Here is a 54,619-nt window from a genome sequence, read left to right as displayed (position 1 = left end):
CTCGAACATCTCGACGCGGGCATTGGCACTGCCTCCATCCGAAACGAAACGGCCAAGCAGCGCATCGAAAAAGCCCTGCGAGGCCAATACGGCGATGGCAACCGGCAGCAGCGCGGCCAGCATCATCGCCAGGGCAGCGCCGAGCAGGTTGACGCGTCCCGTGCGCAATTTGCGAAAGCCGTGGAAAAGCACATAGCAGCCGCCCAGCAGGATGGTCACCACCATCGCCGACCGGCCGCCGAACGCAACGAGTGCCGCGCATTGCAGGCCGATCATCGCCAGCCGCAGCGGAGCCGGCAGCGATCTTGAGCCGCTCAAAAGCGCAAGCACGTAGATCGACGTCATCGTGGCGTTGGAAAGCGGATGCCCCTGCAGCGCGCTCGAACGCAGATCGGTGGCAAACACCTCGCCATCGAAACGATAGGGAAACACCAGTGTCTTGGTGGCGAATTCGACAAGGGCGAGCAGCGCATTGACCGTCATGACCGCGTGAATGACGGTGCGCAGCCGCGCGAATGTCCATTCGTCATCTTCGCCGAGCAGGAGCACCAGCAGCCCGGAAGCCACGAAAGTGTCGATCATGCCGGCCATGCCTGGACGTTGCCTGACGATGACGACGACCAGGAGCACGACGGCGATGACGATCATCAGCGCGGTGGCCGGCCGCCTGTCGGCGACGTGAACGAGGTAGCCGACCGGATTGCCGAACGTGCACGAACGCCAGGCAAACAGCAGGATTATGAGATAGGTGGAGGGATGTATCTTGGTCGCCGCGCTGCCTGACAGGCCGTCGTAATTGTAGCCCAGCAGCCAGAGCATGCCGCCCGAGACGCTGAACAGCACTAGCACGGCTGCGATCAGTCCAAACTGGGTCACCACATCGACGGAGGTGCCGGCGCGGGGCGCGGCAGCGCCGAAATTCGAGGCGGTTCCGCTCCAGCCGGAGGCCATGTCAGGCCGCCTCGTCGACCAGCAAGGCGCCTGTCGGCACCCGCCCCATGACGGAAATCGCCTGCATCGTCGCCGTCACATCACGCATCGGCGTGGCGTTCAACCTGGCGACGAGCACAATCTCGTCGACCATGGCGACAAGCGGCGAGGCATTCAGATTCTCGGCGAGCGCGCCGCCATCGACGACGACGAGTTCGAAACTCCGGCTCGCCTGGGCCAGCATATGCTGCGCGAAGTAGACGCCGTGCGCTTCCTGGAAGATCGCCTTCGGCCGGCCCCTGCCCAAAAGGGCAACGTTGCTGCCCGGGGCGTAACGGCTGACGGCTTCAAACGCATACTCGCCGCGCAACACATCGAGTATCCCGGGCTGCGGGTCCATCTGGCCGTTGCTGGTGTTGGTATCGACGAACAGGACCCGGCTGCCCCTGGCCGCCGCGGCGTTGGCGATGAGCCGTGCGATCCTGTTGCGTTGCTGGCCATCTTCTGGCGGCGACGTCACGAGGATCGACGGCACCAGCGGCCAATCCGGCGGACGCCGGCCCGAATTGAACATGCGCCGGAGCGCGAGCCCCACGACGGCGTCCGTCTTCTGGCTGGACGCGACGGACGAACTCCCGGCGAAAGGCCACCAGCGCCGTCCCGCCTTCGCTCCCGCCGGCAGGATGCCAAGCACGGGGGCATCGATCGTGAATTGCATCTGGGCGCTGGAAAGCACTGTCGGCGAGGAGTACTCCGCAATCAGCGCCAGGCCGGTGCCCAGCCCCAATCCGCCAAACACAGCCCCAAACAAAAGCAGCCCCAGTGGCGGCCAGCTCTTTTTCTGGGCGGGCATGGCATCCGAAATGACGCGCGCGTTCGTGCTGTCGACGTTGACCTGCTCGCGCGTTTCCTGAGCCCGCTGCAGGTAGGTTGCGTAGACGGAACGGACCGCCTCGAGATCGCGCTGCAATTCGCGCAGCCGCACGGATGCCTGGTCGGTGTCGAGCGATTTGTTCTTGAGGCCGGCGACTTTCGTTTCCAGCGCCTGCTGGTTGGCAAGCGCCCGCTCGTAATCGGTCTCGGCGGCGGTCTGGATCCGGCCAAGTTCGCGCGCGATCAGCTGCCGCGTGTCACGCAGTTGCTGCTGCGCGGCGATCATCGAGGGATGGCGCGGTCCCAGTTCCGTGCCAAGCTGCGAGACCTGGTCGACAAGCGTAGCTTCCTGTGACCGCAGGCTCGAAATCACCGACGAGCGCATCGCTTCCGAGGTTGCGTCGGGTGTGCCGCTCTGCTTGCGCATCTGGTCGACCTGCGCCTTCAGCGTCGCGGTGCGGCTTTGCGCCGCCGAAAGCTGCGTGTTGAGCTCGGTCAGTTCCTGGTCGCTGACCAGATTGCCTGCTGCCATCACCATGTTGTTGGCGGACTTGTAGGCCTCGACAGCATTTTCGGCCTGCTGAACGCGCTTGCGCTGTTCGTCCAGCCGCGCGGTGATCGCCTTCGACGCATCGGTGGCGGATTGCGCGCGCGCGCTCGCCTGGTCGGCCAGATAGGCTTGTGCGATGGCGTTGGCCAGAAGTGCGGCCTTGTCGGCGCTCTTGGCGGTGACGATCACGTCGATGACCAGGACCTTGTCCGCCCGCTTCACCGCAAGGCGCCGGCGCAATGCGTCGAGCGTTTCCACCGTCCTGTCGGTCGCGGCCGAACCCGAACCGAGGACGCGCGACAGCATGCCCTGCCCGTTGAATTCCGGATCCTCGGTCAGTTTGGTCGCCGCGATCGCCCGCAGCAGCACGCCCGTCGACTGGACGACGCTGACCTGGCTTTCAACCTGCGTGATGCCGCCATCGGGCGCCAGCCCGCTCGGATTGATATCGTTGGTGACCACTTGCAGGTCCTGCGGATCGATGATGATTTCCGCCACCGAGCTGTAGAGCGCGGGGGTGAGGAGGCCATAGAGCAGGGTTGCGAGCGTCAGCAGCACGGCGGTGCCGATGATCCAGAGGCGACGGCGCACCAAAATGCGCTTCAGATCGCCAAGCTCGACGGTCGAAGGTGCGTATGATCCCGCTGGTTCCACCGATCCTGCTTCCGGAAAGTATTGCTGAGGCACCATGGGCAGAGATGATAGCATAGCTGCCTCCTACAATACTCCATTTGCCTGCAAGACCAAATCGCGGGCATGAGCCTAGCTATTACTCCAATTGTTAAAACATTATTAATTATGTTCACAGCTCCGGTGAATTTTGGCACGGAGTTTGCTTAGAAGGAAAACGGAGTGTTGAGATTGCAAAACTGAGCAGGAGTCGGACATAGATGGGGCAACACTTCAACCGAGCCGGCCGCGTCGGCAATGACATGTGCCAAACCGTCGGGCGTTCGATATGCGGGTAAGCCTTCGCCTGGACAGCCAATGCGTCCGCGCTTTTCATGTCATGTTGCTTCAGCGCCTGGCCTCGCTTCCGGATGTGACGCTGTTCGTCGACGCCCGGCCGGCTGGCGGCGGCATCCCGCGCAGCGCCGCGGCCTTGTTCCAACTTGAAACAGCAATACATGGCTTGCCCCGCGATGGGCTGGCCAGGCAAGTGCCACTTTTAGAACTCGCTCCCTACCGCACGGAGCAGCTCTCACCCGACCTGGTGCTCGACCTCTGCGGTGACGTCAGGCTGGAAGGCACGCGAGTCTGGCGCGTCACCTACGATGGCGCCAGTGGAGAAGCGGCCTTGCTGGCCTTGATCCTCAACGGCCAGACGCCACTTGCCCGGATCGAGGAAAACGGCGTTGCAATTGCCGCCGGTCGCCTGGGAACCGAGTATGGCGGCATCGCGCTGGCTTCCTTCCAGGACATGCTGGCGCGCACGGCAAGCCTGATCGTCGCGGCGATGACAAATGCGGCAAAGACCGTGCCGGTGCTGCCCGAGCCGGCGCAGGCTGGCGCCCCGCCGCCAATACCCACGGCCGCCAAGCTTGGCGTCAGGGCGGGCAAGGCGCTGGCGCGGCGGATCGTCCAGAAGATCTACCATCTTTGCTACAACGCCCCGCACTGGAAGGTCGGCTGGCGAGAAACCAAGGGCCGGGATCTGTTCGACCTGCGCGCGCATCCGGCATCGGGCTGGAACGTGCTGCCGGACGATGGCAGCCGCTTCTACGCCGATCCGTTCCCGATCCTGCATCAGGGTCAGTTAACCCTGTTCGTCGAGGACTATATCCACCGGCTCGGCAAGGCCATCATCTCGGCTGTGCCGTTCGGTCCGGCCGGGCCGCTTGGCCGCCCTGAGCCCGTGCTCGAACTGCCCTATCATCTCTCCTACCCCTTCGTCTTCGAGCGCGACGGCGAGGTCTGGATGGTGCCGGAAAGCTGCGCCAACGGTACGGTCGACCTCTACCGGGCGACCGCGTTCCCGGGTGGCTGGGTCAAGGAGGCGACGCTGCTGTCCGACGTCGTCGCCAGCGACGCCACTCTGGTCGAGCATGGCGGCGCCTGGTGGATGTTCGCCACCGTCCGGGACGGTGAGGGCACCATCCGGGATGGCGCAGGCGCCTTCTCCGACGCGCTTCATCTGTGGTCGGCACCCGAATTTCGCGGCCCCTGGACGCCGCATCCGAACAATCCCGTGCTGATCGACATCGCCTCGGCGCGCCCGGCCGGCCGCATGGTGAAACGAGGCGACCAATTGCTGCGACCGGTGCAGGACTGTCGCAGGAGTTATGGCGCGGCTCTCGGCATTGCACGCATTTCTCACCTTGATTTGATCGGCATGGAGCAAGTCGTTGAGACGATCTTAAATCCAGGTGCGCTATGGGGTGGGCGCAAGCTTCACACGCTCAACGAGGCGGGCGGCTTCGAGTTCATCGACGGTTCGGCGATCGCACCGCGCTGGAAGCAGAGAGGAGGCGGCCGGTATTAACCTAAAGCTTGGTTACTACCAGTCGCGCGCGCAGGTTGCTTGAGGTTGATTTGGGTCCGAGCGTATTTTCCACCACAGATTGCAGAGAGGAAAGATGACCAGCGGAAAGGGCAGTGAAATGAGTACCGCAGAAGCTGGCCCAGCCGAAGTCGACGTGGCGATCGTCGGCGCCGGACTGGCCGGCACCACCTTGGCAGCGGTGCTTGGCAAAGCCGGCCGCAAGGTGGCGTTGATCGATCCGCACCGCGTCCACCACCCCGAGTTCCGGGCCGAGAAGATCGGCAGGAAGCAGATGCAGCTGTTCGAAAGGCTGGGCCTCGATGCGACGGTTCTGCCTCTCGTCACCCCGATAGAAGAGGTGCACATCTTTCGCCTTGGGCAATTGTTCGCGCGCGAAACCAATCACGAATTTGGATTTTCCTATGGCGCGCTGATCAACGGCCTGCGCGACGCCCTGCCGCCGCAAGTTCCGTTGACGGTGGGCAAGGTCGCCGAGATCACCACCGGACCGGACAGGCAGCGGCTTGTGCTCGTCGACGGCGCCATCATCGACGCGCGTCTTGTGGTGGTGGCCACCGGCCACAGCGAAGCGGTGCGGCGCGCCATCGGCGTGAACCGCATGGAAGAATCCAAGGCGTTTTCGCTATCGATCGGCTTCGACCTCGCCATCTCGCCGCGTGACTGCGCCTATCGGTCCGTCACCTGCTACGGCAAACGGGCCGGGGATCGTATCGCCTATATCACCGTCTTTCCCATCGGCAACAAGATGCGGGCGAACATGTTCGTCTACCGGCAAGTGGCCGAGCCGTGGACAAGGGCGTTTCGTGAGGAACCGCAAAAGATGCTTTGCGAGCTGATGCCCGAGATATCAGCGCAATGCGGCAACTTCGAGGTCGCAGGTCCCGTCGAGGTCAGGCAGATCAATCTGACCACGACGCAAGGCCACCGCCGCGACGGAGTGGTCTTCGTCGGCGACGCCTTCTTGACGACGTGTCCAACGCCGGGCGTCGGCATCGAACGGGTGATGACCGATGTCGGTCAGCTCTGTTCGGTTCACATTCCGCGCTGGCTCGAAACACCAGGAATGGCGGCTGACAAGATCAGTGCTTTCTATGACGACCCGGTCAAGATCGCCGCCGATGAGAACGGCATGAGATCCAGCATCTACTCCAAGGCGATCACCACCGGCACAGGGCTGGAATGGCGCATCCGCCGGCTTCGCAACAACACCGCGCGCCAACTGATGATCGTCGGCCGCAAGATACGGCATTTGGGACAGCGGCGGGCAACAGCTGTCGCAGGCGAAGTGTCATAGAACACCCGGCCGCCCGGGTCACCCCAGCGTCAATCCCGCCTTCCGCGCTTCCTCGCGCAGGAACGGCAGGCCGACGCCGATGACATCGTCGGGATTGTCGGCCACCGGCCGCCATACCGCCAGCCCACCGGCAATGTCGACATCGACATGGTTCATGCTTTCCAGCGTGATGGCGCCGGTGTAGCCGATGGCGGCGATCGCCTTCATGCAGGCCGCCCAGTTGAGCATGCCGCGCCCCGGCACGCCGCGATTGGCTTCGGAGACATGGACGTAGCCGAGGTAAGGTGCCGCGGCGCGGAATCCGGCCTCAAAGCTCTCCTCCTCGATATGCATGTGATAGGTGTCGAGATGGATGAAGATGTTGTCGGCGCCGACGCGCTCGATGATCCCTGCCGCGTCGATGCCGCGATTGATCAGATGCGTCTCGTAGCGGTTGCAGGGCTCGATGCCGAGCTTCAGCCCATGCGCCTTGGCCGCCTTGGCGGCGCGCGCGAGGAAGCGGCATATGCCGTCGATTTCCTCCGTGGTTGGCCCGCGTCCGGAAGTCTTGCCGATCGTGCCGTAGGTGACGCCGCCAAGCGCTTCACTGCCCACCGCTTCGCAGACGCTGAAGGCAGGTTCCAGGAAGGCCAGCGCCTCGTCCGGCCGCGCCACCACGTCGAGCGACGCCGGCAGGCCGAGCGACGGGATCAGCTCGACGCCTTGCCGCTCGGCGAAGGCGCGCGTGCGTTCGGTGTCGATCTCCTCCGGGCGCAGCAGCGGGATCTCCAGGAGGCCGATGCCGAGCCCCTTCAGCCGCTCCATCTGCGGCTCGATCAGGTCGAGATCCCAGACCGGGGCAATGGCGAAAGTGTGCAGTCCAAAAACATTCATCAGCTCTAGCCTCTCTGTTCATGCGCCGCCGCGGCGCTGGTGTCGCCGCCGCCGACGATGCGGCCGACGACTTCATTCATGTTGGTTTTGGCGGTGACCAGATTGGCCTCGGCGCGGCCGTGACGCAGCACCACGATGCGGTCGGTGACCGCCAGCACGTCGTTCAGCCGATGCGAGATCAAGATGACGGCGATGCCTTCCGACTTCAGCCTCCGGATGAGGTCGAGCACGCTCTGCACCTCGCGCACGGCGAGCGCCGCCGTCGGCTCGTCCATGATGACCAGCCGGGGATTGAAGGTCAGCGCCCTGGCGATCGCCACCGTCTGCTGCTGGCCGCCCGAGAACGAGCCGACCGAGCGGTTGATCGACGGCAGATGCGCGCCCAGCCGCTCGATCATTTTCGCCGCCTGGCGGTCCATCTCGGCCTTGTCGACAAAGCCCGGGAGAAAGCCGAACAGCTTCTTTGTCGGCTCGCGGCCGAGGAAGATGTTGGCGGCAACGTCCTGCTGTTTGGCCAGCGACAGGTCCTGGTAGATCATCTCGATGCCGAGCTGGCGCCGCTGGCCGGGGTCGAGCGGCAGGATGTCCTTGCCGCCGAGTTCGATCGAGCCGGTGTCGGCGCGATAGATGCCGGTGATGGTCTTCATCAGCGTCGACTTGCCGGCGCCATTGTCGCCGACGAGGCCGATCACTTCGCCCGCCTCGACACTGAGGTCGACGCCATGCAGCACATCGACGGCGCCAAAGCTCTTGCGGATGCCCTGCAGGGTGAGAAGGGTCATACGCGTGACTCCTTCCTGACCTGATACTGGTCGATGAACACCGCCAGGATCAGCACCGCGCCGATCGCCATCTGCTGGTAATAGGATTGCACCGCCAGCAGCGTCAGCCCGTTCTGCAACACGCCCATGATCAGCGCGCCGATCATGGTGCCGAGGATCGAGGCGCGGCCGCCGAACAGGTTGGTGCCGCCAATGATCGCCGCGGTGATCGCGGTCAGCTCGTAGTTGATGCCGGCGGTGGGGTCGCCGGCATTGACGCGGGCGGTGAACAGCAAGCCGGCAAGGCCGGCGAGTGCTCCCGACAGCGTGTAGATGATGCGGCGATGGTGTTCGACGCGGATGCCGGCGGCACGCGCTGCGCCCTCGCTGTCGCCGAGCGCCAGCGTGTGGCGGCCAAAGCGCGTATAGGCAAGCAGGCAGTGCGCCACGACGGCCGTCAGCACCAGCAGGATAACCGGCATCGGAATGCCGAACGGCCGGCCCTGGCCGATATAGACGATTTCCGGCGGCAGGCCGTAGATCGCCCTGCCCTGCGAGATGACCAACGCCAGCCCGCGCGCCAGGCCGAGCATGCCGAGCGTGACGATGAAAGCCGGCACGAAGGCGCGGGTGACGAGCTGGCCGTTGATGTAGCCGGCAAGCCCGCCGGCGATGATGCAGGCTGAGACCGCGAACACCGACGGCCAGCCGAGATTGACCGCGACGAAAGCGCCGGCGACGCCGGCCAGCCCCATCACCGAGCCGAGCGACAGGTCGAGCCCGCCCGAGCCAATGACGAAGGTGGCGGCGATCGCCAGCACGCCGATCGTCGATGTGGCCAGCAGAATGTTGAGGAAATTGCTGAGCGACAGGAAGTAGGGTGACAGCACCGCCATGACGGCGCTGAGTGCCACAAGCACCAGCAGCGATTCCAGCCTTATATGCAGCCGTTCGACGGATGCGCGCTGCACCTTGGCCCAGAAACCGGGCTGCGCCATGTCAGAAGCCATTTTTTGCACCTTTGAGAGAGGGCAGCAAGGCAGTAGGCAGTAGGGATTAGGCAGTAGTGAATAAGAGATCGATCTGAGCGGGACGAACCGCTGACTTTCCCCTACTGCCCTACTGCCTACTGCCTATTCCCTTCCTTACTTCACATATTCCAGCATCGGTTCCTTGCCGGCGTCGATCACGTCCTTGGTCAGCACCAGGGTCGGCACGGCGATGCTGTCCTCGACCTTGTCGCCGGCCAGTGCCTTCTTGACGTTTTCGACCGCCTGCTTGCCGACGAGGTAGGGCAGTTGCGCCACCGAGGCATTGAGCCGGCCATCCTTGATCGACTTGACCGCATCCGAATTGCCGTCGACGCCGATGATCGTCACCTGCGGGCCTTTGCCGGCGGCGTAGACGGATTCGACAGCACCGAGCGCCATGCCGTCATTGGCGCAGAAGATGGCAACGAGGTCAGGATGCGCCGTCAGCGTGTCGGTGGCGATCGAGGCCGCCTTGCCGCGGTCCCAGTCACCCGGCAGCGAAGCGACGATCTCCAGCCCCGGCGCCAGTTCCTTGAGCTTGTCGGCAAAGCCCTTGGCGCGCTTCTCGCCGGTGATGTTGCCCGACAGGCCCTCGATCACCAGCACAGGCCCCTTGGCGTCCTTGCCGAGCTTGGAGACGAGATATTCCGCCCCTTGCGCACCGGCCGCACCATTGTCGGAACCGATATGGAAGGTCACCTTGATGCCTTCCTTGTCGAGCACCGCCTGGTCGAGATTGTTGTCGAGGTCGACGATCTTGACGCCGGCCTCCTGCGCCGCCTTCAGGCACGGCAACAGATTGGTCGAGTTGATCGCGGCGGTGATCATCGCCGCCGGCTTGCGCTCCAGCATGGTGTTGCACAGGTTGAGCTGCGGCTCGGCCGCCTGGTCGCTTTCGGCCGCCTGCTGGAAATACCTCACGCCGGCTTCCTTGGCGCCTGCTTCGACGCCCTGCGCCATCGCGCCCCAGAACGGATTGGCCAGCGTCTTCATCAGCACGCCGTATTCGGCGTCGTCGGCCTTGGCCACGGAGATGGCCGAGAACGCGATTGCCGCGCCCAAGGCCAAAGTAAATCGATTTATCTTCAGAACGAACGGCGTCATTTCATTTCTCCTCCGGTTGATGTCTTGTGCCGCGAGCCGAGGCCAGGTGCAGCGCTACTGCCTGTCGACAATGGGGGCTATTGTCGGTTTCCTCCCCCGGAATGCGGGCCGTTGCCTGGCGAGCCAACGGATTCCCGCATCAAAACCTGGCAAGGCTCGAGCCGCGCTCTCGGCGGCCCCTCCCCACCTTCAATCCTGGCGAACAACGCCTCCATGGCGTGGCCGGCGATCTGGCGCACCGGCTGCACCACGGCGGCGATGGCCGGCCATGTCACCTGCATCCATTCGGCATCGTCGAAGCCGACCAGAGAAATGTCGTTGGGACAGTGCCAGCCGCGCCGGCGGAACTCGGACAGCGCCACCAGCGTGCCCTTGAGGAACAGCGAATAGACGGCCGTCGGGCGGTTGCCCCTGCTCCCACCCTCGCCTTGATCGAAGTAGTCGCGCAATTGCGCCCGCAGCGGTTCGACATCGCTTTCGGCAAGCACGACGTCGATGCGGACATCCGGCGCCAGCGCCAATGCGGTGCCACGGAAGCCGTCGAGGCGAGCGCGCACGGTCGCCGCCTGTTCGCCAAGGCCGACAACCAGGATGTGGCGGTGGCCCTTGCCGATCAGCTCGCGCGCCACCTCGGCACTTGCCGCCGCACTATCGGCCGACACGGTGTCGAAGGCGTCGTCAGACAGCACGCGGTCGATCAGCACGCCGGTCATGCCGTTGGCCTTCATGAATTCAGCCGCCGGGCCGTGCTCGTTGCGCACCGGCGCCAGCACCACGCCGGCCACCCGCCAGTCATGCATGCGTTCGAGGATTTCCTTTTCGCGCGCTTCGGATTCGCGGCTCGATGCGGCCACCAGCGTATAGCCGCGCTGCTCGGCCAGGCTTTCGAGCTGCGTGACCATCTGGCCGAAGAACTCGCTCTCGAACTCGGGCATGATGGCGCCGATGATGCGGCGCTTGGCCCGCCGCATGTCGGAGGCCAGCGGATCGACGCGATAGCCCAAAAGCTCGACGGCATCGAAGACGCGCTGCGCATTCTCGGGCTTCACCGTGGTGACGCCGGCCATGACCTTGGAGACGGTGGCGGCCGACACGCCGGCATGGCTTGCCACGTCGTGGATCGACGGACGCCGCTGCTGGGCCTGCCTATGCGCCATTGGTCCTCCTCCCGAGGCGCGAACGTCAGCATTTTTCGTCCGCTGCCAAATGAGTAAATCGATTTTTCGCAGTTGTAAATCGTTTAATCAGAGGTATTTTGTCTCCGTGCACGTCGCCCAAAAGTGTGCAGCGGTTTTGGGACAACGACATGCACAAACTAAAAAATGTGCGATGAGGATCGCGCCGGGAGGAATTGCCAATGTCAAACAACACCTTGCCGCTGGTGATCAGCGCGCCGGAACCGCGCACGCTTGACCTCATCTTCACGCCGCCGCAACTGCTGCGCCTGCGGAAAAAATACCGCATCGTCGAGACGACGCCCGATGGCGTGGCGAAGTTGCCGGCCGATGTGCTGGCTGAAGCCCGCTACATCGTCGGCCAGCCGCCGATCACGCCTGAAACGCTCGAGAAGATGAAGGCACTGCGCTGCGTCTTCAATGTCGAGACCAACCTGATCAACAACATGCCTTACGAGACGCTGTTTGCGCGCGGCATCCATGTCGTCACCACCGGCCTGGTCTTCGCCGAGCCGGTGGCCGAGCTTGGCCTGGCCATGGCGCTCAACCTCGCCCGCAACATCGTCGATGCCGACCTCGCCTTCCGCCACGGCGAGGAGTTGTGGGGCGGCGACGGCAACCAGACCGCCCGGCTGCTTTCGGGCGCCGATGTCGGCATCATCGGCTTCGGCGATCTCGGCCGCGCGCTGAACCGGCTGCTGTCGGGCTTCCGCCCCCACACAAAAGTCTTCGATCCCTGGCTGCCGCCATCGATCCTGATCGACAACGGCGTCGAGCCGGCCTCGCTCGACGAGGTGCTGTCGCAGAGCGACTTCGTCTTCGTCGTCGCCTCGGTGACCAGCGAGAACCAGGGCTTTCTTGGCGCGGATGCCTTTGCCAGCATGCGCAAAGGGGCAGCCTTCATCCTGCTCAGCCGCGCCGGCGTCGTCGACTTCCCCGCACTGATGGCGGCGGTCAAAAGCGGCCACATCGTCGCCGCCAGCGACGTCTTCCCGGAAGAGCCGCTGGCGCAGGATCATCCGGTGCGTGCGCTTTCCGGCTTCCTGCGCTCGGCCCACCGTGCCGGCGCGCTCGACATCGCCTTCAAGCGCATGGGCGACATGGTGCTGGAGGACATGGACCTGATCGATCGCGGCCTGCCGCCGCTGCGCTCCAAGCGCGCCGAACGCGAGACGGTGTCGAGCATGCGTTCGAAGCCGGTGGATAAGAACTGACGGGTAGCAACGGCTACTTGCGCACGATCCAGTCGAGAATGTCCGGATCGATCTCGTCAAGCTCGGTCAATTCACGCGCCAAAAGCCGGGCGTGCATGCGCCATTCCCTTTCGGCGATGCGCTTTTCCACAACCGATTTTCTGAAGGCGCCGCGAAGAATCTCGCAGTCGAAAGCCGATATCCTGTCGCCTGAATAGTCATCTGCCATTTCAGTCACCGCATAGAGGGCGGGAGCACCTGAGTTGGCTACCAAACGTCCGTGTGCCGTAGGAGGCGGACGACGTGAGAAGCGTACGCTTTCGTACAGAAATGGCGAGTCAATTCACATGGGGAACGTTATCATCGCTCTATAGGTTGTAGCTCCCAAGGGAGGACTACCGGTGTCAGACCAGCCCAGTGTTGTCGACACTCTCCGGGTTGTCAGGGAGTTCCTGCGCCTTGCCCGCAAGGCCGTGGTCGATGCGCGCCATATCGAGGCGATGATTGAAATCGATACCCTTATGCAGATTGCTCAGGTTGAAACGGATAGACAGATTGCCGTCCTCGAACGAGCCGCTGGTTCGTCAAAGATATAGTTGCGGCGCGCATTGCTGATAGGCGCGGTGGAAACGGCAGCCGGCCCAGGCGTATCGTCAGCGTTCATTGCTGCTTTTCGATCTCCGGGCGACTGCTTCCAAAAAAGAGCGTGCGGCAGCGTCACAGGCCGTTCTGGATGGTCCGTTTGCGAACAGCAACACCTCCGCGGCCTTCTGCGACATGCCGTGCTTCTTTGCAAAGACCGCTGTGTCGTAAGGCAGGTTTTCAGTCCCGGGGGTCGAGGAGGTGACCCGGACTTTGGTCATTGGCGAGTCCACCTGAAACTCTCAAGCAATTCGGTTTCATTGCTGCAGCCATTCTCGAAAAGCGAGAACACCGTGGCTGCGAGCTGCTGCACGTCCGGCTCCGGCGACTTCGGGTCCAGTTTGCGCTCGGAGCAGACCTGATCGAAGACGCGTTGGCACAGTTGCAGATCGGAAGGATAGAAGCCGGGATGGCGCTTGTTAAGGCTGGACATGAGAAGCCCCGCTCGGAGCAGCGACCCACTTGCCTGACGCTGTGGTTCGAAAAATGAAATCGAGCGCAGGACGAGTCAATATCCCCGCTCCAACCGTAAAAATCGTACACTCTTCTCGCTGGCCGGAAGACCTGCGCGGGTCGTTGGCCACGCTTTCGAACGGTTCGCCGACCGACATAGAGCTTTGTCGTTAGCCGGCGGATTTTATCGACCGTCCTCGTGATCGGAAGCTCCCAAGGGATATGTCGGTTTTGTACCAAGAGGTGCTTGGTACGTTTCCGACACTAACGCGCAGGTCGATCTTTTCGTATGCGAAACGGACGTTGGGGGGACGCCGTGCATCGAATTCCATACTGTATTCCTAGGTTTCTTCGTTCAGAGCGCCTATATACAGGCCATCGTCGGCACGTTGTTACGGGCGCGGACGGCTGGGAGATCGGATGGCTCTTGCCCTGCAGTGGGCCGCGCCATGACTAATCCCGATAAAAAATCTGAACCCGACGAGAACCACCAATACCGAAATCAACTGTTGCGGCGCATGTCTGCGGATGATCTGGCGCTGCTCGAGCCGCATATGCGGCGTTGCGATCTGCCGCTGCGCATGATGCTGGTGACCCCCAATGTGCCGATCGAGGCCGTCTACTTCATCGAACAGGGCATTGGTTCGGTGGTCGCCAGGACGACGAGCGGCCACGAGGCCGAAGTGGGCTTCATCGGTTTCGAAGGCATGACCGGATCTTCCCTGGTGATGGGCGACGACCGTGCGGCGCACGCCTGCTTCGTGCAACTCGAAGGCCAAGCCATCCGCATCGAAGCCGGCCCTTTCAATGCAGTGCTAGAGGCAAGTGCGACCTTGCGACTGTTCCTGCTGCGCTTCGTCAATTCCCTGCAGACCCAGACCGGCTGCACCGCGCTCGTCAACGCACGGTTGAAGCTCGAGGAGCGGCTGGCGCGCTGGCTGCTCATGTGCGACGACCGGGTGCCCGGCGAAAGCCTCGCCATCACCCATGAATTCCTGGCCATCATGCTTGGTGTACGGCGGCCAGGCGTCACCGTTGCGCTCCAGCTGCTGGAAGGCCGTGCGCTGATCCGCTCGCGTCGCGGCGAGATCGTCATTCGCGACCGTGCCGGGTTGGAAGAACTCGCCAATGGCAGTTACGGCGAAGCCGAGGCCGAATATGTCAGGCTGATCGGCGAGTTCGGCGCGGCCTGATCAAGAGCGATCGCGCGGCGCCGCCGGCTTGCCCGATGGTGTCGCTTTGCCCGATGGTGTCACTTTGGACCGTGCCACACCGCCTTCAAAGGCATCCGTCGCGCTGTGCCGGCCAATCGGCCCATCTCTGCCAATTGGCAACCCGGCATGCTCCAGGCTTGCGAGCTTGCATTTCGCCTGTTCGGCCGCCGCTCCGACAAGGCAATCGATGGCGAACATGGCGCCGGCGTGGTCGCTCGCGGCGACCGCCTGGCGTATCTTGCTCAATTGCGTGTGCGTATAGCCCAGAAGCTCGACCAGGTCGGTATGATCCAAACCGCCCTCCATCATACGATGTCGAGTGGCCGGTAGAGGTCGCTCTTGGCAGTGGAATACGCCCATTTGCATGGCTTGCATAGCTAAACTGTCAAAAACGTACAGTCTGCGCACCGCTGGTTGCGGTATTGGCCGAAGGTCCCATTCGCGAAATCATCCCGACGTGCGAGATTGCTGTAATATAAGCTTCCGCTTGTATAAGCGGTCCGTACGTCAGTCGCGGGGGCGATGTCGTGCCAATTCGCGAGAACCTCGCAGCCAACCTCAGGCGGCTGATCCAACGCCACGCTTCCGTGAGTGCGGTGTGCCGTGAGGTTGGCATCAACCGCACCCAGTTCGAGCGCTATCTGCAAGGCCAGGCCATTCCGAACAAGGCCACCGCCAGGCTGATCTGCGATTATTTCAAGATCGACGAGAACGAACTGTATCGCGAGCCCGCTGCCGCGGCGGCCAGCGACGGCCACGCATCGCTGCGCCAGACGCTTTACGAGAACATGGTGCGTCCCCCCTCGCCCGCCATCGCCAGTGGCACCTATTTCACCTATTTTTCGGTCCCCGGCCGCCCCGACCTTCTGATGCGCTCGGTCACCTTCGTGCGGCGTGAGGCCGAGCTGGTCACCTTCAGGCGAGTGACGCGCTGGGCTCCAGGCGACAGCCAGGGCGGAGCACGGGCGCCCGGCAACCATTACGGCGTGGTGATCTCGCGCCTGAACTGGATCTATTTCAGCGGCATCAACAGCCGCCAGACCGGCGAGCCGTCGATCATAGCCGTGCAATGGGCCCCCATCTCGGAACCGGTCCTGGTCGGCAGGGCCATCGTCCTGACCGGACCGGGGCCAGCCTTCGTGTCGGTCATCATGCGGCAGGACGTCACCAGGATCAGCCTGAGACAGGCGATGCGCATGGCCCATATCGTCAGGCTCGACGATCCCGGCGTCGATCATCTGGTGGCCAGCCTCGCGCGCGAGGCTTGATGCACCGGCGGCGGGCGTTCGCGGTCAGCCAAGACGAAGCGTGTTGCGTGCGATCTGCCAGGCGGATTCGACGTGCCGCCGGGCCGCCGCCTCCGCCTGGTCCGGCTTGCGCGACCTGATGGCATCCATGATTTCGGTCATTTCGGCGATCGCCGGCTCGCGGCGGTTCTCCGACGCGATGGTCATCGAGCGCAGCTGGTTGATGCGGACATTCAGACCCGTCACGATTTCCCAGGCAATGCGCTTGTCGGCCGCCTCGAACAGCGTTTCGTAGAACTTGGTCGTCGCCCGCATCACCTCGACCGGCGCGCCTGACGCCCACGCATCAAGCAGGTTCGTCAAGGCGGCATCGAGCGAAGCGATCTGCGCGTCGGTGGCCGATAGTGCGCAAGTCCGCGCCGCGATGCCCTCCAGCAGCGCCCGCAATTCGTAGATTTCGTCGGTACGGCCGAGATCCGGCTTGGCCACGGCAGGCCCATGGCCCGGTATCATCTGCACCAGGCCTTCCGCCTCCAGCTGCCGCAGAACCTCGCGCACGACGGAACGGCTCACCCCGAGCTGATCGCAAAGCGGCCGCTCGACCAGTCTCTCGCCGGGCTGGAAATGGAAGCCCATGATCGCCTCGCGCATGCGCTCCAGCGCCAGCGTCCTCAACGTCTTGGCAGAGCGGTCGATCCGCAGCGTATCGTCTGACATTTTTTCTCCGCCTTCCTTCGCGCCGCCACAAAACAGATTCCGAAGCCGATTGACAAGGTCCTTGGTGCTCCATAGCATGGTATACCATAAGACGATACAGTGATGACGGCGCCGCATGGCGCCATCGCGACCGAGGACTTTCATGAAACCGGCCATTCGAAAGACCGTCACCTACATCGAGAACACGCTTATCGAGGGCGGCAAGGCGGCGCCGAAACCGTTGCGCCTGATCGGCGTTGCCGCGGTGTTGACGAACCCCTGGGCCGGCCGCGGTTTCACCGAAGACCTGTCGCCGGAGATCCGCGCCTTTGCTCCCGTCCTCGGCGAATTGCTGACCCGCGAGATCATTGCCGTCGCCGGCTCGGGCGAGGCGATAGAAGGCTATGGCAAGGCTGCGATCTGCGGCACTTCGGGCGAGATCGAGCACGCATCGGCGCTGATCCATACGCTGCACTTCGGCAATCACTATCGTCGCGCAGTGGGCGCCAAGACCTATCTCGCCTTCACCAACCTGCGCGGCGGGCCGAACACGCCGATCATGATCCCGCTGATGGACAAGAACGACGAGGGCCGCCGCTCCCACTATCTGACCGTGCATTTCCAGATCGGCGACGCGCCCGCGCCCGACGAGCTGGTGGTGGCGCTTGGCGCTTCGGTCGGCGGCCGCCCGCACCACCGTATCGGCGACCGCTATCAGGACCTCAAGGAGGTCGGAGATCTGCATGGCTGATATCGCCGCCTCCGCATGGGTCCGCAACACGGCTCCGGACGGCACCGGCTTCATCCGCGCCGGCTCCGGCGCGCCGGTTCTGCTCATTCACGGCGTTGGCATGAACGCGACGATCTGGCAGGGTCAGATCGCGTCGATGAAAGACCGCCACGACCTGATCGCTATCGACATGCTCGGCCACGGCGTTTCGCCTCTGCCACCGGAGAATGCCACGCTGTCGGATTTCGCCGATCAGGCGCTGCGTCTTCTCGACCATCTCGGTCTCGCTTCGGTATCGATCGTCGGCCATTCGATGGGCGCGCTGGTCGCCCTGGAAATCGCCCTTCGCGCGCCTTCGCGCGTCCACTCCATCGTTTGCCTCAACGCGGTCTTCCGCCGCCCCCCGGCCCTGGCGCAGGCCGTGCGCGAACGCGCGGCCGCGCTCGGCGCGCATGGCGATGCTTCGGCCGTCGCGGCAACGCTTGCCCGCTGGTTCGGCGACCCGCTGCCGGAGAGCCTTGCCGGGGCGGCCGCCACAGCACGCACCGCCCTTGAAGGCGTCGACGCGCAAGGCTACGCACGCACCTATCGCCTCTTTGCCCGTGCCGATGCCGACCATGCCGACGCGCTGGCGGGGCTCGCCGCACCAGCCCTGTTCATGACCGGCTCGCAGGACAGCAATTCGACCCCGGCCATGTCTGCGGCCATGGCGCGGCTCGCGCCGCACGGCCAATGCCTGGTGCTCAGCGGAGAAAGGCACATGATGGCAATAGCCTCCCCCGAAAAGGTGACCCAACACATCAGCGCCTTTCTCGACGCCGGGGAAGCCGAGAAGCCGCAGGCCGATGCCGCGTTCGACAGCGGCGAATTCCGGCGCGCGCTCGGCTCCTTCCTGACCGGCGTCACCATCGTCACCACGATCGGGGCTGAAGGCGAACCGCGCGGCTTCACCGCCAACTCCTTCACCTCGGTCTCGCTCGAACCGCCGCTGGTGCTTGTCTGCATCGCCAAGAAGGCGCTGGGACACAGCGCCTTCTCGACATCGAAAGGCTTCGCCATCAACATCTTGTCGGAGAGCCAGAAGGCCCACTCCGGCATCTTTGCCTCCAAGGCCGCCGACAAGTTCGCAGCAGTGGCCTGGCAACCGGGCCAGACCGGCAATCCCCTGATCGACGGTTCGGTTGCGGTGTTCGATTGCGACATGCAGCAGCTGGTCGATGCCGGCGATCATTCGATCCTCATCGGCCGCGTCCGCGATTTCAGCCACAACGGAGCCCAGCCTCTCGGTTATTGCAGAGGCACCTATGTGACGCCCGGCCTCAGCCAGGAGGCGCTGGCGGCAGCGCCCCCCGATACGGAAGTCGGCGCCATTCTCGAGAACGAGGGCCGTGTGCTGTTCTTCGAAACGGCCGATGGGTTTCATGAATTGCCGGCCGGGCGCGGACTGGGCTCGCCGAAAGATGCGCGCAGCCTCAAGGGCCGCCTTGCCGCCAGGGCCATCGACGCCCAGCTCGGTTTCCTGTTCGCGGTGTGGGACGATGCCGCCGACCCCTCGCACACGCATGTCTACTATCGCGGAACGGTCGATGGCCCCTATTCCGACGATCGCCGTGTGCGGCTTGTTGACATCGAGCAGATTGCCGATCTCAGGATCGCCGACCCGGCGGTGCGCTCGATGCTTGCCCGCTATGCTCGCGAACGCATGGAAGATGCATTCGGCGTCTATGTCGGCAACGAGGTCGAAGGCGAAGTCCGGCCGCTCGCCAAGCCCTCGCCAGTTCTTCTTTCCGGTCGCGGGTGAAGCCGATGAAATTTTCGCTTTTCGTCCACATGGAGCGATCGGACCTGGCAAAGCCGCATTCCGAGCTTGTCGGCGAGCTGGAAGAACTGGTTGTGCAGGCCGAAGAGGCAGGCTTCGAGACCGCCTGGATCGGCGAGCATCACGGGATGGAATTCACCATCTCGCCCAACCCGTTCATCAACATCGCCTGGCTCGCCGCCAAGACCAGGCGGATCCGGCTCGGCACCGGAACCATCGTCGCGCCGTTCTGGCATCCGATCAAGCTTGCCGGCGAAGCGGCGATGGCCGACGTCATCACCGGCGGTCGTCTCGACATCGGCATTGCGCGCGGCGCCTATGCTTACGAATACGAGCGGCTTTTTCCCGGCCTCGAGGCCTGGGGCGCCGGCCAGCGCATGCGCGAGATGGTGCCGGCGATCCGCGGCCTGTGGGATGGCGATTTCGAACTCGCCGGCGAGTTCTGGTCGTTCCCTTCGACCACCTCGTCGCCCAAGCCGCTGCAAAAGCCTTATCCGCCGATCTGGGTGGCCGCGCGCGACCCCAACTCGCACGACTTCGCGGTTTCCAACGCTTGCAACGTCCAGGTGACGCCGCTGGCCTCTGGCGATGGCGAAGTGACCAGCCTGATGGAGCGCTTCAACACCGCTTGTGGTGCCCACCCCGACATAGCACGGCCCGAAATCATGCTCCTGATGCATACATTCGTCGCCGAGGACGCGGCCGATGCCGACCGCCTCGCGCAGGACCTGTCGCAGTTCTACTGCCAGTTCGGCGCCTGGTTCCAGAACAAGAAGCCGGTGCGCCAGGGCATATTGGAAACGCTGACCGATGCCGAGATCGCGGCCATGCCGCAATATGCGCCCGACAAGATCAGGCAGAACCTCGTCATCGGCGAAGCCGACGAGGTGATCGCCAGGCTGAAGGCTTACGAGGCGCTCGGCTACGACCAGTATTCGATCTGGATCGACAGCGGCCTTTCCCACCAGCGCAAGAAGAAGTCGCTGCAGCTCTTCATCGACAGGGTCATGCCGGCCTTCTCCGAGCCGAAAGCGGGATCGCGATGAGCACCGTCGAATTCAGGAACTACATAGATGGAAGCTTCGTCGAAGCGGCGGCGACCTTCGACAGCATCGACCCGTCGACCGGCACGGCATGGGCCAGGATGCCCGCTGCATCGTCTGATGACGTCGACCGCGCCATCGAAGCCGCTCACCGGGCGCTGCGCTCCGGCCCGTGGGCAGCGATGACGGCAACGGCGCGCGGCAAGCTTCTGGTGCGGCTCGGCGATCTCGTCGTCGCCAATGCCGACCGGCTGGCCGAACTCGAAACGCGCGACACCGGCAAGATCATCCGCGAGACCCGCGCCCAGATCGCCTATGTCGGCGACTACTACCGCTATTATGGCGGGCTGGCCGACAAGCATGAAGGCTCGTTTGTCCCCATCGACAAGGCGGACATGGAGGTGACGATCCGGCCTGAGCCGATCGGCGTCGTCGCGGCGGTCGTGCCATGGAATTCGCAACTCTTCCTGTCCGCCGTCAAGCTCGGGCCGGCGTTGGCGGCCGGCTGCACCGTCGTCCTCAAGGCATCGGAAGACGGCCCCGCCCCGTTGCTGGCCTTCGCTGAACTCGTCCATGAGGCCGGCTTTCCCGCAGGCAGCGTGAACATCCTGACCGGCTTCGGCCATGATTGCGGGCACCGCCTGACCAGCCATCCGCTCATCGCCCGTGTCGCCTTCACCGGTGGTCCGGCAACCGCCCGGCAGATCGTCAGGAACACGGCTGATAACCTTGCCTACACGACGCTTGAGCTCGGTGGCAAAAGTCCGGTTGTGGTGTTTGCCGATGCCGACCTGGACAGCGCCGCCAACGCGGTCGTCGCCGGCATCTTCGCCGCCACCGGCCAGAGCTGCGTCGCCGGCTCGCGCCTGCTGGTCGAGCGTTCGGTGAAGGACGAATTCCTCGCCCGGCTCAAGCACAAGGCCGAGGCGATCCGGATCGGCGACCCGCAAGATCCCGCAACCGAAATGGGACCGCTGGCCACGTCGCGGCAGCGCGAATGGATCGAGAAGGTCGTTGCGGCAAGCCTTGCCGCAGGTGGACGGCTGGTCACCGGCGGCGAAAGGCCCGCCGATGACGCCGGCGGCCTCTATTACGCGCCGACGATCATCGACGCCAATGACAACACCGGCTTGCCCTGCGTGCGCGAGGAGCTGTTCGGTCCCGTGCTCAGCGTTATCGCCTTCGATACGGAAGGCGAAGCCCTGGCGCTCGCCAACGATACGCCGTTCGGCCTGGCGTCCGGCGTGTTCACCACCAATCTCGCAAAAGCCCACCGCATGGCGCGCGGTATCCATGCCGGCGTGGTCTGGATCAACACCTATCGCGCCGTCTCGCCGCTGGTTCCGTTTGGCGGCTATGGCCAATCAGGCCTCGGCCGCGAAGGTGGCCTCGATGCGATCCGCGACTACACGCGTTCGAAGTCGGTGTGGATACGCATCTCGGACGACCCGATTCCCGATCCTTTTGTCATGCGGTAGCCGCCGCGGACGGGGATGCGCGATCAAGGCGAAAACGACCGATCGCGAACAGACAACAACGAAAACAAACAGAGGAGAACGACATGAAACTAATCATCACCGGCGTCCTTGCCCGCCTTCTTGCAACGACACTGCTCGCAACAACACTGCTCGCAACAACACTTCTGGCAACGACGGCCGCAAAGGCCGAGGACATGGTGTTCACCAGTTGGGGCGGAACGACCCAGGAAGCGCAGACCAAATCCTGGGCCGAACCGTTCACGGCCGCATCCGGCATCAAGGTCATGCAGGACGGCCCGACCGACTATGGCAAGCTGAAGGCGATGGTCGACAGCGGCAGCGTCAACTGGGATGTCGTCGACGTCGAGATGGATTTCGCCATCAAGGCGGCCAAGGACGGGCTGCTCGAGCCGATCGACTTCGCCGCCGTGCCGAAGGCCGACCTCGATCCGCGCTTCACCACCGATCATGCCGTCGGCAGCTTCTATTATTCCTTCGTGCTCGCCTGGAACAAGGGCGCCGTTTCGGGCGAACCGGCCGGCTGGGCCGACATGTTCGACCTGAAGAAATTCCCGGGCAAGCGGACCTTCTACAAATGGTCGGCGCCCGGCGTCATCGAGATCGCATTGCTGGCCGATGGCGTACCGGCCGACAAGCTCTATCCGCTCGATCTCGATCGCGCCTTCAAGAAGCTCGACACCATCAAGTCGGACATCGTCTGGTGGGGCGGCGGTGCGGAGTCGCAGCAATTGATCGCGTCCGGCGAAGCGACGTTCGGCCAGCTGTGGAACGGTCGTGTCTTTGCGCTGGAGAAGGATGGCGCCGATGTCGGCGTCTCCTGGAACCAGAATCTGACCGCAGCCGACGTCCTGGTGGTGCCGAAGGGCGCCAAGAACAAGGACACGGCGATGAAGTTCCTCGCCGCGGCGAGCAGCCCCGCCGGCCAGGCGAAATTCGCCGAGGCCAGCGGCTATGCGCCGATCAACACCAAGGCCAAGGCCGAGATGCCGGCAGATGCCGTCAAATCGCTGCCGGACGCCCATGTCGACGGACAGATCAATCTCGACATGAACTACTGGGCCGCCAATCGCGACACCATCGCGGCGCGCTGGTATGCCTGGCAGGCGAAATAAGCCTGCCCCTTGAACAGCAACGAACGAGACGGCGCGCGCCGTCTCGTTCCGTAGCCCGGATCGCTGCCATGTCGGTCGAAACACGTCGGAATTTTGGAACGGTGCGGCTGCCGGCAGGCTTCAATGGCCTGCTGCCGGCCCTGGTCCTGATCGTGCTGTTCTTCGTCATCCCGGTTCTGGCCCTGCTTTTGCGCAGCGTCACGGAGCCCGAGCCCGGCCTGCAGAACTACGCGGCCCTGCTTGGCGACGGCACCTATGCGCGGGTGTTCTTCAACACCTTCCTGGTCGCGTCGGTGGTCACGATCGTCACGGTGCTCGTCGCCTTTCCGGTTGCCTGGATGCTGGCGATCATGCCCTCGGCGCTGGCCTCGATCGTCTTCGGCGTCATCATCCTGTCGATGTGGACCAATCTCTTGACCCGCACCTATGCCTGGATGGTGCTGCTGCAGCGGACCGGCGTCATCAACCGGACGCTGATTGCCGCAGGCGTCATCGACCAGCCGCTGCCGCTCATCAACAATCTCACCGGCGTCACCATCGGCATGGTCTACATCATGCTGCCCTTCATGATCCTGCCGCTGGTCGGCACGTTGCGGGCGATCGATCCGATGACGCTGCGCGCCGCGGCACTGTGCGGCGCAAGTCCTTTCCAGGCATTCCGCCGCATCCTTTTGCCGCTGTCGCTGCCCGGCATAGCGGCCGGCGGCCTGATGGTCTTCGTCATGTCGCTCGGCTACTTCGTCACGCCGGCGCTGCTCGGCGGCACGTCGAACATGATGCTTGCCGAAATGATCGCGCAGATGATCCAGTCGCTGCTCAACTGGGGGCTCGGCAGCGCCGCCGCCTTCATCCTGCTTGTCGTCACCATGGCGCTCTATGCGCTGCAGCTGCGCCTCGTCGGCGCCAGGCGCATGAGCGGAGGCATCTGAGATGCTGCTCGACTATGACCGCATGGGATGGCTGAAAATTGCGCTGCTCGGCTTCACCGCGCTGGTCGCCGGCTTTCTTCTGTTGCCGGTCGTCTTCATCGTCCTGCTCTCCTTCGGTTCGTCCCGCTGGCTGGCCTTTCCGCCGCCCGGCTGGACGCTCAAATGGTACCAGGAGCTGTTTGCCGATCCGGCCTGGCTCGATGCGGCGCTGACCAGCGCCCGGATCGCCACCATGACCGCGATCCTGGCAGTAGCGATCGGCCTGCTCGCCTCTTTTGCCCTGGTTCGCGGACAGTTTGCCGGGCGCGAGATCCTGCGCGGCCTGCTGCTGACGCCTATGGTGCTGCCCGTCGTCGTCTTCGCCATCGCCATCTATGCCTTCTTCCTTCGCCTTGGTCTCGGTGGCACCACCATCGGCTTCGTCATCGCCCACACCGTTTTGGCGCTGCCCTTCGCCATCATCCCGGTCGCCACCGCGCTCGAAGGCTTCGACAAGTCGATCGAGGACGCGGCAATCGTCTGCGGCGCGAGCCCGCTCGAGGCCAGGCTCAGGATCACCTTGCCGTCGATCCGGATCGGCATCTTCTCCGCCGCGATCTTTTCCTTCCTTGCCTCGTGGGACGAAGTCGTGGTGGCGATCTTCATGGCCAGCCCCAGCCTGCAAACCTTGCCCGTCAAGATCTGGGGCAGTTTGCGCTCGGATTTGAGCCCGGTGATCGCCGCCGCCTCCAGCCTGCTGGTCGGGCTGACGCTTGCCCTGATGGTGGTGACGGCGCTGCTGCAGCGAAAGTTGCGCACATGACCCAGCCCTTCCTCTCCATCCGCAATCTGCGCAAGGCGTTCGGGGCGATCACCGCCGTGCATGACGTCACGCTGGACATTCCCAGGGGCGAGTTCCTGACCTTCCTCGGGCCTTCGGGTTCGGGAAAATCGACGACGCTCTACGCGATCGCCGGCTTCCAGGATCCGAGTTCCGGTGATGTGCTGCTGGAAGGAAAGTCACTGCTTGCCGTGCCCTCGCACAAGCGCAACATCGGCATGGTCTTCCAGCGCTACACGCTGTTTCCGCATCTGACGGTGGCCGAGAACGTCGCCTTTCCGCTTCGGGTTCGCCGCCGGCCGGAGGCCGAGGTGAAGAAGAAGGTCGCCGACATGCTGGCCCTGGTGCGGCTCGAAAGCTTCGCCACGCGTTTGCCGGGCGCACTGTCGGGCGGCCAGCAGCAGCGCGTCGCACTGGCCCGGGCGCTGGCCTACGATCCGCCGATCCTTTTGATGGACGAACCATTGTCGGCGCTCGACAAGAAGCTGCGCGAGGAAATCCAGGCCGAGATCCGCCGCATCCATCGCGAGACCGGCGTCACCATCCTCTACGTCACCCACGACCAGGAAGAGGCGCTGCATCTGTCGGACCGGATCGCCCTGTTCCGGGACGGCCGCATCGAGCAGACCGGCAGCGGCGAGGACCTTTATCTCAGGCCGGCGACCGATTTCGTCGCCGGCTTCATCGGCAATTCGAATTTCCTCGCCGCCGAACATCTCGACACCAGCGATGGCACGGCAACGATCCGGCTGGCAGACGGCTCTGTCATCTCCGGCGTCAGGGCCAACGGCACGTTTGGCAGGGGCGAGAAGACCAGGCTGATGATCCGGCCGGAGGCGTTTGGCATGGAGCGGAGCCCGGCGAGCGCGGAACTGAACGTCGAGATCGTCGATGTCGCCTTCTACGGCGAGCGTCGGCGCATCGTCGCGCGCACAGCCGCCGGCGAGGGGGTCGACATCAGACCGACCTCTGCAGCGATGCAGTCGCAGGACGCGTCGCCCTGCAGCCGGCAAGTCTTTTTCGATCCGGCGGCAGCGTTCCTGTTTCCAGCCTGACGTGCCGCCTCCCTTTTCCTGCCATGTTGCACTGCGATAGATTTGTTGCATTGCGATATCAACCTGCCCGGCCGACCCTGCCAATGGGGCTGGGCCGATGGGGCTGGGCTTGCACGAAGGAGCCATCGTGGCAGCATCGTTCCGGCCGGACATACAGGGATTGCGCGCACTCGCCGTCGGCGGCGTCGTCGCCTATCATTTCGGCCTCTCCGGCCTGCCCGGCGGCTTTGCCGGCGTCGACATCTTCTTCGTCATATCCGGCTGGCTGATCACCACCCACCTCATGCAGGAGATCGCCGACACCGGCAGGCTCGACCTCTGGCGCTTCTATGCCAGGCGCGCCCGGCGCCTGTTGCCGGCGGCACTGTTCGTCATCCTGGCCACGCTGGCCGCCGGTTATTTCATCCTCTCGCCGCAGGAGCAGGCGCTCTATTCGGGCGGCGCCATGTTCGCCTCCGCCTATGCCATCAATCTGTGGCTGCTGCGCTGGTCGTTCGACTATTTCGCAGCCGACGCCACCAGCAATCCCTTCATCCACTTCTGGTCGCTGTCGGTGGAGGAGCAGTTCTACCTGGCCTGGCCGGCTCTGCTTCTGCTGGCCGCCTGGCTGCGGCCGGGCCGGCGCACGGCCGTGGCCGTGATCGGCGCGGCCGGCCTCGCCTCCTTCGCCGCCTGCGCCTGGCTGACCAGCGCAGCACCGGCCTGGGCCTTCTATTTCTCGCCGCTGCGCGCCTGGGAGTTCGCCGCCGGCGGCCTGGCAACGCTGGTACCGGTGACTTTCCTCGGGCACCGCGCAGGGTTGCGGGCTGCACTTGGCTGGCTCGGCCTGACGCTGATCACGGCGGCCTATCTGTGGCTGAGCGAGGACCTGCCCTTCCCCGGCTATTATGCGCTGCTGCCGGTCGCCGGCACGGTGCTGGTGCTGTTGAGCGGCGCCGGCGAAGAGCAGGCCGGCATGCGGATCAACGGGCGCACCAACTGGCAATCCTTTGGCCCGGCCGCCGCTCTGTCGCTTCCGCCGCTGCAATGGATCGGCGCGCTGTCCTATTCGCTCTATCTCTGGCACTGGCCGGTCATCGTCTATGCGCAGATGCTGGTGCCGGATCTCAGCGTGCCGCAGCGCTTCGGCTGCGGCGCCCTGGCGCTGGCGCTTTCGGTGCTCACCTATCATCTGATCGAAAACCCGGGCCGGCGCGCCGGCTGGCTTACGGCGGGCGCCCGCGCGCCAGAGCAGTTCATCGCTTCAAAGAAACGCCGAACCGCTCTGGGTCTTTTTCTTGGCGCAATTCCGGACGGAAAACCGCTTCGCACTTTTCCTGGAATTGCTCTGGTTCCCGCGCTGGCGCTGACCGGTGCCGGCGTGGCGGTGGCCTATGCCAATGCGCATCTGGCCCAGCGCAACATCGACCCACAGCAGCTCGGCATCGAGCGGGCGGCCGAACGCCCCTCGATCGCGCGCGCCGTCGACACGAACTGCCTGCTCGACTTCCACACGGTGACGCCAAAACCCTGCACGTTCGGCGCGACCGATGCCGCCCACACCATCGTGCTGTTCGGCGATTCGCATGCCGACCACTGGTCGACGCCGCTGATCGAGGCGGCGAAACGCAACGACACCAAAGTGGTCACCTATCTCAAATCATCGTGCCGCGCCTCGCGGCTCTCCACCTTCAACACGGTGCTGAAGCGCGACTACACCGAATGCGACGCCTGGCGCGAACAGGCGATAGCGGACATCATCGCCCGCAAGCCGCGCCTGGTGGTGATCTCGGAATTCTCCATCGGCAATCTGACGCGCGACATGCCCGCCGCCAGCCGCACCGCCGAGACCGCGCGCTGGCAGGCAGGCCTGCGCTCGACATTGCAGGCCTTCAGCCGGGCCGGCGTCGAGGCGGCGGTGATCCGCGACACACCGATCAGCGACAGCTTCGCCGACTCCTGCGTGGCGCGCACGCTGTGGTGGCGCGAGACGCCGTCGCCGCACTGCGACACGCCAAGGGCCGACGCCGCCAATGACACTGCTGCCGCCGCCGAACGCGCCGTCGTGACCAGCGTACCCGACACGCTCTATGTCGACCTCACCGACCGCTTCTGCGGCCGCACCTCCTGCCACGTCTTCATCGGCGGCAAGCTCGCCTTCCGCGACCGCCACCACCTCGCCACCGCGTTTGCCGAGACGCTGGAGGGGCCGCTGGAGCGGGCGCTGTTTTAGACGCTCAGTTTTTCCCTTCTCCCCTTGTGGGGTGAGCAGCCGGTTCGCGAAGCGAATTCATCGTGCCAGTGGCACGATGAAAGGCCGGCGAACGCCGGGACGCTGCGAAGTGGCGGGGACCCGGCAGGTGGATCGTGCGCCACCTAGCCCTTCGCAGGCTCCCAGCCCTTCGGGCGTTCATCCCCTTCAAAAGGTCCACTGGACCTTTTGATCCGCCCGAAGGCGGACCGGGTCTTCACCGTTCGAAGCTCGAAAAGCCAAGCAATTGGCTTTTCGTTCGCTGCGCGAACCGCTTCTCACCCCCTACCGCCACCCGCCCGACGCCGTGATCCGCTCTCCAGTCACCCAGCCCGCCTCGTCGGACGCCAGAAACACCGCCACCTTCGCAATGTCGTCGGGCTGGCCGAAGCGGCCGAGCGGGGTGATCGCCACCAGCGCCTTTTCGTGCTCGCTGCCAACGATGCCGACCCGCTGCAGCCCTTCGGTGTCGACGCCGCCAGGCGCGATGGCGTTGACGCGGATGTGGCGGCTGCCAAGCTCACGCGCCATCGACAGCGTGATCGAATCCACTGCCGCCTTGGTGGCGGCATAGACCAGCGAGTTGGGCTGCGGATTAAGGCTGGCGACCGAGCTGATGTTGATGATGCTGCCACCGGCCGGCCCGAAATGCTTCACCGCTTCCTGGGTGGTCAGCATTATGCCCAGCACATTGGTGTCGAATTCGCGGTGGAACTCGGCCTCGGTCACCACCTCCAGCGGCTCGAACTGGAACACGCCGGCATTGTTGACCAGGATGTCGACGCCGCCGAACGAGGACTTTGCCGCTTCAAACAGGCCGCGCACATCTGCCGCCAGCGCGACATCGCCCTTCACCGCCACCGCCCGGCCGCCGGCATCCTCGATAGCAGCGACGACGCGCGCGGCCCTTTCCCGCGATGAGGCATAGTTGACCACCACAGCGGCGCCCGCCGCCGCCAGCCCCTTGGCGATGGCTGCTCCTATGCCCTTCGACGCGCCGGTGACGATGGCGACCTTGCCGTTCAGACTGCTCATCCATTCTCTCCTTGTGATCCTGACGATGAGCGGTATTTAAGCGCGCCGAAAAAGCGTATTAGGCTAACAGAAGGCCATTCTTTCATGCTTGGAATTCTGGAATAGATCTCTCGTCGACATGTGATGATGCCGCCATGACCACCATCCTCGAAAAGACCGCCGGCCTCGTCGCCTTCGTGCGCACGGTGGATGCCGGTTCCTTCCAGGCCGCCAGCCGGCTGATCGGCTCCAGCCCGTCCGCCGTGTCGAAAAGCGTCGCGAAGTTGGAACGGCGGCTCGGCGCAAAACTCATCCAGCGCTCGACGCGCCGGCTGGGGCTGACCAGCGAAGGCATCGCCTATTACGAGCGCGTGGCGCCGCTGCTGCGGGCACTCGACGATGCGCAGGACATCGTGCAGAGCACCGGCACGGCGCGCGGCCTGCTGCGCGTCACCGCCCCGGTCGAGCTCGGCCGTGGCCTGATCGCCTCGTGGGCTCAAGCGTTCCTGGCCGAACAGCCGGAAGTGAAGCTGGAACTCAGCGTCACCGACCGCCACGCCGACCTGATCCGCGAGAACTACGACGTGGCGGTGCGCATGGGCGCGCTGGCCGACGCCGGGCTCACTGCGCGGCGCATCGCCAGCCTGCCGATCGTGCTGGTGGCCGCCCCCGCCTATCTCCAGCGTCGAGGCTTTCCTGCCTCGATCGAGGATTTGCGGCGCCATGATTTCATCCGCTATGTCTCGGCGGGCCGCCCGCAACCCATCGCCTTCACTAACGGCACCGAGATCGTGCCCGACGGCCGTTTCGACACCGACGACGGCGGCGCCATCCGCAATGCCGCCTTGGCCGGCGCCGGCATCGCCCACCTCATGCAAGTCGCCGTGCAAGACGACCTCGACACCGGCCGCCTCGTGCGCGTCTTGCCTGATGTGCCGATGCCAACCATGCCGGTCCACATCGTGCATGCTTTTGGAAGGCAATTGCCGGTGCGGGCGAGGCTGTTCGTGGAGTTTTTGGTGAGGGAGATGGGGAGATTGGGAAGGTAGGGGCGAAGCTGGCACTATCTTCAAGCCTCGACCGCATCCATCGCCGGGGGCAAACGCGGCCTTCGAGTATATCGTTTTGCTGTGCGACGAGACGTGTTGAAATTGCAGAATACGGATCGCCTGCTGCGGAAGGTATCCGGCCCAGAACTTGCTCGGCGACGAAGTCCAAGCCCCCTTGACCAAGCAGGCCTTCTTGAAGGAGGCGATCGGCAGATGGGTGGAACTGCCGCGATTGAAGAGAACGATGACTGTTGGGGGAGACCTCAATCCTTCTCGCCTCAGCCTTAAGCTACAAACACATCCGCTCGATGTTGGGCAAGGTAACCTTGTTGCGGCGGGTTGAACGCTCCTGTGCGCCAGACCGCGGGGGCTTCAGCAAAGCCAAAGCGCTGCATTGCCAATTGCTCGAATCCGAGACGTTGCAGATCTGTTTTGTCGACACGCGAGGAGACAAGAACCTCGCCCTCACCTCCAAAACTAATAAATCCCCGGTCAAACAAATGATCGGCGTCTGGCGTGAGAAGCAGACCATTCATACCATCAAGGCGCTCCCGCGCAGACGTACATAGCCGCCAAGGTTTGATATGGCTCGCGATCAGAAGCGAGGGATTAGTGACGCCAGTTAGACGGCATGAGCGCTCCACCGCTTCGACATTGGAACGAAATTTCCCCTGGCCGCGACGGGCCTGAATGACGCTGTCTCTTACTGTGTCTTCGAGCTGAATATCTTCTCGGATGCGTCGCTCGACGGCGTTCTCCAAAATTTCGTTGACGACCTCGAAAGTGAGGCTGTTGGCGCCACCACGCACCAAAGCTTCACCGTTGAAAGCTGCGCCAGCTACGATGGCGTAGAACACATCTTGCGACACGCTGGCGAGATAGGCTTTTTGATTGCCCGATCCAGAGATTGGGTGGATCGGCGAATATCGGGTCGGAAGAAGCGGACCCAATTCGCCAATCATGGCCTTCGGACGCACTGTCGGTGCAAGCGGCGTCCAGTAAACTGGAAGGAGCCAACCTTCCTGATTCCAATAAGCTCCGGTGTTTTTAAACTCGGTTGGTTTTGGTGCTGTGAATGCGAACTCCGTTACTCGTCCAACGTACCGCACGGCTTGATCGAAGAAAGACAAAACAAGGTCACCGGGTGTCGCCCGACGCATGTTGTTGTAGAACTCGCTGCGTGCCCCATTTTTCTCAGTTTTTGGCGACCAGAGGTATTGCCCCTCAATCTCCTGGCGAGCGGTTTGATTGTGATTGACCCACCAGAATTGCGCCATAAAAGCTTTGAATTTCTTTGCCGGTATTGAATAGGTTTTAGGCTAGGCGGTTTGCTTGTTCAAGGCTCACCGCCGCCCCATCATCATCCCATAGTGGACCGCCAGCAAATCCAGCCCGACCTTCAGCAGCTTCGTCACCACATCCCTGCCCTCGCCGGTCTGCTCGGCCAGGCTCTTGATCGAGCCGCCGGCGCAGCAGACTTTCTGCGCCACGGCGGCCACTTCCCAGTGGCATAGCGCCCTGGTGGCGGCGGCATGCGCGCGGCCGGCGTCGAGCACGCTGTCGGCAATGCCGCCGCCGTGCCGGCCGCCGTCGACGCGCTCGGCCCAGCGCATCGGCTTGACGCTTGCCTGCTGGCTGCAGCGGAAATCCTCGCGGTAGCGCAGGCCTGCCTCGCGCTGCTGGCGCGACAGCGAGGTGATGCCCAGAAGCGGGTCGATAGTGCGCACCCGCACGATGCCGCCGGTGGCGGTGTAGCCGTCATTCGACACCTCGTAGACGCGGCCTGCCTCGGAGGTGCCCGCCGCCAGCCGCTTGCGGCCGAATTCGTCGTCCTTCAGCGCGAAATCATGGCCGATCTCGCGGCGGATGCGCACCTGCTCGGCCTCGCCCTTCGGCAGTTTTGGCGCCTGCGGTTTGGCGGGTCTGGGTTTCCTAGGCATGGGGGGCTCCTGGGTTTTGGATGTTTGGGTGGACCTTGCAGAACCTGGGTTCCTCGCCCCCGTGGAACGGGGGAGAGGTGGCTCGGGCGAGGCCCGAGACAGAGAGGGGGCAGCGCGGCGGATCGTGGTCTCGTGCCCATCCTCAGCCGGCTCTGGCTTCGTGACGGTTGCCCCCTCTCCGTCTCGGCTACGCCGAGCCACCTCTCTCCCCACTGTGTGGGGCGAGGAACCCAAGCTTTCGAGGTCGAGGCCTTCACGATCGGCGATGGAACCAGCGCGATCTCGCGACGTTATGCGGCGTCCACGGGAGACACGACGATGCCCGCCTTCATGCCGGCTACCCTGCGCTTTTGCGACAACAGAACCATACTGGTCAGCTCGGTGGCCGAGGCCGCCAACGCGCTTGGGCAGCAATGGCCCGACAAGACAGCACCTGGCTATGTCGAGGCGGCCCGGCTCGTCGCCCTGGCCGTGGACGGCACCTGCAGCCAGCGCATCGCCTTCGACGCCCTCACCAGGGCGGCCAGCCAACAGAACATATTGGTGGCCAGGACGAAAAGCCGCGCGCATGATTGGCTGGACGCCGTGGCCCGCCCGTAAGGTTCGTGGGCCGGGCCGAGCCGAAAATGTGATGCAACCGCCCGGCAGCATGGCGCGTTGATCGAAGCGGGGTTTCCAGCCCCGCGCAGAGTGAAGGTGAGCGCAATGGGTACGATGAAGACCGGAGTGCCGCTCAAGGTGCGGATGGACGGCCAGATCGAAGAGATCGACTGCGTCAGCGACGCCGCCGACTTCCTGCAGCGGTGGCCGCTCGAGCGGCGCGGCCATGTCTATCGCAGCGCCCTCAACGCCTGCAGTGCGGCGATTGCCGCGCAGATCTCCGAATCCGACGCCATGAAAGTGTTCACCGGCTTTGCCAGGGTGACCGACATCCTGGAGGCCGAAAGCGGACCGGCCATGACGCTCGAGCCCAAGACCGTGCAAAGCCGCATGCCCAAGCAGGGCCGGCAAATGCCGAAATAGGGTTGCTGCGCTTTCGTTTCGATTCAGCGTCATCTCAAAATCCTCGTGGCCGCTCATCCACTTTCTTGCGTATTGGGCGCTGCCCCTCATCCGCCTGCCGGCAGGGTGCCCTTCGCTGTCGCTTCGGGCGTTCGCCGTTCGAAAAGCCAAGCAATTGGCTTTTCGTCCGCTGCGCGGATCATGTCTCACCCCCGTGAACGGGGAGAAGGGATGCTCACCCCGGCGTCGCCTCAAAAACCCGGCGGCGGAAGCGCGCTTGGTGGTAGGTGCAATAGCTTTTCAGCGCCTTGGTGCGCATGCCGCAGCACAGCATGTCGGCGCCCGGCCGGCCGCCCGGTGCGTCGTTCTCAGGGTCCTCTTCCAGCGTCAGGTCCAGCGGCGCGCGGCAGCGGCCGAACAGGCAGTCGATGAAGCGCATCGCCACGCCATGTGGCTGGCGGCCAAGGGCCGCACGAAGCGGCACCGGCGCCTTGAAGCGATAAGCTTCGCCATCGGCGATCAACACGCCCACTTCGCGCACGAACAGGCGCGGCGGCAGCCAGGCCGATGGCGGTTCGCGCCTCAGTCGGGCCGGCTCGCGCACGCTGGCGCCGCCGGTGGCGAATGCGACGTCGATCGTGCCGGCAACTGCGGTGGCGATGGCCCTGCCCTGTGCCGGCGTTCCGCTCGCCTGTTTGCTGCGCTTGCCCGCAGCCCGCTTGGCTCCGGCAGCCAGCCCCTTGCCATGGGCAAAGCCGATCGCACCCAGCATGGCGTTGCGATGCACGATGCCGATGATGGCGTTGCGCGACACCGGACTGCCGCGCAGTGCGCTGAACGCCGCCGCGATCTTCGAGGCGGAAAGCCCGTCCTTCAGCCAGCCGGCGATCTCTTGCAGTTCCGCGTCGGCATAGCTTGCCATCTCCAGCTCCATCCAAAGTTCTGCCTTCGGCCGCGCGCCGTCAGGCAAGCATCAGGGGTCGGCCCGGTTGCCTGGGCCGCAGTCGGGGTTGTCTTGTTCGAGGCCGGCTGGCGCCGGCTCAGCCGGACCGAACTTGCTGCCCGGCCGGTTCAGCGAGACGCGAAAGCCGCGCCTCTGCCGTTTTTCTGTCAGGGGCGGAAACCGCCCTGCCCGTCAGCGGGTCGAACAGGATGACGGTGCCGTCCTCAGTGCGGATGCATGAGCGGCCAGCGGAACCGGCGCCATCTCGATCGAATTGGGGGCCGGAGCCGCTGGGAGCGGCGGCTCCGGCCGTTCCGGTCGCCGGTGACAGGCGGACCGGACCCGAGGCCGATGCAATCAAGCAAGGAGCCTCGGGCTTCGCCCCGGCCGGGGAGGAGGACGGCCGGGACGGAAGGCTGGCGGCGATGACCGCCTTATGTGCCTCGCGTGAGGCCGGCGCCACGATGCCATCGAATCTGGACAGGTTTTGCATGGCCATATATAAGCATAACTCAAAAACAAATGCAAGCCATTCTTTCATAGACGAGAGCCGCTTTCATCGCTCACATGGGCGCCATGGCAAAAACGGAACTGTCGATCAAGGTCGGGGCGGCGATCCGCAAGGCGCGCAAGCAGCGCGGCCTCGTCATGCGCCACATTGCCGAGCACAACGACACCGATGTCGCCGCCGTCGGCAATTGGGAAACCGGCCGCAATCTGCCCAAGACCGAGAACTTGCTGAAGACCGCCGCCTTCCTGCGCGTCGACCCGGTGGCGCTGGGCAAGGGCGAGGTCGTCTTCCTCGACGATGCCGGCCCGGTCGCCGACGTCGAGATCGTCACCGATGCCGGCCCACCGCCAGCCGGGCCGATGGATATCCCGGTGCTGGGCGCCGCAGTCGGCGGCGATGACGGCGACTTCACCTTAAACGGTGAGCCAGCCGGCTATGTCCAGCGCCCACCCGGCATCCGCAACCTCCCCAAGGTGTTCGCGCTGCACGTGCTTAGCGATTCCATGGTGCCGCGCTACGAACCGGGCGACATGATCTATTGCGGCGGCCGAGAGGCCGTGCCCGGCGACCATGTCGTGATCGAGACCTTTCCGGAAGAAAACGAGCGCAACGGCAAGGCCTTCATCAAGAAGCTGGTCAAGCGCACCGCCGCCGAGCTGGTGGTCGAGCAGTACAATCCGCTGAAGACGCTGACGTTCAACCGCTACGCCATAAAACACGTCTGGCGCGTCATCCCGCTCAAGGAATTGCTGGGGTATTAGCGGGCGCCTTTCCCTTCTCCCCCCTGCGGGAGAAGGGAAAACCAGCGCCGCCCCCCTCTTCTCACGCCCGCCTCGATCCCTCCAGCGGCGCCTCGCGGTCGCTCAGCATCTGCGCTTCGCTGCGCACACGCTGGCGCTCGTCGATGAACGCCGCCTGGATCGAAATGGCCACGCCCGGCAGCCCGTCGGCGCGGCAGGCGGAGCAGACGATGCGTCCTGAAAGGGCGGCTAGCGGCGTGTTTCCTGTCACCCCGAACCGCTTCAGCTGATCGGGCCGCCACCACCTGTTGCGGCCGCAATCGGCGCACTCGACCGATATCGAAGCGACATGCGCGATCACTGGTTCCTTGCCTGGCAATGCCATCGCCCCTCCTCGCCTTTGTTCCTGATTTGTTCACATATTCCTGTGTTTTGAGCCGCGAGTCGAGTCGCGCATTTCAAAGATTCCCAAAAGTTTTTCTTCTACAATTATTTGAGTTATGCTTATATCAACTCACAAATGTGAGTCGGAGGCGCAAACCGCCCGCCACATCGTATCCGGGAGCGACGATGGACACTCTTGCCGCCGATTTCGCCCGCGCCTGCGGTTACACCGGCGACAGCCCTGCTCTGCTCGAAGCCTTCGAGGCAATCCGCCGCAACGGCATCGAGCGCGCCCGCCAGGATCATGTCAGGCGCAAGGCGGTCATCGACGAGTTGAGACATTCAGAGGCGCTGTTCCTGGCGGCGATCGGCCCGGCGCTGTCTGCGCAGGAAGCCATCGAGGACGCCGCCCGCTTCATCGCCTTCTGGCGCAACATGCCGCGCTGGCGCCAGGAGCGCCGCCTGCCCGATCTTATCAGGGCCAGACAGCAGCGACTGGTGGCGCGCTACTTCCGCCGTTACAGCCACCGGCTCTGGGCGCTGGAAGCGGCCTGAGGCGCGCCAGACCAATTCCGGCTTGCCAATTCTGCTGGCATGATGCTTGGGGCTCCAATCGCCAATCTTTCTTTCTAGCCTGCAACGGCAGGGCGAGGCGCCCCGGCAGGACAGAGGGGGGCGCGAAGGAACGCAAACCCGCGCCGCGCGTCCCGTCCCTCACCGTCTCACCCGCGACTTCAGCCACCGGTCAAACGCCACCGCCAGGATCAGGATCAGGCCGATGACGATGCTTTGCGTGTAGGACGAGACGTTGTTGAACTGCAGCCCGTTCTGCAGCACGCCGATTAACGCCGCGCCGACCACCGTGCCGCCGACCGAACCGATGCCGCCGAACAGCGAGGTGCCGCCGATGACGACGGCCGAGATCACCGTCAGCTCGTAGCCGATGCCAGCGACCGCCTCCGACGAGTTCAGCCGCGCCGACAGCACGAAGGCGGCGAGCCCGGCGAAGAAGCCGACGATGACATAGACCGAGACCAGGATGCGGTCGACGCGCAGCCCGGATAGCCGTGCCGCCTCGGCGTTGCCGCCAACGGCATAGACGGCGCGGCCGTAGCGCGTGTAGCGCAGCACGATGTGGCACAGGAACGCGGCCGCCGCGAAGATGAGCGCCGGCACTGGCACCGGACCGATCAGGCCGGTGCCGAACCAGCGCATCGAGGCGTCGAAGCCGGAGATCGGGCCGCCATTGGAAATGGTCAGCGTCAGCCCTCGAAACACCGTCAGCCCGCCCAGCGTGACGACGAAGGGCGGCACTTTCAGCCGGGTGATGGCAAGGCCCTGCACGCCGCCGGCGGCCGCCCCCACCACGACGGCGGCCAGCAGCGCGGCGAACCAGCCATAGCCCTGCGTGCCGGAAGTCGACAGCGACAGCGTGTTGGCGGTGCCGCCCTTGGCGACCACGGCGGCGACCATGCCGCAGAAGGCAAGCAGCGAGCCGACCGACAGGTCGATGCCGGCGGTGAGGATGACGAAGGTCATGCCGAGCGCGATCAGCCCGGTGATCGAGATCTGCCGCGTGATGTTGAACAGGTTGATCGGGTCGATGAAGCTCGTCTTCAGCACGGTGAAGACGACGACCAGCGCGGCCAGGAACAGCAGCGGCCCAAAGCTCATCAAGAGCCGCGTTATGTTGATGCCGCCACGCTGGTTCTGTTCTCCCGCCACGCTCATCGTGCCTGCTCTTTCGCGTCTGGCCCCCTCGTGTCCCGCTTGTCGAGTGCCATCAGTTCCATCAGTTTTTCCTCGTTTGCCTCGATGCCCGGCATCTCGCCGGTGATGCGTCCCCGGCGCATGGTGACAATGCGGTCCGACACGGCCAGCACCTCGGGCAGTTCGGACGAAATCATCATCACCGCGATGCCGCGCGCCGCCAGTTGCACCAGGATCTGGTGCACCTCGGTCTTGGCGCCGACATCGACGCCGCGCGTCGGCTCGTCGACGATCAGCACCTTTGGATCGCGCGCCAGCCAGCGCGCCAGGATCACCTTCTGCTGGTTACCGCCCGACAGGCCCTCGATCGCCTGTTCGACCGAGGCCATGCGGATCGACAGCATCTTGCGAAAACCGGCGAGCGCGTCGCGTTCGCGCCGCTCGGCCATGAAGCCGAAGCCGTTGCTGAACGTGCCGAGCGACGCGACGGAGAAATTCGGCAGGATGCCGAGTGCGGCAAAGATCGCCTGGTGTTTGCGGTCCTCCGGCACCAGGCCGATGCCGAGCGCGATGGCGTCCGCCGGTGACGCCGGCGCGATTGGTTGGCCGTCGAGCGTGATGGTGCCCGCGGCGATGCGGTCGGCGCCGAAGATGGCGCGTGCCAATTCCGTGCGGCCCGAGCCGACCAGGCCGGCGACGCCGAGGATCTCGCCGGCCTTGAGGTCGATGTCGACGCCATCGAGCACGATGGCATGCGGTGCCTCGGGGTCGCGCACGGTACGCAGGCCGCGCACCGACAGCACGACGTCGCCGGCCACCGCGCGCTGCGCCGGCCGTGCATAGAGTTCGGACGCGGCGCGGCCGACCATCTTCTCGATGATCTTCGGCAGCGCGATCGGCCCGCCCTGGCGGTCGAGATGCCCGGCCAGCCTGCCGTCGCGCAGCACTGTCATGCGGTCGCAGATGGCCGACGCCTCCTCCAGCCGGTGGGTAACGAACATGATAGCGACCTTATCCCTGCGCAACCGGTCCATGATCGACAGCAGCCGCTGCACCTCGGTTTCGGTCAGCGCCGAAGTCGGCTCGTCCATGATGATCAGCCGGCTTTTCAGCGACAAGGCGCGAGCAATCTCGACCAGCTGCTGTTCGGCCACCGATAATGCCGAGACCGGCGTCATCGGGTCGATGGAGAGACCGACGCGAGCGATGATCGCGCGGGAATCTTCCTCCATACGCCGCCAGCTGACCAGCCCGAGCGGGCCGATCGGCGCGCGGCCGATAAAAATGTTCTCGGCCACCGTCAGCGTCGGGATCAGGCTCAGCTCCTGATAGATGGTGACGATGCCAAGCCGCTTGGCATCCTGCGGGCTGGATGGATGATAGTCGGCGCCGTCGAAAGTGATGTGGCCGCTGGAGGGCGGCATGACGCCGGACAGGATCTTGAGCAACGTCGATTTGCCGGCGCCGTTTTCGCCCAAAAGGCCAAGGATTTCGCCGGGCCGGATGTCGAGCGAGACATCGCTCAGTGCGGTCACGCCGGAGAAATGCTTGGTAACGCCTTCGACGGCAAGCAGGACGGGCGATGCGGCGTCAGTTGATGACAAGGGTTGCTCCTGGGGCATGGAACGTCAGCGCCGCCCCTCACGCTTACCCTCTCCCCGTATAGAGACGGGGAGAGGGTGCCGGCAGGCGGATGAGGGGCGGCGCCAGCTTCGGCGATCTATGCGCAACCTGCAGACTACTTCGTCTCGCCAATCCGCTCGGCCTTGTCGAGATTGTCCTTGCCGATGACGATGGGCGTCAAAAGCACCAGCTTCTCCTTCGGCTCACTCTTGTCCTTGGCATACGCAACCGCGATGCGCACCGCTGTGCGCGACTGCTCGCCGGGGAATTGCTCGACGGTGCCGGCGAGCTTGCCGTCACGCACCGCGACCAGCGCTTCCGGTAGCGCGTCGAAGCCGTAGATCTTGACGTCGGTGAAGTTGCGGGCGGCACAGGCCTCCATGGCGCCGAGCGCCATGTCGTCATTGGCGCAGACGATGGCGTCCGGCTTACCGTTGGCGGCAAGGCCGGCCTCTGTCACCGACAGCGCCTCGGCGCGGGCGAAGTTGGCTGTCTGCTCGAAGACGATCTGGTACTTGTCCTTCAAGGGATCGAGCACATTGTGGACGCCCTTGTTACGATCGATCGCCGGCCCGGCGCCGGGCTGGCCCTGCAGATGGAAGATCTTGGCGCCATTGGGGAACGCCGCCACCATGGCATTGGCTTCCGCCTCGCCGCCCTTGACATTGTCGGCGCCGACATGGGCCAGAATGCCCTCGACACCGTCGACACGGCGGTCGATCGTCACCACGGGAACGCCGGCCTTGACCGCTTCCTCGATGGCCGGCGCCAGCGCGTTGACGTCGAGCGGCGAGATAACGATGGCGTTGACCTTCTGCACCAGCGCCGCCTCGATGTCGGCGGTCTGCTTGGTGGCCGAGTTCTGGCCGTCGCTCTCGGTCAGGTTGACGCCTTGGGCGGCGGCCTCGGCCTTGATCTCGTTCAGCATGTGCACGAAGAACGGAAAGCCGAGATTGGGCACCGAGCCGAGGATGGTCAGTTTGTCCTCGGCAAACACCGAGGGTGCGGCAAGCATCATGGCGCCAAAGGCCGCGGACGACAGCAGGAATTCACGTCTGTTCATAGGATCCTCCTCCACAGAGACGCATCATCCCCAAGGCCGGGATCGGTCTTGGGAAGGATCATGCGCCAGTTCAAAGTGTTGGAGCATCCTCCGTGCGCCCGAAAACGCGTGCCGCTCCAGCTGGTCGCCGCTGTTGAAAAGTGCCTCCCATCGACGTCAGCGCGGGGATGCTAACCCAGGGTCAACACTTTGCGCAACAATCGATAGACCGGGACTGTTCGGCAAATTATCGGAATTGTCGGATTTTTGGCGCGGGGGGCCGCATTGCCCTTCGCGGGCCGCCTTCAATGTGTGAGCTTTGCGCGATCATGACGAACACCCCGTTTCACGCTTTTCCCGGTTGACGCGGTAAGTGGCGTCTTTTATAGAACCAAATAGTTCCAGAACTAAATGGTTCCACAATGGCAAATCAAATCTCCCTCGACGACACATTCGCCGCCCTCGCCGATCCGACGCGCCGCGCCATCCTTGCCCGGCTGCTCGACGGCGAAGCCTCGGTCGCCGAACTGGCGCAACCTTTCGCGCTGACCGTGCGGGCAATCTCCAAGCATGTCGGCGTGCTGGAGCAGGCCGGCCTGGTCACCCGCAGCCGTGCGGCGCAGAAGCATCTGAGCCGCATCGAGCTCAAGCCGCTGCGCGACATCGACCGCTGGCTGGACGGCTATCGCAAGCTTTGGGAAGGCCGCTTTGACCGCATGGAGGACTTGCTGCGGCGCGGCGCGGACAAACCGGAATGAGCGCGCCCCAGGCCTCGGCCGCCGACCGCAGCTTTGCCATCCAGCGTGTTTTCGACGCCCCGGTCGAGCGTGTCTTCCGGCTGTGGACCGATCCGGCGCTGGTGGCGCAATGGTGGGGCATCAAGGACTGCACAATTCCGCATTGTGTGCTTGACGTACGCGTCGGCGGCCGCTGGCGCATCGACATGCGCACCTCGAGCGGCGCGCTCTACCGTAACCAGGGCAGCTATCTCGAAGTCGTGGTGAATAGCCGACTGATTTATTCCGACGAGCCGGATCCCGAATTGCGCGAATGGGCCGGCAAGCCGCCGGGGCAAAGCCGCCATACGGTGACCTTCACGCCGGAGGCGCAACGCACCCATGTCCATTTCGAGGTGACGCTGGCCAGCGTCGCCGACCGCGAGCGCCTGCTGGCGCTCGGCATGCGAGGCGGCTGGACGCAAAGCTTCGACCGGCTGGAGCAGTTGATAGGAGGCAACCATGCTGGCTGAAGACGCCCGGCCGACCACGCAAGCCGTCCTGTCGCGGGATGGAACGCCGATCGCCTGCGAGCGCCGTGGCCAGGGCCATCCGCTCATCCTCGTCGACGGCGCGCTCTGTTCCCGCACCATGGGCCCGAGCGGTCCGCTGGCCAAGGCGCTCGAAGGCAACTTCACCGTGTTCCGCTACGACCGTCGTGGCCGCGGCGACAGCGGCGACACCGCGCCCTACGCGGCCGAGCGCGAGGTCGACGACATCGAGGCCGTGCTCCAGGCAGCCGGCGGCGAGGCTTTCGTCTGGGGCATGTCGTCGGGCGCCATGCTGGCGCTGACGGCGGCAACCCGCCTGCCCGGCATCAGCAAGCTGGCGCTCTACGAGGCGCCGCTGATCGTCGACGACAGCCGCGAGACCACGCAAGGCGACTGGGCAACGATCCGGGCCGCGATCGCCGAAGGCCGGCGCGGCGACGCCGTGACCGCCTTCCTCAGATCGGTCGGCATGCCCGGCCTGCTGATTGCCTTCATGCGGCTGACGCCGATCTGGCGCAAACTCAAGGCGGTGGCGCACACTCTGCCCTATGACGGCGCCATCGTTGCCGGGGATCAGCTCGGCAAGACGCTCGACCCCGCCCGCTGGGCCTCGGTGCGCGTGCCGACGCTGGTGACCGATGGCGGCAAGAGCCCGCTCTGGATGCAGCATGGCAACAAAGCGCTGGCCGAGGCGCTGCCCAATGCCCGCTATCGGACGCTGGCCGGCCAGAACCACATGCTGAAACCCGCCGCGCACGCGCCCGTGCTGACGGCGTTTTTCGAGGGGTGGGAGTAGCACCCCACCGCCCCCTCGCCGCATCCGGCTTGCGAAGCCGTCATCGCCCGTGGCATCTGTCTGACACAACGGACCGATCCGCAGCAGCATGGCAGCACGACCACCACCGCCCAACAGCAGGCCACCCGCCGGCAAACCGCACACTGGCAAGCAACTGGGCGTCAGCCTCAACCGCGCCCTGTCGAAGCTTGGCCTGTGCTCGCGCACCCAGACCGAGCTGCTGATCGCGGAAGGGCGCGTGCGCGTCGGCGGCAAGGTGGTGCGCAATGCGGCCCTTCGCGTCGACCTCAACCGCGACCGCATCGTCGTCGACGACCGGCCGGTGGTTGCTGAGCGCAAGGTCTATCTCATCCTCAACAAGCCGCGCGGGCTGGTCACCACCCGCGACGACCCGCAACAGCGCGACACCGTCTATGCCTGCCTCGGCGGGCTCGACCTGCCCTTCGTCTCGCCGGTCGGCCGGCTCGACAAGGCGAGCGAAGGCCTGCTGTTGATGACCAACGACACCCAGTTTGCCAACCGGCTGATGGACCCGGCCTCGCACCTGCCCAAGACCTATCACGTGCAGATCGGCACGGTGCCGGACGCGGCGATGCTGGAGAGATTGCGCGCCGGCGTGACCATCGATGGCGAGACCCTGACCACAAATGCGATCGAGCTTTTGCGCAGCGGCGGCCGCACCGCCTGGCTGGAGATCGTGCTCGACGAGGGCCGCAACCGCCACATCCGCCGCCTGCTCGCCGCCCATGACATCGAAGTGCTGCGCCTGATCCGCATCGCCATTGGCCGCCTGCCGCTCGGCGACCTCGCCAAGGGCACGGCGCGGCACCTGACGCCGGAGGAGTTGGCGCTGCTGGCGGGGTGAGTGAACAACTCAAAGGCTGCGCTCTGTGGCACTCGACGGCGGGTGCTGGCTTCTTCAACCGCGACACCTCGGAAAAATCTTTACCACCCACCGATGATTTCCGCTCACCCGCGCTGTCCTGATCTACAGGCGGTGGAATGGTCCAGACGCCGGACAAGCGAGGTGATCCATGGGATCGTTACAAGGTCAGAATGTCGTCGTCGTCGGAGGCAGCCGGGGTGTCGGCCGCGCGATCGTCGAAACCGTGTTGAGCGAAGGCGCGACGGTGCTCGCCGTTGCCCGCGGGGCAGCCGATTTGAAAGAGCTTTCCTGGGAGACGTCAGGCGTCAAGACGCTGGCGGCCGACGCCACGCAAGAGGCGGCGCCCGATACGGTGTTCGCAACACTTCAGCCGGACGTGCTGGTGATCTGTGCCGGCGCCCTTGCCCCGTCAGCACCCGTGCAGGACCAAAGCTGGGAGGACTTCTCCGCGAACTGGGACATGGACGTCAAGGCGTCGTTCCTGTTTTGCAAGGCCGCACTTCAGGGCCGGCTGAAGCCGGGCAGCCGGGTGGTGCTGATCTCCAGCGGCGCAGCACTCAGCGGCGGCCCGCCGAACTCCGGCGGCTATTCCGGCGCCAAGCGCATGCAGATGTTCCTTGCTGCCCATTGCCAGAAGGAAGCAGACCGGCTCGGCCTTGGCCTGCGCTTCATGGCGCTGGTGCCGATGCGGATCATGCCGGGCACCGGCGTCGGCCAGCGCGGTATCGACGGCGTCTCGGCCTATCTCGGCATCAGCCCGGCCGATTTCCTCGCCAGCATGACCGACATGCAGACGCCGGCCGATGTCGGACTTGCCGTGGTGACGCTCGCCGGCGGCAAGCTGCAAGGCGTCTCCTTCACCGTCAGCGGCAGCGGACTTGCGGCGGCGGCATGAGGCGCGCAGGATGCCAGTCGAAATCAGCACCACAGGCTCGATATGACAGACGCTCCCGGCCCGCTTGAGCCAATGGGCGAGCAAGGCCAGCCGATCCTCGATCGGCTGGCCTTCGAGCGCCTGACAATGGCCCACAGCCGCGCGCTCAAGCTGCACTGCTACCGGATGATGGGTTCGCTGCACGAGGCCGACGACCTCGTCCAGGACACGTTCCTGAAGGCATGGCGCGGCCGGTCGCAATTCGATGGGCGCGGCTCGCTGCGCGGCTGGCTCTACACAATCGCCACCAACAGCTGCCTCAACGCCATCAAGGCGCGGTCATCAGCGCAGCGCATTGTCGAGCCGCCCGGACGGCCGCCGACCGAAGGACGCGCCGCCGCCGGACCCGCCGCCGAGCTCGCATGGCTGGAGCCCTACCCGGACACCGAGCTGCCGGACCTCGTCGACGGCGAGCCTGGCCCGGAAGCGCGCTACGAGACAAGCGAGGCCGTGCGGCTCGCCTTCGTCGCCGCGATCCAGTCTTTGCCGCCCAGGCAGCGCGCCGCCCTTTTGCTGTGCGACGTGCTGGGCTGGTCGGCGCTCGAGACAGCGCAATTGCTGGGCGGCTCCACCGCCTCGATCAACAGCGCCCTGCAGCGCGCCCGCGCAACGCTTGGGGCGCGCTATCCGCACGGGCGTCCGCTGCAGCGCTCGCACCCCAACAGCGAGGAAGGCCTGCTGCTCGAACGCTACATGCAGGCCTGGCAGGCCGCCAATCTCGACGGCTTCATCGAATTGCTGCGCGAGGACGCCACCTACCACATGCCGCCATGGCGGGACTGGTATCAGGGACGCGAGGCGATCCGCGGTTTCTTCAAGACTGTCTGGGGCAATTTCGCCGGTTACCACGCGGTCGCCACCCGCGCCAACGGCCAGCCCGCGGTCGCGATCTACGCCCGCCGCCATCAGGATCCCGAATGGCGCGCCCAGTCGCTGCATGTCATCGAGCCGGCCGACGGCGGGATCGCCTCGCTGACGGTCTATGTCGGCCCACTCGGCCCCGACCTTTTTGCTCCCTTCGGCCTGCCGCCTGTCTGGCCCCACTCCTGACGGTAAGCTGTCAGGAGCCCTGGCCTATAAGGCGATCACGGGAGCCCGGCGGCGGCTCAGCAATCAGGGAACAAAACAATGAATTTCGTCTCCGTCCGCATCATCACGTCAGACGTCCAGCGCCTCGTGCGCTTCTACGGCGAGATCACCGACATGCCCGTGACGATGTACACGGAAGACTTCGCCGAACTGGCGACACCGGCCTGCACGCTGGCGATCGGCAGCACGCGCACCTTGCAGCTGTTCGGTGACGACGTCACCCGCCCCGCCGACAGCCACACCGCCATCATCGAATTCCGCGTCGGCGACGTCGATGCGGAATTCGCCAGGCTGTCCGACACCATCAAGGACGCAACCGTGCAGAAGCCGACCACCATGCCTTGGGGCAACCGCTCGCTGCTGTTCCGCGACCCGGATGGCAATCTGGTGAACTTCTTCACGCCCGTGACCGCCGAGGCGATCAAGAAATTCGACAAATAGCTGCCGATGGCGACCCTGCCGCAGGTCGCCCCAGCTGTCGCGCCTTTGGCAAACGAGGCGCCTTGCGGGAGTGGGTCAGTTTGGAATTCAACGCTCCATCATGCGCATGACGCGCACGGCATTGCCAACTACGCCGGCGGAGGCTTCTGGCCGTTAGCAACGGCGGTCACGGCTATTTCCTGAAGCGGCGGGCATGGCAGATCGGCATATGAGCAGAAAACGCAGCAATCACCCGCTAAGGGCTTCAAGAGCACGCCGCAGTTTTTGCATTCGTAGAAGTGAACGCAGGCGTCGGTCGGCATCGTTTCCACAGACTGATGTCCGCACTCAGGGCAAGTAAGGGTGCTCTCAAGCTTCATTGCCACTCCTAAGCAATGCGATCGGGGCGAATTTCAAACTGAGACACTGGCCTTCACGATCACTTCAATGGCATTGCCGATCACGTCGGCGGGCGTTTTGGCCCTTAGGTCCAATTGGCAGTTATTTGTCACCCTGCCTTGCTGAAAACGACCGTGCCGTCGTCTTTGCGAACTTCCACCGCTACAATGCCGTCCTCCAGCTTTCGAGCGGGGAAAGTCGCCATGGCGTGATCCCTCGCAGCCTTCTCGGCATCGAATGGCGTCTTTGCCACAATGCCTGTTTTCCCATACCATATGACAGTGAAGGCCATGGCCGATCCTATGCCGTGCACTAAGCATATAGGAGATCGGAGATGCGACAACGGATCGATGTCGATCAAAGTGCAAGCCGACACCGCGCACTTTTCTAAAGCGCGTCGCGTCGAAACGGATTCATGCGCCGCGCTTTAAGTCTTTGTTTGTATGCATGTCGTTGTCTCAAAACCGGGGCCACTTTTGAGCGACATGCATTTGGCCACGTCGAACCATTTGGTCGCGGGACAGCTTTGGCAGTTGGCGCCTGCGCCCCCTACTTCTGGTTCCATTTGTGGATGACCGGCTCGGTCAGATCGTGCTCGTAGCCGAGCACGCTGATGCTTGCGGTGTCCAGCACAAACAGCGCGCCGCCTTCCGGCGGCAGGCCGATCCAGCGGGCCGCCAGCACGCGCAGGAAATGCGCGCTGGAAAACACCAGTATGCTGGCATTGGCCTTGCGCAGCGCGGCGATGATTGTATCGGCCCGTGCGCCGACATCGGCCGCCATCTCGCCCTTCGGGCAACCATCGCGAAACACGTTCCAGCCCGGCCGCTCGGCCAGGATCTGTTTCGTCGTCAGACCCTCATAGGCGCCGTAGTCCCACTCCTGCAAATCGTCCTTCTTGACGCTCTCGGCACCAAAGCCGGCCAGCACGCTGGTGTTGTAGGCACGCTGCGACGGGCTCGACCATACGGCCGAGAACGACAGGCCCCTCAGGCGGTCCGCCACGCCGCGCGCGGCGGCCTCGCCGGCCGGCGTCAGCGGCATGTCGGTGCGGCCGGTGTGCTGCCCCGAAAGGCTCCACGCCGTCTCGCCATGCCGGACCAGATGGATCTGCGGAAACGTGCTGCTCATACGGGTGCCCCTCAAAGTTGCCGGCACCTTAGATGACGATCTGCCGAAGGGGAATCCGGCTGACACGAAAGTGTGTGGTCGCCTGGCCCTGATCGGCAACGTGCGCGCTGTGGTGGTGCATATCGAGGACAAAAAGCCCTCCGAAGCGATCCTGGAACTGTCGCAGGCCGAAGGCTGCGACCTGATTGTGATGGCCTCGCATGGCCGCCGGGGACTGGGCAGGCTGCTGTTGGGCAGCCAGACCGCCGAGGTGCTGTCCTAGACCGAGATCCCGGTTCTGGTGGTTCGCTAGATCGCGGCCTCGCCCGCGAGATAGATCCCCAGCGCCAGCAGCCCGATGAAGAACACCGTGCGGAAGGTCTCGACGCTCATCCGCTGGCGCAGCATTTGGCCGGCGAACATGCCGGCCAGCGCCGGCACTAGGGCCGCGACCGATCCCGCCAACTGCGCGGTTGGCGAGGCGAAGGCGCCGGTCAGGAACAGGCCGATGGCAAGGGCTGCGGTCGACACGGTGAAGGACAGGCCGAGCGCCTGGATCAGGTCCTCCTTGCCCAGCCGCAACGATTGCAGATAGGGCACCGCCGGGATGACGAAGACGCCGGTGGCGCCGGTGACCAACCCGGTCGCCACACCGACGAGCGGCGACGCCCACGCCTCGTGGCGCGCCGGCGTGGTGAAGCCGGCCCTGGCGAGGCCGACTATGGCATAAAGCACCAGGGCCGCGCCCAGCCCCGCCGACGCCAGCGCCGTGTGCGTGCCGGTCAACAGGCCGGCGCCGGCGACGGTGCCAAGCACGACGCCCGCCATCATCGTCCATAGCCGTTTGCACAGGCCGCCGAAGGACGGACCGGTCAACAACTGCCAGAGATTGGTGACCAGCGACGGGATCAGCAGCAAGGCCGCGGCCTGCGCCTGTGGCATCGTCACCGCCAGCAGCCCCATCGCCACGGTCGGCAGCCCCATACCGACGACGCCTTTGACCAGGCCGGCGGCGAGAAAGACCACGCCGATCCAGGCGATGACGCCGGCGCTCAGCACGGTGACACTTTCAGGGCAGCGGCCGGATCAATCATGCAGCAGCATGTCCGTCGCGTCGGTATCCGGGCTGGCGGTATCGGGTGCGGTCCTTGCCGGCGCGCCATCGCGGCTGACCGGGGTGCATCCCCGCAGGCCGGGCTCCGCCCGCACCGTCGTAAGGCAAGCCACGGCGATGGCCAGCACGATCGCCGTGCTTTCAAGAATGCCAGGCCGGCCCGATGTTCGTTCGCTCATCTCACATCTCCACCCGAAACTGTTTGACGCAGATGCAGGCCGGCCACAATGTGGAAGTTGCGCTGTCAGCCTTCGTCCTGGCCGAAGGCTGGAGCTGGAAGCCGCCCGGCTTTGTCTGGCTGCCGAACCGTTTGCAGGAGCAAAAGAATGCGCTTCGATCTGATTGACCTCCGGCTGTTCCTGCTGGTGGCCGAGCGCGGCAGCATCACCCATGGCGCCGAACTCGCCGGCCTGGCCCTGGCCTCGGCCAGCGCCCGCATCAAGGGCATGGAGGACCGCCTCGGCGCGCCGCTGCTGGAGCGCCGCCGCCGTGGCGTGGTGCCGACGGCGGCCGGACAGGCGCTGCTGCATCATGCCCGAGCGGTGCAGAACCAGATCGAGGCGATGGCCGGTGACCTCGGCGCCTACGCCACCGGCCTGCGCGCCCGCGTCCGGCTGCTTGCCAACACCGCCGCCACCGGCGAACTCCTGCGCGGCATCCTGCCGGCTTTCCTGGTCGCGCATCCGCAGATCGACATCGATCTCGACGAGCGCCCCAGCCACGAGATCGCCGAGGCGGTGGCCAGCGGTGCTGCCGATCTCGGCATCGCCGCGACCTGGGCTGGGCTTTCGCATCTCGATCAGAAACCGTTCTTCATCGACCGCCTGGTGGTGATCGCCGCGCGGAACCGGCCCGGCCTCGAAGGCCGTACCACCAGCCTCGCCGACATTCTCGGTGAATCCTTCGTCGGGCTCAGCACCGGTCATGCGCTGCAGGAGCACATCACGCGCCAGGCCGCCCGCCTTGGCGGCCATCTGCATATCCGCATCCGCGTGCCTGGCCTCGACAATGTCTGCCGGCTCGTCGCGCAAGGCGCGGGCATCGGCATCGTGCCGGAAAGTGCGGCGCGCGGGTCGGCACGCACGCTGCGCAGCCTGCGGCTGACCGACGACTGGGCGACGCGCCAACTCAATCTCTGCGCCCGCCGCTTCGACGAGTTGACGCCACAAGCGAAATTGCTGGCCGCCGCACTGGTCTGAAGTCACGCCAGCGGCCGCAACGGCGCGCCGGCCGGCACTGACGTATATACCCATCAGCGCGGAATCATTGCCTTGCTTTTCAAAAATTCATGACGTAGCTTGTTTGCACATTGGCAAAAAATTTGCCGATATTTTTTCTTTTTGTGAAAGACATGGCTTTTGCGGGAACATCTCGATCTGACCGATCGGCGGCTGGTCAAACAGCTGTCGCAGGACGCGCAGCCAGGCATCAACCGCCTCGCCGAGATATTGGCGATTTCGGTGCCGACGGTGCGCACGCGCCTGCGCAACCTGCTCGACCGCAACCTGCTCAAGATCGTCGGGCTTTTGAACCTGACCGAGCGCCCCGAGCTGATTTCGGCCATAGTCGGCATCAACGCCCAGGGGCGCGGCCGAGCCCGCGAACTGGCCCAGCGCATTTCCGAACTGCCCTTCGTCAACTCGGCTTCGGTCGTCACCGGGCGCTTCGACATCATCGTCGACGTGACGGTGGCCGGTGACGTCGCCGATCTCTACCGCGTCACCAGCGAGCTGATCCCGGGTGCCGGCGAGCCGGGCGAAGTCGTGCGCAGCGAGACCTTCGTCGTCATGGCGTCCTGCAACAAATGGGTCAGCCTGCCGGAAGGCTGCTGGTCGGACGACAGCGTCCGCAAGGAGCCGGCATGAAGATCGCGGTTCTCGGCGGCCTCGGCCTGCAAGGCCGGGCGGCGATCGCCGATCTCGTCGCCAGCGGTGTCGAGGACGTGGTTTGCGTCGACACGGCAGCGGATGGTGCGGCTCGGCTTGACGGCCTGACCGACCTTGCCCGCGTGCGCTTCGTGGTACCGCAAGGCGCGATCGGCCCCGCCCTGGCCGGCGTGCTGGCGGATGTCGACGCCGTCATCGACCTGTTGCCGCAGCCGCTGATGCGCGAGGCAGTCCAGGCCGCGATCGCAACACGCACGCCGCTGGTCACCACCAATTACGGCAAGGCCATCGCCGACCTAGCGCCGGCCGCCGAACAGGCCGGCGTCTCGATCATGACCGAATGCGGGCTCGATCCCGGCATCGACCTTGTGCTTTACGCGCGCGCCGCAAGGCAGTTCGATACCATCGCCGCGATCGATTCCTATTGCGGCGGCATCCCCGAACCGAAGGCGATGGCCAAGCCCCTCTGCTACAAGGTGAGTTGGAACTTCGACATGGTTCTGGTCAGCCAGAACCGCGACAGCGTGATGATCGAGGACGGCGAACGCGTCGCGGTGCCGGCCGGCGAGCAGCACGACAACCCTTTCATCCATGAGATCGAGGTTGCGGGCTTGGGCCGGCTTGAAGCCTTCCCCAATGGCGATGCGCTGCACTATGTCGAGATGCTGGACGCGGCAAAAGGGCTGCGCCGCTCGGGCCGCTATACGCTGCGCTGGCCGGGATGGTCGGCCTTCTGGGCGCCGCTGAAGGAGCTCGGCTTCCTCTCCGAAGACAAGGTTTCCGGCACCGCTGTCAGCCCACGCGAATTCCTCGGCCGGCTGCTCGGGCCGCAATTGCAATACGGCCCCGGCGAAAAGGACCTGTGCGTGATGCGCAATGTCTTTTCCGGCCTCGAAGGCGGCCGCCGCAAGACGGTGACGTCGGACCTGATCATCGAGCGCGACCTGGCCTCAGGCCTGTTCGGCATGAGCCTCGGCGTCGGCTACCCCGCCAGCATCGTGGCGCAGATGCTCGCGCGCGGCGACATAACCAAACCCGGCCTGCTCAACCCGCTGCTCGATGTGCCCGAGGACCGCTTCTTCGACGAACTGGCCCGGCGCGGCATCACGGTTGCCGAGACTGTGACCTGGGACTGAGAATTTTCGAACGGTGGCCGCCGCCGGCAACGGCGCTGCCGCTCAAAAAGCACCCCGAAGGGTGAAACAACAACGTGGAACAATAAAACAAGGAGGAATGCCAAAATGAAGATTGCCAGACTTTTCATCGCCGGACTTGCACTCGCCGGGCTCACCACCGCTGCCAGCGCCGGAACGCTCGACGACATCACCAAGCGCGGCGAACTGCGCGTCGCCGTGCAGACACAGGGACCGCCCTTCTCGCTGGTCGGCGCCAATGGCGAACGCACCGGCAGCTCGGTTGAACTGGCCGAACTGATGGCCAAGGAAATGGGCGTCAAGATCACCTTCCTCGACTTCGACTGGGACGGCCTGATCCCGGCGCTGCTGTCGGGCAAGGCCGACCTTCTGGTTGCCGACATGACGCCGACGCTGGCGCGCGGCATGAAAGTCGCCTTCACCAAACCTTACATGTATACGGGCAGCACCGTCTTCACCAAGGCCGACAGCAAGTTCAAGACCACCGAGGACTGCAAGGCCAAGGGAACCAAGATCGCCGTGCTGCTCGGCGCCACCGGCGAGAAGGAGGCCAAGGCCGTCTTCACCGATGCCGACATCAAGAGCTACAAGGGCGGCGGTCCGCTGCTGCTCGACGCCGTCAACAATGGCCAGGCCGATTGCGGCGTCAACGACGTCTCGGCGGTGACAGGCCAGTCGACCGCCTATCCGGCCGGCACCTTCACCATCATGCCGGAGCTTTTGTCGAAGGAGCCGCTTGCCTTCGCCACCCGCTATGACGAGCCGGACCTGCTGGTCTGGATGAACCTGTTCCTCGACCAGGTCAGCATCGACGGCCGCCTGCAGAAGAACCTCGACTACTGGGTCAATTCCGACGCCTGGAAGAAGGATCACTAATGCATGTCGCCCAAAAGTGCGTAGCGGTTTTGGGACAACGACATGCATGAAAACAAAGAGTAAGCAGCCATAGAACCCGGGCGGTTTCGCGCGCGTCTTGAGCGCCGCGAAGCCGCCTGGACTTTCGCTTCGCCCGCTTTGGGGAAACCGCCCAGCGATGCTCGAAAATTTCAGTTTCCGCACCATCGTCGAATACCTGCCTCTGTTCGGGCAGGGCCTGGTCACGACCGTGTGGCTGTCGGCGCTGTCCTTTGTCGGCGCGCTTGCCGTCGGCATCGTGCTGTGCGCGATGAATCTGCAGCGCGGCTGGCTGTTTCGCACGCCGGCCAAGGCCTATATCGACGCCGTGCGCGCCACGCCCTTGCTGGCGCAGCTCTATTTCCTCTATTTCGGCCTGCCACGGCTCGGCTTCGTGCTGCCCGAGTTGGTCGTCGGCATCCTGGCGCTGTCGCTGAACAGCGGCGCCTATGTCGCCGAGATCATTCGCGCCGGCATCCTGTCGATCCCGCGCGGCCAGGTCGAAGCCAGCGTCGCCTCAGGCATGACCTATGTCCAGCGCATGCGCCTGGTCGTCCTGCCGCAAGCCTTCAAGGTGACGATCCCGCCACTGCTTGGCCAAGCGATCGTGCTGGTCAAGGACTCCGCACTTCTGTCGCTGATCTCGGTTGCCGAGCTGACGCGCGCCGGCCAGTTGCTCGCCTCCGACCGCTTCATGCCGGCGGAAGGTTTTCTCACCATCGCCGCCTTCTACCTGCTCCTCTATTACTGCCTGAAGGGACTGGCTACTCTCTCCGGTCGCTGGCTCGGCACTGCGGGGGCGCGCACATGATCTGGCAACAGTTTATCAGCCTCGCAGGCAGCTATCCGCTGGCGCTGCGCGGCATTGGCATGACGGTGGTGCTGTCGCTGATCAGCCTGGTGCTCGGCACGCTGCTCGGCTTCGGCCTCGGCATCTTGCGCACCGGCGGCAACCGGCTGATCGCCAGCGTCATCGGCGCTTGGGTCGACCTCATCCGCGGCACGCCGTTCCTGGTGCAGATCTTTCTGATCTTCTTCATCCTGCCGGAGTTCGGCATCGAGCTCGATGCCTTCACCGCCGGCATCATCGCACTGACCAACCTTGCCGCCTGCTTCATCTGCGAGATCGTCGCCGCCGGCATTCGTTCGGTGCCGACCGGCCAGGTCGAGGCGGCGCTTGCATCCGGCCTGTCGCGCTGGCAGCGCATGCGCCAGGTGGTGCTGCCGCAGGCGATGCGCATCGTGCTGCCGCCACTGGTCGGGCAATATGTGCTGCTGATCAAGGACTCTTCGGTCGTCTCGGCGATCGGGTTGACCGACCTCACCCGCGTCGGCTGGCTGGTGGTGCAGCGTGTGCCCAACGGCCTGCTGGTCTTCTTCCTCGTCGGCGTCGGCTATTTCATCGTCTGCTATCCCCTGATCATGCTCGCCCGCCGGCTCGAGCGCCGCATGGGCGCGGCGCATGGCGAGGTGCAGCTGTGACATCGAAACCCAAAGGTCCGGCAAATATGACCAAAACCGGTATGATCGACTTTCGCGGCGTCAACAAATGGTTCGGCGCGCTCAACGTGCTGAAGGACATCACGCTCAGCGTCGAGCCGCGCGAAGTGGTGGTCGTCTGCGGTCCGAGCGGCTCCGGCAAGAGCACGCTGATCCGCTGCGTCAACGGCCTGGAGGCGATCAAGGACGGCGATCTCGTCGTCGACGGCCAGCGCCTCGGCGACCCCGCCACCAACATGACGCAGCTGCGCACCGAGATCGGCTTCGTCTTCCAGTCGTTCAACCTCTACCCGCACAAGACCGCGCTCGAGAACGTCACCCTGGCGCCCATCCATGTCCGCAAGACCCCGCGCGCCGAGGCCGAAAAGGCCGGGCGCGAATTGCTGGCCAAGGTCGGCCTGGCCGACAAGGTCAACGCCTATCCGGCGCAGCTCTCCGGCGGCCAGCAGCAGCGCGTGGCGATCGCGCGTTGCCTCGGCATGCGGCCCAAGATCATGCTGTTCGACGAGCCGACCTCGGCACTCGACCCCGAGATGATTTCGGAAGTGCTCGACGTCATGGTGGCGGTCGCCGAGGAAGGCATGACCATGATGGTGGTGACGCATGAGATGGGCTTTGCCCGCAAGGTCGCCCAGCGCGTGGTGTTCATGGACGCCGGCGCCATCGTCGAAAGCGGCACGCCGGACGAGTTCTTCTCGCACCCCAGGACCGACCGCAGCCGCGCCTTCCTGAGCAAGATCCTGCGGCATTGAGCGTCCAGGCTGGAGCATGATCCCGAAAAGTGGAATCCGGTTTTCGGAAAAGATCATGCTCAAACAAGAAGATAGAGCCCCATCCCGATACCATCGGGATGGAACAGGCTCTAGCGCGCCTCTTCCGGCCTGCCGCCAATCGCAAATGCAACCCGGCTCTCGCGCCGTCTCAGCAGCGCGATGGCGAGGAAGGCGATGACGCCGCTCGCGGCGACGACCACCAGCACCCACAGCGAATTGGCGACGGATGTCCGCGCCATCATGAAGGCGAGCGCGAACGGCGCGAAGGCCGAGGTGAACTGGCGGGCAGCGCTTGCCCATCCCAGCCGCGCGCCATAGCCTTCGCGGCCGAAGAGCTCGAGCGGCAAGGTGCCGCCGACGATGCTGGTGAGGCCGGAACCGAGGCCGAACAGCAGCACGAACAGGAAGGCGCCGTGCAGCCATGGCGTGGTCAACAGCAGCGTGCACAGCCCGGCCGTGAGCAGCGAGGCGGCAATGACGGCGAGATGCGTTTGCTGAAGGCGCCCGCCAAACAGCATGTTGATCAACCGGCTGGCGACCTGCGCCGGCCCGAATAGGGTCGAAACGAAGAGACCGGCCGTGCCGAGCCCAAGTGCCGCCGTCAGCGGCACCATGTGGATGAGGATCGCCGACAGCACGAAGCCCTCGGTGGCGAACCCCGCC

The 54,619-nt window shown here is 64.7% G+C and carries 61 protein-coding genes and 1 pseudogene (2 of these 62 only partly in view); 35 read left to right on the top strand and 27 right to left on the bottom strand.

Going from position 1 to position 54,619, the window contains the following annotated elements:
* Both B5V02_RS06315 and B5V02_RS06310 read right to left on the bottom strand, forming a co-directional pair.
* On the bottom strand, positions 1 to 951 hold the 5' portion of the coding sequence (locus B5V02_RS06315) for a VpsF family polysaccharide biosynthesis protein (RefSeq protein WP_111543309.1). 396 nt of this gene lie to the left of the window's left edge; only the first 951 of its 1,347 coding nucleotides appear in the window; it begins with the start codon at positions 949 to 951; its stop codon lies off the left edge, out of view.
* Between the two features lies 1 nt (position 952).
* On the bottom strand, positions 953 to 3,061 hold the full coding sequence (locus B5V02_RS06310) for a GumC family protein (protein ID WP_111543308.1): 2,109 nt from the start codon (positions 3,059 to 3,061) through the stop codon (positions 953 to 955).
* Positions 3,062 to 3,311: 250 nt separating this feature from the next.
* Between B5V02_RS06310 and B5V02_RS06305 the strand changes: the two genes are divergently transcribed.
* Entirely contained in the window at positions 3,312 to 4,835 is a 1,524-nt protein-coding gene (locus tag B5V02_RS06305) for a glucosamine inositolphosphorylceramide transferase family protein (RefSeq protein WP_111543307.1), read from the top strand.
* Positions 4,836 to 4,953: 118 nt separating this feature from the next.
* Entirely contained in the window at positions 4,954 to 6,150 is a 1,197-nt protein-coding gene (locus B5V02_RS06300; RefSeq protein ID WP_111543778.1) for an FAD-dependent oxidoreductase, read from the top strand.
* Positions 6,151 to 6,168: 18 nt separating this feature from the next.
* On the opposite strand, the gene B5V02_RS06295 is transcribed toward B5V02_RS06300, so the two are convergent.
* The 5 genes from B5V02_RS06295 to B5V02_RS06275 all read right to left on the bottom strand — a co-directional run bounded on the left by B5V02_RS06295 (position 6,169) and on the right by B5V02_RS06275 (position 11,076).
* A complete protein-coding gene (locus tag B5V02_RS06295) occupies positions 6,169 to 7,023 on the bottom strand; it encodes a sugar phosphate isomerase/epimerase family protein (protein WP_111543306.1) in 855 nt (284 codons plus the stop codon).
* A gap of 5 nt (positions 7,024 to 7,028) precedes the next feature.
* On the bottom strand, positions 7,029 to 7,805 hold the full coding sequence (locus B5V02_RS06290) for an ATP-binding cassette domain-containing protein (protein ID WP_111543305.1): 777 nt from the start codon (positions 7,803 to 7,805) through the stop codon (positions 7,029 to 7,031).
* Entirely contained in the window at positions 7,802 to 8,794 is a 993-nt protein-coding gene (locus B5V02_RS06285) for an ABC transporter permease (RefSeq protein ID WP_111543304.1), read from the bottom strand. Before B5V02_RS06285 ends, B5V02_RS06290 begins: the two co-directional genes overlap by 4 nt.
* Positions 8,795 to 8,929: 135 nt before the next feature.
* A complete protein-coding gene (locus tag B5V02_RS06280; protein WP_111543303.1) occupies positions 8,930 to 9,919 on the bottom strand; it encodes a sugar ABC transporter substrate-binding protein in 990 nt (329 codons plus the stop codon).
* Positions 9,920 to 9,996: 77 nt separating this feature from the next.
* Complete coding sequence (locus B5V02_RS06275) at positions 9,997 to 11,076, bottom strand: LacI family DNA-binding transcriptional regulator (RefSeq protein ID WP_111543302.1); 1,080 nt, start codon at positions 11,074 to 11,076, stop codon at positions 9,997 to 9,999.
* A 200-nt stretch (positions 11,077 to 11,276) separates the two neighbouring features.
* Between B5V02_RS06275 and B5V02_RS06270 the strand changes: the two genes are divergently transcribed.
* Positions 11,277 to 12,308: a hydroxyacid dehydrogenase gene (locus B5V02_RS06270; RefSeq protein ID WP_111543301.1), complete on the top strand. Its 1,032-nt coding sequence runs from the start codon at positions 11,277 to 11,279 to the stop codon at positions 12,306 to 12,308.
* Between the two features lie 13 nt (positions 12,309 to 12,321).
* On the opposite strand, the gene B5V02_RS06265 is transcribed toward B5V02_RS06270, so the two are convergent.
* A complete protein-coding gene (locus B5V02_RS06265) occupies positions 12,322 to 12,516 on the bottom strand; it encodes a hypothetical protein (RefSeq protein ID WP_111543300.1) in 195 nt (64 codons plus the stop codon).
* Between the two features lie 172 nt (positions 12,517 to 12,688).
* Here B5V02_RS06265 and B5V02_RS06260 point away from each other — a divergent pair, with 172 nt between their 5' ends.
* On the top strand, positions 12,689 to 12,883 hold the full coding sequence (locus B5V02_RS06260) for a hypothetical protein (RefSeq protein WP_111543299.1): 195 nt from the start codon (positions 12,689 to 12,691) through the stop codon (positions 12,881 to 12,883).
* 57 nt (positions 12,884 to 12,940) lie between these two features.
* On the opposite strand, the gene B5V02_RS06255 is transcribed toward B5V02_RS06260, so the two are convergent.
* Positions 12,941 to 13,150, bottom strand: coding sequence for a hypothetical protein (locus B5V02_RS06255; protein WP_111543298.1), 210 nt, complete (start codon positions 13,148 to 13,150; stop codon positions 12,941 to 12,943).
* A complete protein-coding gene (locus tag B5V02_RS06250) occupies positions 13,147 to 13,362 on the bottom strand; it encodes a hypothetical protein (protein WP_111543297.1) in 216 nt (71 codons plus the stop codon). The genes B5V02_RS06255 and B5V02_RS06250 overlap by 4 nt, the downstream gene beginning before the upstream one ends.
* A 469-nt stretch (positions 13,363 to 13,831) precedes the next feature.
* On the opposite strand from B5V02_RS06250, the gene B5V02_RS06245 reads away from it, so the two are divergent.
* Positions 13,832 to 14,575, top strand: a complete 744-nt coding sequence (locus B5V02_RS06245) for a Crp/Fnr family transcriptional regulator (protein WP_111543296.1) — start codon at positions 13,832 to 13,834, stop codon at positions 14,573 to 14,575.
* Here the strand turns inward: B5V02_RS06245 and B5V02_RS06240 are convergent, their stop codons facing one another.
* Positions 14,576 to 14,890, bottom strand: coding sequence for a hypothetical protein (locus B5V02_RS06240; RefSeq protein WP_167458377.1), 315 nt, complete (start codon positions 14,888 to 14,890; stop codon positions 14,576 to 14,578).
* A 233-nt stretch (positions 14,891 to 15,123) separates the two neighbouring features.
* Here B5V02_RS06240 and B5V02_RS06235 point away from each other — a divergent pair, with 233 nt between their 5' ends.
* Entirely contained in the window at positions 15,124 to 15,864 is a 741-nt protein-coding gene (locus B5V02_RS06235) for a helix-turn-helix domain-containing protein (RefSeq protein ID WP_111543295.1), read from the top strand.
* Positions 15,865 to 15,888: 24 nt separating this feature from the next.
* Here B5V02_RS06235 and B5V02_RS06230 read toward each other — a convergent pair whose 3' ends face one another.
* Positions 15,889 to 16,560 (bottom strand): GntR family transcriptional regulator, encoded by a 672-nt coding sequence (locus B5V02_RS06230; protein ID WP_111543777.1) that lies wholly within the window; start codon positions 16,558 to 16,560, stop codon positions 15,889 to 15,891.
* A 142-nt stretch (positions 16,561 to 16,702) separates the two neighbouring features.
* Between B5V02_RS06230 and B5V02_RS06225 the strand changes: the two genes are divergently transcribed.
* The 9 genes from B5V02_RS06225 (at position 16,703) to B5V02_RS06185 (ending at position 27,758) form a co-directional block, all read left to right on the top strand.
* Positions 16,703 to 17,290, top strand: coding sequence for an amino acid synthesis family protein (locus B5V02_RS06225; RefSeq protein ID WP_111543294.1), 588 nt, complete (start codon positions 16,703 to 16,705; stop codon positions 17,288 to 17,290).
* Entirely contained in the window at positions 17,283 to 19,070 is a 1,788-nt protein-coding gene (locus B5V02_RS06220; protein ID WP_111543293.1) for an alpha/beta fold hydrolase, read from the top strand. Before B5V02_RS06225 ends, B5V02_RS06220 begins: the two co-directional genes overlap by 8 nt.
* 5 nt (positions 19,071 to 19,075) lie before the next feature.
* Positions 19,076 to 20,134, top strand: a complete 1,059-nt coding sequence (locus B5V02_RS06215) for an LLM class flavin-dependent oxidoreductase (RefSeq protein WP_111543292.1) — start codon at positions 19,076 to 19,078, stop codon at positions 20,132 to 20,134.
* Entirely contained in the window at positions 20,131 to 21,609 is a 1,479-nt protein-coding gene (locus B5V02_RS06210; RefSeq protein ID WP_111543291.1) for an aldehyde dehydrogenase, read from the top strand. Before B5V02_RS06215 ends, B5V02_RS06210 begins: the two co-directional genes overlap by 4 nt.
* Before the next feature lie 83 nt (positions 21,610 to 21,692).
* Positions 21,693 to 22,742, top strand: coding sequence for an ABC transporter substrate-binding protein (locus B5V02_RS06205; protein WP_425374371.1), 1,050 nt, complete (start codon positions 21,693 to 21,695; stop codon positions 22,740 to 22,742).
* Positions 22,743 to 22,810: 68 nt separating this feature from the next.
* Positions 22,811 to 23,671: an ABC transporter permease gene (locus B5V02_RS06200; protein ID WP_111543290.1), complete on the top strand. Its 861-nt coding sequence runs from the start codon at positions 22,811 to 22,813 to the stop codon at positions 23,669 to 23,671.
* Between the two features lies 1 nt (position 23,672).
* Entirely contained in the window at positions 23,673 to 24,473 is an 801-nt protein-coding gene (locus tag B5V02_RS06195) for an ABC transporter permease (protein WP_111543289.1), read from the top strand.
* Positions 24,470 to 25,546, top strand: a complete 1,077-nt coding sequence (locus B5V02_RS06190; protein WP_111543288.1) for an ABC transporter ATP-binding protein — start codon at positions 24,470 to 24,472, stop codon at positions 25,544 to 25,546. The genes B5V02_RS06195 and B5V02_RS06190 overlap by 4 nt, the downstream gene beginning before the upstream one ends.
* 127 nt (positions 25,547 to 25,673) lie before the next feature.
* Positions 25,674 to 27,758 carry an acyltransferase family protein gene (locus B5V02_RS06185; protein WP_111543775.1) on the top strand — a complete coding sequence of 695 codons (2,085 nt, stop codon included), beginning with the start codon at positions 25,674 to 25,676 and terminating at the stop codon, positions 27,756 to 27,758.
* A gap of 303 nt (positions 27,759 to 28,061) precedes the next feature.
* Here B5V02_RS06185 and B5V02_RS06180 read toward each other — a convergent pair whose 3' ends face one another.
* Complete coding sequence (locus B5V02_RS06180; protein WP_111543287.1) at positions 28,062 to 28,811, bottom strand: SDR family NAD(P)-dependent oxidoreductase; 750 nt, start codon at positions 28,809 to 28,811, stop codon at positions 28,062 to 28,064.
* A 134-nt stretch (positions 28,812 to 28,945) separates the two neighbouring features.
* Between B5V02_RS06180 and B5V02_RS06175 the strand changes: the two genes are divergently transcribed.
* Positions 28,946 to 29,839, top strand: coding sequence for a LysR family transcriptional regulator (locus B5V02_RS06175; RefSeq protein ID WP_111543286.1), 894 nt, complete (start codon positions 28,946 to 28,948; stop codon positions 29,837 to 29,839).
* 284 nt (positions 29,840 to 30,123) lie between these two features.
* Here B5V02_RS06175 and B5V02_RS06170 read toward each other — a convergent pair whose 3' ends face one another.
* Positions 30,124 to 31,116 (bottom strand): HNH endonuclease, encoded by a 993-nt coding sequence (locus B5V02_RS06170; protein WP_111543285.1) that lies wholly within the window; start codon positions 31,114 to 31,116, stop codon positions 30,124 to 30,126.
* A gap of 66 nt (positions 31,117 to 31,182) precedes the next feature.
* Positions 31,183 to 31,779, bottom strand: coding sequence for a DUF6456 domain-containing protein (locus B5V02_RS06165; RefSeq protein WP_111543284.1), 597 nt, complete (start codon positions 31,777 to 31,779; stop codon positions 31,183 to 31,185).
* A gap of 318 nt (positions 31,780 to 32,097) precedes the next feature.
* Between B5V02_RS06165 and B5V02_RS06160 the strand changes: the two genes are divergently transcribed.
* Together B5V02_RS06160 and B5V02_RS06155 are read left to right on the top strand one after the other, a co-directional pair.
* Entirely contained in the window at positions 32,098 to 32,379 is a 282-nt protein-coding gene (locus tag B5V02_RS06160) for a DUF982 domain-containing protein (RefSeq protein ID WP_111543774.1), read from the top strand.
* A 105-nt stretch (positions 32,380 to 32,484) separates the two neighbouring features.
* On the top strand, positions 32,485 to 32,802 hold the full coding sequence (locus B5V02_RS06155) for a DUF982 domain-containing protein (RefSeq protein WP_111543283.1): 318 nt from the start codon (positions 32,485 to 32,487) through the stop codon (positions 32,800 to 32,802).
* A gap of 214 nt (positions 32,803 to 33,016) precedes the next feature.
* Here B5V02_RS06155 and B5V02_RS06150 read toward each other — a convergent pair whose 3' ends face one another.
* A complete protein-coding gene (locus tag B5V02_RS06150; RefSeq protein ID WP_111543773.1) occupies positions 33,017 to 33,703 on the bottom strand; it encodes a GcrA cell cycle regulator in 687 nt (228 codons plus the stop codon).
* 588 nt (positions 33,704 to 34,291) lie between these two features.
* Between B5V02_RS06150 and B5V02_RS06140 the strand changes: the two genes are divergently transcribed.
* Positions 34,292 to 34,996 carry an XRE family transcriptional regulator gene (locus tag B5V02_RS06140; RefSeq protein WP_111543282.1) on the top strand — a complete coding sequence of 235 codons (705 nt, stop codon included), beginning with the start codon at positions 34,292 to 34,294 and terminating at the stop codon, positions 34,994 to 34,996.
* A 61-nt stretch (positions 34,997 to 35,057) separates the two neighbouring features.
* On the opposite strand, the gene B5V02_RS06135 is transcribed toward B5V02_RS06140, so the two are convergent.
* The gene (locus B5V02_RS06135) at positions 35,058 to 35,360 is read right to left on the bottom strand and encodes a hypothetical protein (protein ID WP_111543281.1); all 303 of its coding nucleotides are present in this window, start codon (positions 35,358 to 35,360) and stop codon (positions 35,058 to 35,060) included.
* A 185-nt stretch (positions 35,361 to 35,545) separates the two neighbouring features.
* Here B5V02_RS06135 and B5V02_RS06130 point away from each other — a divergent pair, with 185 nt between their 5' ends.
* A complete protein-coding gene (locus B5V02_RS06130) occupies positions 35,546 to 35,914 on the top strand; it encodes a hypothetical protein (protein ID WP_111543280.1) in 369 nt (122 codons plus the stop codon).
* Between the two features lie 159 nt (positions 35,915 to 36,073).
* On the opposite strand, the gene B5V02_RS06125 is transcribed toward B5V02_RS06130, so the two are convergent.
* From B5V02_RS06125 to B5V02_RS06115, 4 genes and pseudogenes are all read right to left on the bottom strand, one after another.
* On the bottom strand, positions 36,074 to 37,090 hold the full coding sequence (locus B5V02_RS06125) for an ABC transporter permease (protein ID WP_111543279.1): 1,017 nt from the start codon (positions 37,088 to 37,090) through the stop codon (positions 36,074 to 36,076).
* A complete protein-coding gene (locus tag B5V02_RS06120; RefSeq protein WP_425374384.1) occupies positions 37,087 to 38,181 on the bottom strand; it encodes a sugar ABC transporter ATP-binding protein in 1,095 nt (364 codons plus the stop codon). The genes B5V02_RS06125 and B5V02_RS06120 overlap by 4 nt, the downstream gene beginning before the upstream one ends.
* A pseudogene (locus B5V02_RS42615) lies at positions 38,155 to 38,583 on the bottom strand (ATP-binding cassette domain-containing protein); the annotation flags it as partial. The pseudogene B5V02_RS42615 and the gene B5V02_RS06120, both read right to left, overlap by 27 nt.
* Before the next feature lie 224 nt (positions 38,584 to 38,807).
* Positions 38,808 to 39,755, bottom strand: coding sequence for a substrate-binding domain-containing protein (locus B5V02_RS06115; protein WP_111543277.1), 948 nt, complete (start codon positions 39,753 to 39,755; stop codon positions 38,808 to 38,810).
* A gap of 401 nt (positions 39,756 to 40,156) precedes the next feature.
* On the opposite strand from B5V02_RS06115, the gene B5V02_RS06110 reads away from it, so the two are divergent.
* From B5V02_RS06110 to B5V02_RS06080, 7 genes are all read left to right on the top strand, one after another.
* The gene (locus B5V02_RS06110; RefSeq protein WP_111543276.1) at positions 40,157 to 40,492 is read left to right on the top strand and encodes an ArsR/SmtB family transcription factor; all 336 of its coding nucleotides are present in this window, start codon (positions 40,157 to 40,159) and stop codon (positions 40,490 to 40,492) included.
* Positions 40,489 to 40,983 (top strand): SRPBCC family protein, encoded by a 495-nt coding sequence (locus B5V02_RS06105; RefSeq protein ID WP_111543275.1) that lies wholly within the window; start codon positions 40,489 to 40,491, stop codon positions 40,981 to 40,983. The genes B5V02_RS06110 and B5V02_RS06105 overlap by 4 nt, the downstream gene beginning before the upstream one ends.
* The gene (locus tag B5V02_RS06100; RefSeq protein ID WP_111543274.1) at positions 40,973 to 41,797 is read left to right on the top strand and encodes an alpha/beta fold hydrolase; all 825 of its coding nucleotides are present in this window, start codon (positions 40,973 to 40,975) and stop codon (positions 41,795 to 41,797) included. The genes B5V02_RS06105 and B5V02_RS06100 overlap by 11 nt, the downstream gene beginning before the upstream one ends.
* A gap of 88 nt (positions 41,798 to 41,885) precedes the next feature.
* Positions 41,886 to 42,662, top strand: a complete 777-nt coding sequence (locus B5V02_RS06095; RefSeq protein ID WP_111543273.1) for a pseudouridine synthase — start codon at positions 41,886 to 41,888, stop codon at positions 42,660 to 42,662.
* 169 nt (positions 42,663 to 42,831) lie between these two features.
* Positions 42,832 to 43,578, top strand: coding sequence for an SDR family NAD(P)-dependent oxidoreductase (locus B5V02_RS06090; protein ID WP_111543272.1), 747 nt, complete (start codon positions 42,832 to 42,834; stop codon positions 43,576 to 43,578).
* Between the two features lie 42 nt (positions 43,579 to 43,620).
* Positions 43,621 to 44,667, top strand: coding sequence for an RNA polymerase subunit sigma-70 (locus tag B5V02_RS06085; protein WP_111543271.1), 1,047 nt, complete (start codon positions 43,621 to 43,623; stop codon positions 44,665 to 44,667).
* A 78-nt stretch (positions 44,668 to 44,745) separates the two neighbouring features.
* A complete protein-coding gene (locus tag B5V02_RS06080; protein WP_111543270.1) occupies positions 44,746 to 45,147 on the top strand; it encodes a VOC family protein in 402 nt (133 codons plus the stop codon).
* Between the two features lie 128 nt (positions 45,148 to 45,275).
* Here the strand turns inward: B5V02_RS06080 and B5V02_RS41440 are convergent, their stop codons facing one another.
* From B5V02_RS41440 to B5V02_RS06065, 3 genes are all read right to left on the bottom strand, one after another.
* Positions 45,276 to 45,506, bottom strand: coding sequence for a GDCCVxC domain-containing (seleno)protein (locus B5V02_RS41440; protein WP_111543269.1), 231 nt, complete (start codon positions 45,504 to 45,506; stop codon positions 45,276 to 45,278).
* Between the two features lie 128 nt (positions 45,507 to 45,634).
* The gene (locus B5V02_RS06070) at positions 45,635 to 45,817 is read right to left on the bottom strand and encodes a hypothetical protein (protein WP_111543268.1); all 183 of its coding nucleotides are present in this window, start codon (positions 45,815 to 45,817) and stop codon (positions 45,635 to 45,637) included.
* A gap of 257 nt (positions 45,818 to 46,074) precedes the next feature.
* Positions 46,075 to 46,656, bottom strand: a complete 582-nt coding sequence (locus B5V02_RS06065) for a histidine phosphatase family protein (protein ID WP_111543267.1) — start codon at positions 46,654 to 46,656, stop codon at positions 46,075 to 46,077.
* Here B5V02_RS06065 and B5V02_RS42195 point away from each other — a divergent pair.
* Entirely contained in the window at positions 46,568 to 46,918 is a 351-nt protein-coding gene (locus tag B5V02_RS42195) for a universal stress protein (protein WP_281004905.1), read from the top strand. The genes B5V02_RS06065 and B5V02_RS42195 overlap by 89 nt on opposite strands.
* Positions 46,919 to 46,944: 26 nt before the next feature.
* On the opposite strand, the gene B5V02_RS06055 is transcribed toward B5V02_RS42195, so the two are convergent.
* Positions 46,945 to 47,694, bottom strand: coding sequence for a sulfite exporter TauE/SafE family protein (locus B5V02_RS06055; RefSeq protein WP_111543266.1), 750 nt, complete (start codon positions 47,692 to 47,694; stop codon positions 46,945 to 46,947).
* A 27-nt stretch (positions 47,695 to 47,721) separates the two neighbouring features.
* Positions 47,722 to 47,928: a hypothetical protein gene (locus B5V02_RS06050; protein WP_111543265.1), complete on the bottom strand. Its 207-nt coding sequence runs from the start codon at positions 47,926 to 47,928 to the stop codon at positions 47,722 to 47,724.
* Between the two features lie 147 nt (positions 47,929 to 48,075).
* Here B5V02_RS06050 and B5V02_RS06045 point away from each other — a divergent pair, with 147 nt between their 5' ends.
* From B5V02_RS06045 to B5V02_RS06015, 7 genes are all read left to right on the top strand, one after another.
* The gene (locus tag B5V02_RS06045) at positions 48,076 to 48,948 is read left to right on the top strand and encodes a LysR substrate-binding domain-containing protein (protein ID WP_111543264.1); all 873 of its coding nucleotides are present in this window, start codon (positions 48,076 to 48,078) and stop codon (positions 48,946 to 48,948) included.
* 159 nt (positions 48,949 to 49,107) lie between these two features.
* Positions 49,108 to 49,614, top strand: coding sequence for an Lrp/AsnC family transcriptional regulator (locus tag B5V02_RS06040; protein WP_111543263.1), 507 nt, complete (start codon positions 49,108 to 49,110; stop codon positions 49,612 to 49,614).
* Entirely contained in the window at positions 49,611 to 50,771 is a 1,161-nt protein-coding gene (locus tag B5V02_RS06035) for a saccharopine dehydrogenase family protein (RefSeq protein ID WP_111543262.1), read from the top strand. The genes B5V02_RS06040 and B5V02_RS06035 overlap by 4 nt, the downstream gene beginning before the upstream one ends.
* A gap of 105 nt (positions 50,772 to 50,876) precedes the next feature.
* Entirely contained in the window at positions 50,877 to 51,665 is a 789-nt protein-coding gene (locus B5V02_RS06030) for an ABC transporter substrate-binding protein (protein WP_111543261.1), read from the top strand.
* A 157-nt stretch (positions 51,666 to 51,822) separates the two neighbouring features.
* Complete coding sequence (locus tag B5V02_RS06025; RefSeq protein WP_111543260.1) at positions 51,823 to 52,494, top strand: amino acid ABC transporter permease; 672 nt, start codon at positions 51,823 to 51,825, stop codon at positions 52,492 to 52,494.
* Positions 52,491 to 53,165: an amino acid ABC transporter permease gene (locus B5V02_RS06020; RefSeq protein ID WP_111543259.1), complete on the top strand. Its 675-nt coding sequence runs from the start codon at positions 52,491 to 52,493 to the stop codon at positions 53,163 to 53,165. The genes B5V02_RS06025 and B5V02_RS06020 overlap by 4 nt, the downstream gene beginning before the upstream one ends.
* A 26-nt stretch (positions 53,166 to 53,191) precedes the next feature.
* A complete protein-coding gene (locus B5V02_RS06015; protein WP_111543258.1) occupies positions 53,192 to 53,935 on the top strand; it encodes an amino acid ABC transporter ATP-binding protein in 744 nt (247 codons plus the stop codon).
* Positions 53,936 to 54,045: 110 nt separating this feature from the next.
* On the opposite strand, the gene arsK is transcribed toward B5V02_RS06015, so the two are convergent.
* A protein-coding gene (gene arsK, locus B5V02_RS06010) for an arsenite efflux MFS transporter ArsK (RefSeq protein WP_111543257.1) crosses the window boundary here: on the bottom strand, positions 54,046 to 54,619 show its end. Its footprint extends 668 nt past the window's final position; the window shows 574 of its 1,242 coding nt (coding positions 669-1,242); its start codon lies beyond the right edge, outside the window; it ends in the stop codon at positions 54,046 to 54,048.

The organism is Mesorhizobium kowhaii, from assembly GCF_003253745.1.
Classification (GTDB): Bacteria; Pseudomonadota; Alphaproteobacteria; order Rhizobiales; family Rhizobiaceae; genus Mesorhizobium; species Mesorhizobium kowhaii.
The sequence above is the reverse complement of the archived record's forward strand: the minus strand, read 5'-3'. Positions and strand labels throughout refer to the sequence as shown.

Coding starts and splice junctions, on each gene's coding strand:
- B5V02_RS06310 (WP_111543308.1), bottom strand. CDS start 3,061: ATGCTATCATCTCTGCCCATGGTGCCTCAGCAATACTTTCCGGAAGCA.
- B5V02_RS06305 (WP_111543307.1), top strand. CDS start 3,312: ATGCGGGTAAGCCTTCGCCTGGACAGCCAATGCGTCCGCGCTTTTCAT.
- B5V02_RS06300 (WP_111543778.1), top strand. CDS start 4,954: ATGAGTACCGCAGAAGCTGGCCCAGCCGAAGTCGACGTGGCGATCGTC.
- B5V02_RS06295 (WP_111543306.1), bottom strand. CDS start 7,023: ATGAATGTTTTTGGACTGCACACTTTCGCCATTGCCCCGGTCTGGGAT.
- B5V02_RS06290 (WP_111543305.1), bottom strand. CDS start 7,805: ATGACCCTTCTCACCCTGCAGGGCATCCGCAAGAGCTTTGGCGCCGTC.
- B5V02_RS06285 (WP_111543304.1), bottom strand. CDS start 8,794: ATGGCTTCTGACATGGCGCAGCCCGGTTTCTGGGCCAAGGTGCAGCGC.
- B5V02_RS06280 (WP_111543303.1), bottom strand. CDS start 9,919: ATGACGCCGTTCGTTCTGAAGATAAATCGATTTACTTTGGCCTTGGGC.
- B5V02_RS06275 (WP_111543302.1), bottom strand. CDS start 11,076: ATGGCGCATAGGCAGGCCCAGCAGCGGCGTCCGTCGATCCACGACGTG.
- B5V02_RS06270 (WP_111543301.1), top strand. CDS start 11,277: ATGTCAAACAACACCTTGCCGCTGGTGATCAGCGCGCCGGAACCGCGC.
- B5V02_RS06265 (WP_111543300.1), bottom strand. CDS start 12,516: ATGGCAGATGACTATTCAGGCGACAGGATATCGGCTTTCGACTGCGAG.
- B5V02_RS06255 (WP_111543298.1), bottom strand. CDS start 13,150: ATGACCAAAGTCCGGGTCACCTCCTCGACCCCCGGGACTGAAAACCTG.
- B5V02_RS06250 (WP_111543297.1), bottom strand. CDS start 13,362: ATGTCCAGCCTTAACAAGCGCCATCCCGGCTTCTATCCTTCCGATCTG.
- B5V02_RS06245 (WP_111543296.1), top strand. CDS start 13,832: ATGACTAATCCCGATAAAAAATCTGAACCCGACGAGAACCACCAATAC.
- B5V02_RS06230 (WP_111543777.1), bottom strand. CDS start 16,560: ATGTCAGACGATACGCTGCGGATCGACCGCTCTGCCAAGACGTTGAGG.
- B5V02_RS06225 (WP_111543294.1), top strand. CDS start 16,703: ATGAAACCGGCCATTCGAAAGACCGTCACCTACATCGAGAACACGCTT.
- B5V02_RS06220 (WP_111543293.1), top strand. CDS start 17,283: ATGGCTGATATCGCCGCCTCCGCATGGGTCCGCAACACGGCTCCGGAC.
- B5V02_RS06215 (WP_111543292.1), top strand. CDS start 19,076: ATGAAATTTTCGCTTTTCGTCCACATGGAGCGATCGGACCTGGCAAAG.
- B5V02_RS06210 (WP_111543291.1), top strand. CDS start 20,131: ATGAGCACCGTCGAATTCAGGAACTACATAGATGGAAGCTTCGTCGAA.
- B5V02_RS06205 (WP_425374371.1), top strand. CDS start 21,693: ATGAAACTAATCATCACCGGCGTCCTTGCCCGCCTTCTTGCAACGACA.
- B5V02_RS06200 (WP_111543290.1), top strand. CDS start 22,811: ATGTCGGTCGAAACACGTCGGAATTTTGGAACGGTGCGGCTGCCGGCA.
- B5V02_RS06195 (WP_111543289.1), top strand. CDS start 23,673: ATGCTGCTCGACTATGACCGCATGGGATGGCTGAAAATTGCGCTGCTC.
- B5V02_RS06190 (WP_111543288.1), top strand. CDS start 24,470: ATGACCCAGCCCTTCCTCTCCATCCGCAATCTGCGCAAGGCGTTCGGG.
- B5V02_RS06180 (WP_111543287.1), bottom strand. CDS start 28,811: ATGAGCAGTCTGAACGGCAAGGTCGCCATCGTCACCGGCGCGTCGAAG.
- B5V02_RS06175 (WP_111543286.1), top strand. CDS start 28,946: ATGACCACCATCCTCGAAAAGACCGCCGGCCTCGTCGCCTTCGTGCGC.
- B5V02_RS06170 (WP_111543285.1), bottom strand. CDS start 31,116: ATGGCGCAATTCTGGTGGGTCAATCACAATCAAACCGCTCGCCAGGAG.
- B5V02_RS06165 (WP_111543284.1), bottom strand. CDS start 31,779: ATGCCTAGGAAACCCAGACCCGCCAAACCGCAGGCGCCAAAACTGCCG.
- B5V02_RS06160 (WP_111543774.1), top strand. CDS start 32,098: ATGCCCGCCTTCATGCCGGCTACCCTGCGCTTTTGCGACAACAGAACC.
- B5V02_RS06155 (WP_111543283.1), top strand. CDS start 32,485: ATGGGTACGATGAAGACCGGAGTGCCGCTCAAGGTGCGGATGGACGGC.
- B5V02_RS06150 (WP_111543773.1), bottom strand. CDS start 33,703: ATGGCAAGCTATGCCGACGCGGAACTGCAAGAGATCGCCGGCTGGCTG.
- B5V02_RS06140 (WP_111543282.1), top strand. CDS start 34,292: ATGGGCGCCATGGCAAAAACGGAACTGTCGATCAAGGTCGGGGCGGCG.
- B5V02_RS06135 (WP_111543281.1), bottom strand. CDS start 35,360: ATGGCATTGCCAGGCAAGGAACCAGTGATCGCGCATGTCGCTTCGATA.
- B5V02_RS06130 (WP_111543280.1), top strand. CDS start 35,546: ATGGACACTCTTGCCGCCGATTTCGCCCGCGCCTGCGGTTACACCGGC.
- B5V02_RS06125 (WP_111543279.1), bottom strand. CDS start 37,090: ATGAGCGTGGCGGGAGAACAGAACCAGCGTGGCGGCATCAACATAACG.
- B5V02_RS06115 (WP_111543277.1), bottom strand. CDS start 39,755: ATGAACAGACGTGAATTCCTGCTGTCGTCCGCGGCCTTTGGCGCCATG.
- B5V02_RS06110 (WP_111543276.1), top strand. CDS start 40,157: ATGGCAAATCAAATCTCCCTCGACGACACATTCGCCGCCCTCGCCGAT.
- B5V02_RS06105 (WP_111543275.1), top strand. CDS start 40,489: ATGAGCGCGCCCCAGGCCTCGGCCGCCGACCGCAGCTTTGCCATCCAG.
- B5V02_RS06100 (WP_111543274.1), top strand. CDS start 40,973: ATGCTGGCTGAAGACGCCCGGCCGACCACGCAAGCCGTCCTGTCGCGG.
- B5V02_RS06095 (WP_111543273.1), top strand. CDS start 41,886: ATGGCAGCACGACCACCACCGCCCAACAGCAGGCCACCCGCCGGCAAA.
- B5V02_RS06090 (WP_111543272.1), top strand. CDS start 42,832: ATGGGATCGTTACAAGGTCAGAATGTCGTCGTCGTCGGAGGCAGCCGG.
- B5V02_RS06085 (WP_111543271.1), top strand. CDS start 43,621: ATGACAGACGCTCCCGGCCCGCTTGAGCCAATGGGCGAGCAAGGCCAG.
- B5V02_RS06080 (WP_111543270.1), top strand. CDS start 44,746: ATGAATTTCGTCTCCGTCCGCATCATCACGTCAGACGTCCAGCGCCTC.
- B5V02_RS41440 (WP_111543269.1), bottom strand. CDS start 45,506: ATGAAGCTTGAGAGCACCCTTACTTGCCCTGAGTGCGGACATCAGTCT.
- B5V02_RS06070 (WP_111543268.1), bottom strand. CDS start 45,817: ATGGCCTTCACTGTCATATGGTATGGGAAAACAGGCATTGTGGCAAAG.
- B5V02_RS42195 (WP_281004905.1), top strand. CDS start 46,568: ATGTCGGTGCGGCCGGTGTGCTGCCCCGAAAGGCTCCACGCCGTCTCG.
- B5V02_RS06065 (WP_111543267.1), bottom strand. CDS start 46,656: ATGAGCAGCACGTTTCCGCAGATCCATCTGGTCCGGCATGGCGAGACG.
- B5V02_RS06050 (WP_111543265.1), bottom strand. CDS start 47,928: ATGAGCGAACGAACATCGGGCCGGCCTGGCATTCTTGAAAGCACGGCG.
- B5V02_RS06045 (WP_111543264.1), top strand. CDS start 48,076: ATGCGCTTCGATCTGATTGACCTCCGGCTGTTCCTGCTGGTGGCCGAG.
- B5V02_RS06035 (WP_111543262.1), top strand. CDS start 49,611: ATGAAGATCGCGGTTCTCGGCGGCCTCGGCCTGCAAGGCCGGGCGGCG.
- B5V02_RS06030 (WP_111543261.1), top strand. CDS start 50,877: ATGAAGATTGCCAGACTTTTCATCGCCGGACTTGCACTCGCCGGGCTC.
- B5V02_RS06025 (WP_111543260.1), top strand. CDS start 51,823: ATGCTCGAAAATTTCAGTTTCCGCACCATCGTCGAATACCTGCCTCTG.
- B5V02_RS06020 (WP_111543259.1), top strand. CDS start 52,491: ATGATCTGGCAACAGTTTATCAGCCTCGCAGGCAGCTATCCGCTGGCG.
- B5V02_RS06015 (WP_111543258.1), top strand. CDS start 53,192: ATGACCAAAACCGGTATGATCGACTTTCGCGGCGTCAACAAATGGTTC.